A 56,996-nucleotide genomic window follows, 5' to 3' on the forward strand; every position below is an offset into this window, starting at 1 on the left:
GGCGGGTCTACGCGGACCCGGCCGGCCATCCGTTCTGCCTCTGCGTCCACTGAGATCCGGGCCCCAAATGCTTTGCGGGGGGCCGGGCCGGTCGGATAGGAAGCTTGCATGCTGAGAGGCGACAAGGTCGGGCTGAGGGCCCGGCACGAGGACGATATTCCGGTCCTGCGGGCCGAGCTGTACGACGACGTGGTCAACGCCTCGCGGGCCGAGGGCGGTCCCTGGCGGCCGGTCACGCCCGGCTCGAAGGATCCGCGGCTCGTGGTGGACGACACGGAGCAGGGACACGTCCCGTTCTCCGTGGTGGAGCTGGCCGGCGGCACGCTGGTCGGCACCGCGACGCTGTGGGGCATCGACCATCACAACCGGTCCGCCCACATCGGGCTGGGGCTGTTGCCGGCCGCCCGAGGCAAGGGCTACGGCACCGACGTGGTCGCGGTCCTGTGCCACTACGGCTTCGTCGTACGGGGCCTGCACCGGCTGGGAATCGAGACCCTGTCGGACAACGCCGCGATGCTGCGCTCCGCCGAGCGCAATGGCTTCGTCCGCGAGGGCGTGCTGCGCTCCTCGGCCTGGGTGATGGGCGAGTTCATGGACGAGGTACTGCTCGGACTCCTGGCCCAGGACTGGAAGACGGACAGGCACTGATAACGGTGCAGGCCCCGGGCGCGCCGGACCGGCGTGCCCGAGGCCGTGCCGGCCCCCGCCGGGATGGTCAGGCGTGGATCAGGCGCGCTGCCACAGGGCCGGGACGTTCGACGACTGCCGGCCGGACTGGGCCCGGTGGCCCCGGAGACAGCGGTAGACGGGGCCGCCCAGCCGGAAACGGGCCGTCGCGCGGGAGGTCCGGGCGGACCGGGCCGCCTCCTGCTGGAGTTCGGTCGCCGCGGGCATCACGATCCGGCTGTGCTCCAGCACCAGCTCGCCCCGCGCGGTGGCCCGCACCCCGTGCCGGCCGCGCTCGAACAGAGCGCCGATCAAGGCGCGTTCGATCCGCATGAGCTGTGCGCTCAGCGCGGGCTGGGCGAGTCCCGGGTCGGTGGCCGCCCGGGTGAGGCTGCCCGCGTCCGCGATCGCCCGGATCGTCTTGAGATGCCGCAACTCCCACTCCAAGAGGGGGGCTTGCGGCGTGACCGGGGTGGGGCAAAAGGTTGGTACGGACCTACGTCCGGTCCTCTCGGCCCGGCCGGCGCAGGCCGTCGACGAGGATGCCGGCCAGCCGGCGTGCGTCGTAGTCGGGGTCGCTCTCCGCGCCGATGCAGAGGTTGCCGACTCCGCGCATGAGGGTGAGGGCGTCGATGTCGGCGCGGATCTCACCGGCGGTGACCGCGGCGTCGAGCAGCTCGGCGCAGACGGGCAGCAGGCGGTCGAGGAAGTAGTCGTGCAGGGCCCCGAAGCCGGCCTGGTCGGAGCGGAGGACGGCGGCGAGGCCGTGCTTGGTGACCAGGAAGTCGACGAAGAGGTCGATCCACTGCCGCAGGGCGGTGTGCGGGGTGGCGGCGGTGGCCAGCAGGGCCGGACCGGCCTCGGCGCAGGCCTCGACCTGGTGGCGGTACACGCCGATGATCAGGTCCGCCCGGGTCGGGAAGTGCCGGTAGAGGGTGCCGAGGCCGACGCCGGCCCGGGAGGCGATGTCGCGCACCGGGGCGTCCACGCCGGAGGTGACGAAGACCGCCGTGGCCGCATCGAGCAGCGTCTCCTTGTTGCGCCGGGCGTCCTTGCGCCGTGACGGGGCCGCGGGCCCGCCGTCCGCGTCGTTGCCCTGGTCGCTTCGGTTCACCGCGTCGTTCCTTCCGCCTCTCGCATGCTCCCGCATGCTCTCACGCACGCCCGAGCGCGACCGTGGTCGCCCGTGCTTGCCAAAACGGAACAGTGTTCCGTATCGTTCCAGGGGTACCGGAACGGTGTTCCGTTTCGGGTTCAGTCTGTCATGAGGAGATACGGACATGCAGTACCGCACCCTGGGCCGGACCGGCGTACAGGTCAGTGCTCTCGCGCTCGGCGCGATGAACTTCGGTGCGATCGGACGCACCACCCAGGACGAGGCCACGGCCCTCGTCGACACGGCCCTGGAGGCCGGGATCAACCTCATCGACACCGCCGACATGTACAGCGGCGGGGAGTCCGAGGAGATGGTCGGCAAGGCCATCGCCGGCCGCCGCGACGACATCGTGCTGGCCACGAAGGCGACCATGCCGATGGGGGAGGAGCGCAACCACAAGGGCGGCTCGCGCCGCTGGCTGGTCACCGCGCTGGACGACAGCCTGCGCCGCCTCGGCGTGGACCACGTGGACCTCTACCAGATGCACCGCTGGGACCCGACCACCGGCGACGAGGAGACCCTGTCGGCGCTGACCGATCTCCAGCGCGCGGGCAAGATCCGCTACTTCGGCTCCTCCACCTTCCCCGCCCACCGCATCGTGCAGGCCCAGTGGGCCGCCCGTGACCTGCGGCTCGGCCGGTACGTCACCGAGCAGCCCAGCTACTCGATCCTGCAGCGCGGTATCGAGGCCGACGTCCTGCCGGTGAGCGAGGAATACGGGCTCGGCGTGCTGGTGTGGAGTCCGCTGGCGTCGGGATGGCTGTCGGGCGCGGTCCGCAGGGGTCAGGACGTCACGACACACCGCTCGACGTTCATGCCGGACCGCTTCGACCTCGCGCAGTCCGCCAACAGGGCCCGGCTCGACGCCGTCGAGCGGCTGGCCGCGGTCGCGGACGAGGCCGGACTGACCATGATCCAGCTGGCCCTCGGCTTCGTCACCGCGCACCCCGGCGTGACCAGCGCACTCATCGGCCCCCGTACGACGGAACACCTCACGTCGCAGCTCGCCGCCGCCGACACCGTGCTCTCCGCCGATGTGCTCGACGCGATCGACGGCATCGTCGCTCCCGGTGTCGACCTGGCCGCGCACGAGAAGTTCGACACGCCGCCCGCGCTGCTCGACGCGTCACTGCGTCGTCGCCGCTGACCGTCCGGAGGCACGGCAGCCCATGTCACCCGCACTCCGACCCCGTTTCGGGATCATGACCGCCCCCGCCCAGGTGGGCTACGACGACGTCCTGCGCGTATGGCGCGAGGCCGACGCGATACCGGAGATCGAGCACGCCTGGCTGTTCGATCACCTCATGCCCATCTTCGGCGACCCGAACGGGCCGACGTTCGAGGGCTGGACGCTGCTCTCCGCCCTCGCGGCGCAGACACGGCGCCTGCGGCTCGGCGTGATGGTGACCAGCAACCGGTTCCGGCCGCCCGCGCTGCTCGCCAAGATCGCCACGACCGTCGACATCGTCTCCGGCGGGCGGCTCGACTTCGGCATCGGTGTCGGCTCCCGCCCCAGCCCGCCCGAGGCGTGGCGCGAGTACCCGGCGCACGGCCTGCCCTTCCATCCTCCGGCGCAGGCGGTGGAGAGCCTCGCCGAAGCCTGCACGGTGATCCGGCGGCTGTGGACGGAGAAGGAACCCTTCGACTTCCACGGCCGTCACCACCACCTCACCGGGGCGTTCGGCAGCCCCGGGCCCGTGCAGCGCCCGCACCCGCCGATCCTCATCGGCGGACGTTCCTCCGCCACGCTGCGGGTGGTGGCCGAGCACGCGGATCTGTGGAACGTCCCCGGCGGTGACATGGCCGACGTGGCGCGCCGCGGCGCCCTGCTGGACAGCTACTGCGAGGACATCGGCCGCGACCCCGCCTCCATCGTCCGCTCGATCCACCTGCCCGTCGACACCGGCCGGCCCGGCGCCACGCGGGAGGCGATCGGCGAAGCCCTCGATGCCGGATTCCGGCATGTCGTCCTCGGGCTGCCGGTGCCGTATCCCGACGGCATCGCGCGGTGGGTCACGGACGAACTGATCCGCCCGTCGCTCTGAAACATCGCGCGGGCCCCCGCTCGACCGCTCCGCCGCGCCGATCGCGATCGCCGATGCGGCCGCACCTGCGCTCATCCACTCACCCCCGGTCCCGCGCCGGGGGTGAGGCGTGCCGGTCGGGGACATCCCCTCAGAGACCCGTGCGCGCACGGGTATTGACGCGCCACTCCGCCGGCCCATAGCGTCCGCCCATCCCTAATGTTTCGAATGCTACTTCGAAACATTCGAGAACGACGATGGGAATGAGACTCCCCGCATGAGATCCATTCGTTTCGCCACCGTGGCCGTCGCCACCGCCGCCCTCGCCCTGCCGCTGATGGCGGGTTCCGCGGCCGCCGACCCGTCGGCCGGCCGGAAGGCCGCCCCGCACTCCCACGCCACGTTCGACCGGCTGCGTGAGGCCGCTCCCAGGGACTTCTTCGTGGGCACCGCCGTCGCGGGCGGCGGCCACCACCTGGAGCAGGACTACCCGGACCCCTTCACCCATGACAAGGAGTACCGGAAGGTCCTGGCGCGCCAGTTCAGCTCGGTCTCCGCCGAGAACCAGATGAAGTGGGAGTACATCCATCCCGAGCGCGACCGCTACGACTTCGGCCAGGCCGACGCCATCGCCCGGTTCGCCCAGCGCAACAAGCAGGTCGTGCGTGGCCACACCCTCCTGTGGCACAGCCAGAACCCGGCGTGGCTGGAGGAGGGCGACTTCTCCAGGACGGAGCTGCGCGCCATCCTGCGCGACCACATCACCACCGTCGTCGGCCGCTACGCCGGCCGGATCCAGCAGTGGGACGTCGCCAACGAGATCTTCGACGACCAGGGGAATCTGCGGACCCAGGACAACATCTGGATCCGTGAACTGGGACCGGGCATCATCGCCGACGCCTTCCGGTGGGCCCACAAGGCCGACCCCAGGGCGAAGCTCTTCTTCAACGACTACAACGTCGAGGGACTCAACGCGAAGAGCGACGCCTACTACACCCTCGTCCAGGACCTGCTCGAGCAGGGCGTGCCCGTCGACGGCTTCTCCGTACAGGGGCATCTCAGCACGCGCTACGGCTTCCCGGGCGATCTGAAGGACAACCTGCACCGCTTCGACGCGCTCGGCCTGGAGACGGCCGTCACCGAGCTGGACGTCCGCATGGACCTGCCGGAGAGCGGCGAGCCGACCGAGGAGCAGCAGAGGAAGCAGGCCGACTACTACCAGCGGACGCTCGAGGCGTGCCTGGCCGTCGACGGCTGCAACTCGTTCACCATCTGGGGGTTCACCGACAAGTACTCATGGGTGCCGGTGTTCTTCGAGGGCGAGGGCTTCGCGAACGTCATGACCGACGAGTACGAGCGCAAGCCCGCCTTCTACGCCCTGCGGGACACCCTGCGGGAGGCGGCGGCACGGGAGGACGACTGCAAGAAGCACCACAAGCACCACCACGGGCACCGGAAGGGCTGACACCGCCCGTCCCGCGGACACCCCCGGGGGGGGGGGGGGGGGGGGGGGGGGGCGGTAGCGGTTTCCGCCCCCGCCGCCCCTTTCCCGTCCCCGGGGCCCTGCCCCCGGACCCCCGTTCGCGCAGTTCCCCGCGCCCCTGGGGCGCCCTCAGGGGGTGAGTTTCACCGGGGGTGTCTCCGGGGTGCTGTGGCGTTCCGCCCAGTGCTCCAGGGCCGTGTGGCAGGCGTGGTCGAGGTGGTGGAGACCGGTGAGGTCCAGTTCCAGGGGGCGGTCCTGGGGGAGGGACTCCAGGGTGTCGAGGATCTTCGGCAGGCGAAGGAACGTGGCGTTGCCGGAGAGGTGCACCCGCAGGGGCCCGGCTCCCTTGTCCATGACCTCGAGTCTGACCTGCGAAGCCTCCCAGGCGGTCTTGGCCACCGACAGGGCCAGGCCGATCAGCACGCCCTCGAACATGTTCACCACGACGATCGAGACCGCCGTGACCACCAGGATCAGTGCCTCGCCGCGGTGCCCGCGCCACAGCGTGGCCAGGCCGCGCAGCGGGATCAGCTTCCAGCCGGCGTGGACCAGGATGCCCGCCAGCGCGGGCAGCGGGATCAGGGCGAGGGCGGACGGCAGCAGCGCGGCGAACAGCAGGAGCCAGACGCCGTGCAGCACCCGGGACGCCTTGGTCCTGGCGCCCGCCCGGACATTGGCCGAGCTGCGCACGATGACCGCCGTCATCGGCAGCGCGCCGAGGATGCCGCAGACCGTGTTGCCGGCACCCTGGGCCATCAGTTCCCGGTTGTACCGGGTGCGCGGACCGGTGTGCAGCCGGTCGACCGCGGCCGCGCTGAACAGGCTCTCGGCGGAGGCGATCAGGGTGAAGGCGACGACGGTGCCGAGGACACCGATGCCCGCCACCGAGCCGAAGGCGTCCGCGCCGGGCGGCTGGACGGCGTCGAACAGGCCCCGCACCTCGACCGTCGCGACGGGCACGCCGAACGCGAGGGTGACGGACGTCGCCAGCAGGACCGCCGTGAGGGCGCCCGGCACGGCCCCGGCCGGGCCCGGCACACGGTGCCAGAGCACCATCACCACCACGGTGCCCGTGCCGACCGCGAGCGAGGCGAGCGCCCCGGTGCTGCTCAGCGCGTCCACCGCGGCTCCGGGCAGCCCGAGGATCTTGCCGACGCCGGTCGCGGGCGCCTCCAGCCCGGCCGCCGCGTACAACTGACCCGCGATCAGGACCAGCCCGATTCCGGCCAGCATGCCCTCGATCACCGAGAGCGATATCGCGCGGAACCAGCGGCCGAGCCGGAGTGCTCCCATGACGAGCTGGAGCACTCCGGCCGCGAGCACGATCACGCCGAGCGCGGGCAGCCCGTAGGTGCCGACCGCCTCGTAGACCAGCACGGTCAGCCCGGCGGCCGGACCGGAGACCTGGAGACTGCTGCCCGGCAGCAGTCCGGTGACCAGACCGCCGACGATGCCGGTGACCAGGCCGAGTTCGGCCGGTACACCGGAGGCGACGGCGACGCCCACACACAGCGGGAGGGCGACGAGGAACACGACGAGCGAGGCGGTGACGTCCTGCCGGAGGTGGGGAAACCGCGGGACGGACCTGCTCACAGTGCCTCGAAGGCGTCGCTGCCGGCGCGGTGTTCGCGTACGGCGCCGGTGTGCACCTCGTAGTACCAGCCGCGCAGCCGGAGCCGGCCGGAGGCGAGCCGCTGCTGGACGCACGGGTAGGAGCGCAGGCGCAGCAGCTGGGCCAGGACGTGCTGCTGTACCGCCTCCGCGCAGGCCGGGTCCGCCGGATCGGCCGGTGCGGGAGCGCCGGCGGCGTGTGCCAGCCAGTCGCGCACGGCCGGTACGGCGTCGAGGTCGTCGCCCCGGACCAGGGCGCCGATGGCCCCGCAGTGGGAGTGGCCGCACACCACGACGTCGGTGACGCCCAGCACCTCCACGGCGTACTCGACGGTGGCCGCCTCGGCGGAGGGGTGCCCCGGTGCGTACGGCGGGACGATGTTGCCCGCGGTGCGCAGCTCGAAGAGCTCGCCGGGCCGGGCGCCCGTGATCAGGGCCGGGACGACCCGGGAGTCGGAGCAGGTGATGAAGAGGACGTCGGGGGACTGGCCCTCGGCTAGGCGGGCGAATTCCGCGGGGCGCCGTCCGAAGGTGCGGGCGTTGTCGATGAGGGGCTGCATCTTGCGATTCCTCCTGGCACGCGTGGAGGCGGAGGGGCGTTGCGTCAAGCCCCTCCGGCGTTCGAGGAGCGGGGTCCGGGGCGGAGCCCCGGGGTGGGGAAGGGAAAGGGCGGCGGGGGCGGGAAACGCTCGTGGCGCGCCCGGCCGGAATAACCCTGACCCGTGGCCCGTGATTCACCATCCGTATATGCGTCGGCGAAAGGCGCGAGGAGATACGGAAAGCGCGCCGAAGGTAAAGCGACGACAACGGCCCTGGGTGCGGCCACGCCCGCCCGACCTCGGAACATGCGTCCACGTCACAGCGGTTCACGCCTCTCCGGCACGCCAATGCTTGGTCAACGATTGGTCAAGAAGTACGTTAACCGAGCAAAGTCGCCCGCGGGGACAACTCGGTGCCGCGTGGCGGACGGCGCCTGAAAAGAAAGGGTGTGTTGGCGCGAACGCGCCCTTGATCAACGGCGATTCGATCGGAAGTCGCACATCCGTATTACGGAGTGTCGGCGAGCCGTTTCGCGTCGCGGGCCAGCGCGGTGAGCCGCGAGATCGCCCGGAAGTATTTCTTGCGGTAACCGCCGTTCAGCATGTCCTCGCTGAACAGCTGGTCGAACGGCAGTCCCGAGGCGAGTACGGGGACCTCGCGGTCGTAGAGCCGGTCCGCGAGGACGACGAGCCGGAGCGCCGTCGACTGGTCGGGAACCGGCCGCACCCCGGTGAGGCACACCGCGCTGAGCCCGTCGGTGAGGGCGCCGTAGCGGCTGGGGTGGACCTTCGCCAGGTGGTCCAGCAGGTCGGGGAAGGCGTCGAGCGAGGCACCCCCGGTGGCGTGCGCGGTCCGCGTCACCACTTCGTCGGAGTACGGCGCCGGCGCCTCGGGCAGGCCGCGGTGGCGGTAGTCCTCGCCGTCGATGCGCAGGGCCCGGAAGTGGGCCGACAGGCCCTGGATCTCGCGCAGGAAGTCGGCGGCCGCGAACCGGCCCTCACCGAGCTTGCCCGGCAGGGTGTTCGAGGTGGCGGCGAGTGCGACCCCCGCCTCGACGAGCTTGCCCAGCAGGCTGGAGACGAGCACCGTGTCGCCCGGGTCGTCCAGTTCGAACTCGTCGATGCAGAGCAGCCGGTGCCCGGAGAGGGTCGCGACCGTCTGCTGGAAGCCGAGCGCGCCGACCAGATGGGTCAGCTCCACGAAGGTGCCGAACGCCTTGAGCGAGGGCTCCGCCGGCGTGGCGTGCCACAGGGAGGCCAGCAGGTGGGTCTTGCCGACGCCGTAGCCGCCGTCCAGGTAGACACCGCGCGGGCCGGCCGGGGCCTTCTTCGGCGCCTTGCCGAAGCCGAACAGCCGGCGCCGGCCCGAGCCGCCGGCCGCCGCCCCGTCGAGGCCCGCGGCGAAGCCCTCCAGCACGCGGACGGCCTCGGTCTGGCTCGGCTGGTCCGGGTCGGGGAGGTAGGTGCCGAAGCGGACCGAGTCGAACCGCGGCGGCGGCACCATCTCGGCGACGAGCCGGTCCGCGGGGACACGCGGCTCGCGGGCGCACAGGGACAGCGGAGCCACGTCGGCTATCGGACCGGGACGGGAGGCGGGGGAGGAGGACGACACGGTCCACCATGCTACGTGCCGTGGAACACTGAACGGCATGCGACGCCTGTTCCCCGTGACCGACGTGACCGACGAAACAGCAGCTCCTGGCGGGGTGGACGGCCGTGAGTGGAGTCTGGCCGAGCTGGCCGCCGCGTACGCCTATCCCGCGCCGGGGCCGGGCGGCGGCCGGGAGCCGTGGCTGCGGGGCAACATGGTGTCCACCCTCGACGGCGCGGCCCAGCACGAGGGCCGCTCGCAGCCCATCTCCTGCCCGGCCGACATGCGGATCTTCGGCGTGCTGCGGGCCCTCGCGGACGTCGTGGTCGTCGGCGCGGAGACCGTACGGCAGGAGGGCTACCGGCCGGCACGCGCGCGGGACGGGTTCGCCGCGGACCGGGAAGCGGCCGGACAGGGTCCGGCGGCCGCGATCGCGGTGGTGACGGCGAGCCTGGACCTGGACTTCTCGCTGCCGCTGTTCACCTCCCCCCTGCTGCCGACGCTCATCCTGACCGGTGCCGGGGCCGCCCCGGACCGTGTCGCCGCCGCCGAGAAGGCGGGCGCCCGGGTGGTCGTCGCCGGGGAGGGGGCCGCGGTGGACCCCGCGCGGGCGGTACGGGCGCTCGCGGAGCTCGGACACACCCGGCTGCTGACCGAGGGCGGGCCGCGGCTGCTGGGCCAGGTGGCGGCGGCCGGAGTGCTGGACGAACTCTGTCTGACCGTCGCGCCGATGCTCACCGCGGGTGATGCTCAGCGCATCGCCGGGGGCCCCTCAGTGACACTTCCGCTGCGTTTCGCGCTGAAGTCGATGTTGGAAGAAGACGGATTCCTGTTCACGCGGTACCAGCGGGCGTGACCCGGCGTTCCCGGGGCGGGTGCCATCCGCCAGCCGGGAGAGACGTCACCCGGCGTCACCCGGCGTCCCGCGGCCGGCCGGAGGGACGGAACACGTCCGCCCGGCGACCACCGGTCCGGCGACCACCGGTCGGGCGGCCGGTGGAACCGGTCCGTCCGTCCGAAGCGGCGACAGGCGGGAGCGAATCCGGTCGTACCCGTGGGCACACGGGGCAGGATGGTTTCCGCGGGCCCGGCTCGGCCCACGGAGCGGAGAGGGCCCGCGTGCCCTCCTAGAGAAGGGGCGCCTGGTGTTCACAAGCGTACTGATGATCGAGAAGGCCCTGACGTCCGCCGACGTGGAGTTCGTCACCACCTTGCACGGCGAGGAGCCGGTCTCCTTCCACGTGCTGCTCCAGCCGCGCGGAGAACAGGCCGACCGGCTGCTGAGAGCCATCGACGACGTCGCGCTCGGCGAGATCGACGAGGCCGTCCGCGAGCACGAGACCCCCGAGGGCGAGGAGGCCAAGAGCGTGGGGGAGCGGGCCCTGGAGGTGTCGCTGCAGGCCCTGCGCACCACCGGCGACACGGCGGACGGCAGGCTCATCGAGGACCACCCGCTGGACGCGCTGAAGGCCATGGTGGAGGAGGTCGGGGCGGACGAGGTGATCGTGCTGACCGACCCGCACTACGTGGAGGAGTTCTTCCACCGCGACTGGGCCTCCCGGGCCCGCCACAAGGTCGGGGTGCCGGTGCTGAAACTCTTCTCCCACAGCAAGGCATAGGCTGGGGCGGCGCTCTCCCCGCTCCGGCGCGAGGGCGCGAAGACCGCCGTCCCGCTCGTCGCACCACTGGGAGAACACGCATGGCACCCGGCCTTCCCACCGCCATGGACCGACCGCACTTCATCGGCATCGGCGGCGCCGGGATGTCGGGCATCGCCAAGATCCTCGCGCAGCGCGGCGCCAAGGTCGCCGGCAGCGACGCCAAGGACTCCCCGACCGCCGACGCCCTGCGCGCGTACGGCGCCACCGTGCACATCGGCCACGCCGCCGGGCACCTGGCCGACGACGCGAGCTGTGTGGTCGTCTCCTCCGCGATCCGCGAGGACAACCCCGAACTGCTCCGCGCGGCCGAGCTGGGCATCCCGGTGGTGCACCGCTCCGACGCCCTCGCCGCCCTGATGCACGGCCTGCGGCCGATCGCGGTGGCCGGCACCCACGGCAAGACCACCACCACCTCCATGCTGGCCGTCTCCCTCACCGCACTGGGCCGGGAGCCGTCGTACGCGATCGGCGGCGACCTGGACGCCCCCGGCTCCAACGCGCTGCACGGCGAGGGCGAGATCTTCGTCGCCGAGGCGGACGAATCGGACCGCAGCTTCCACAAGTACGCGCCCGAGGTCGCGATCATCCTCAACGTGGAGCTGGACCACCACGCCAACTACGCCTCGATGGAGCAGATCCACGAGTCCTTCGAGACCTTCGTCGGCCGGATCGTGCCCGGCGGCACGCTGGTGATCTCCGCGGACCACGAGGGCGCCCGGGAGCTGACCCGCCGGCTGGACGGCTCGGTGCGGACCGTGACGTACGGCGAGGCGCAGGACGCCGACGTGCGGGTGCTGTCGGTCCAGGCGCAGGGGCTGAAGAGCGAGGTGACCGTCGAGCTGGACGGCGCCCGGCTGACCTTCACCGTGTCGGTCCCCGGCCGGCACTACGCGCACAACGCCGTGGCCGCGCTCGCCGCCGGAGCCGCGCTCGGCATCCCGGCCGCCGAGCTGGCCCCCGCGCTGGCCGCCTACACCGGGGTGAAGCGGCGCCTGCAGCTCAAGGGCGAGGCCGCGGGCGTGCAGGTCATCGACTCCTACGCGCACCACCCGACCGAGATGACCGCCGACCTGGAGGCCATGCGCGCCGCCGCCGGCGACGCCCGCATCCTCGTCGTCTTCCAGCCGCACCTGTTCTCCCGCACCCGGGAGCTGGGCAAGGAGATGGGCCGGTCCCTGTCGCTGGCCGACGCCTCGGTGGTGCTCGACATCTACCCGGCCCGTGAGGACCCGATCCCGGGCGTCACCAGCGAGCTGATCATCGAGGCGGCCCGCGCGGCCGGCGCGGAGGTGACGGCCGCCCACGACACGACGGAGATCCCCGAGGTGGTCGCGGGAATGGCGAAGGCCGGTGATCTCGTTCTCACCATGGGAGCGGGCGACGTCACCGACCTCGGCCCCCGCATCCTGGACCGTCTGTCGAAGTAAGGGGCTGATCTCTCATGCCGTACGACGTCGAGAAGCCGGACGAGCAGTGGCGCGCGGAACTGTCGCCGTCCGAGTACGCCGTGCTGCGCGAGGCGGCCACGGAACCCGCCTTCACCGGTGAGTACACCGACACCAAGGACGAGGGCGTCTACTCCTGCCGCGCCTGCGGCGCGGAGCTGTTCACCTCGGACACCAAGTTCGAGTCGCACTGCGGCTGGCCGTCCTTCTACGACCCGAGGGACACCGACGCCGTGGAGCTGATCGAGGACCGCTCGCACGGCATGGTGCGCACCGAGGTCCGCTGCGCCCGCTGCGGTTCCCACCTCGGGCACGTCTTCAAGGGCGAGGGCTATCCCACGCCCACGGACCAGCGGTACTGCATCAACAGCGTCTCGCTGAGGATGCGGCCCGCCACCCAGGGCTGATCCGTCCCGTCCCTGCTCCTCCCCTCACCAGCCGGTCAGCAGCAGGTGGTTGAGGAGCAGGGCGAGCACGGCCTGCCCGGCGAGCCAGCCGCGCGGGCCGGGCAGGAGCGCGCAGGCGGGCAGCAGCCAGAACGCGAACGGCAGCCAGATGCGCTCCGTCTCCGCCTTGCTCATCCCCGACAGATCGGCGACCAGCAGCGCCAGGAACGCGGAGAGGACGAGCAGGACCAGCCGGGGCGCGGCCCCGCGGGGGAGCAGGGACGCGGGAGGTGCGGCCCCGCGCGGCAGCAGGGCCCGGAACCCGGTCAGCGCCCCGCCGCACCGGCGCAGCCCCGCCACCGTCGCCGGGCCGACCACCAGCACCGTGCAGGCGAAATTCGCCCAGACCCAGTACCCGTACGGGCGTACCCCGCCCGCCCCCTGGTAGTAGCGGGTGACCAGCAGCCGGTACGCGTCCCACCAGTCGAATCCCAGGGCCGTGAACACGGCCGGCACGACGAGGAACCCGGCGGCCACGTACGGCAGGGGCCGCAGCCGCCGGGTGCCCAGCAGCAGCACCGCCGCGCCGATGACCGCGAACAGGGTGAGCCCGTACGACAGGTACATCGTCAGGCCGAACAGCAGTCCGGAACCGAAGCCGGTCCAGGCGGGACGGTGGCCCGTCACGGCGAGGGCGAGCAGGGCGACGGCCCAGGCGGTGACGGCTGTGAAGTAGCCGTCGGCGGAGGTCCCCACCCAGACCGCCCCCGGCGCCAGGACCAGGAACGGCGCGGCCCGGCGGGCGAGCGACTCGTCGGCGAGCCGGCGCACCGCGATCAGGATCGCGGCCACCGCGGTGGTGCCGGCGGTGATGACGAAGGCGCCCGCCCATCCGCCACCGCCCAGACCGATCCGGTCCAGCAGGACGAAGGTGAGGGTGGCGCCCGGCGGATGCCCGGCGACATGCGCGGGCCAGTTGTCCGGCGTGCCGATCAGGATGTGCGTGTCGAAGTCCCGCAGCGCGGCGGGGATGTCACCGAATCGGTCGATGACCCGCAGATACTCGTGCCGGGTGGTCAGCCGCTCCGCGACGCCCCGGGACCAGCCGTCCACCAGGGCGAGCGACCAGGTCCACGCCAGCGACGCCCCCCACGCCGCGCACAGCAGGGACCGCCAGGACAGCCGGGCGGCCAGCCTGGGGCCGTAGGCCACGACGAGGGCGGCGACGGCCAGTGCGGCCGGGGTGCCCGGGCCGGTGTGCGGCATCCAGTCGCCCACCAGTGGCGGCGCGGCCACCCGCAGCGTGCCGTACCGGTCCTGGATCCGGGCGCCGATCAGGACGGCCGCCAGGACCAGCAGCGCGGCCGCGGCGACAGCGGTCAGATCACGGACCAGCCCGCCGGAGGAGGGGGCGGGGGAGGCGGAGGCGGTGGGGGAGGGGGAGGTGGTGGAGGTGCTGGAGGTGGTGGTGCGGGGGAGATCGCGGTTCACGTCTTCACGCTAGGCCGCGGGAGCGGAGCCGAGCGGATGACAGGGTCGGACGTCAGCGTTTCGTCATCGTTCCCGGACCCGTTCAGGGGGTGGCGCGGATCTACGGTCGGCACATGGATCGGTCTCTCCTCCCCACCCGTCCCGCGCGCGGACCCTCCTCGCCGGACTTCTGGCGCAGCCCGCTGCGCGGCTCCCGGTTCACCTCGGTCCTCGGGGTGGTTCTCCTCGGCGGCATCACGATCCTCTTCGTGACGGGACTGCTGTCGTACGCCGCCTACAACCCGGACCTCTCGCCGGTCAACGACAAGACACCCGGCAAAGGGCTCCTCGGCTTCTACCTCTTCTCCTGGCCCACCGACCCTCCGTGGCTGTACCGGCTCACCCAGGGCGTCCACGTCACGCTCGGCCTGACACTCGTCCCGGTGCTGCTGGCCAAGCTGTGGTCGGTCGTGCCCCGGCTGTTCACCCTGCCGCCGGTCCGCTCGCTCACCCACGCCCTGGAGCGGATCTCACTGCTGCTCCTCGTCGGCGGGGCGCTCTTCCAGTTCGTCACGGGCATTCTCAACGTCCAGCTCGACTACGTCTTTCCGGGCTCGTTCTACCCGCTGCACTTCTACGGAGCGTGGGTGTTCTTCGGCGCGTTCCTCGCCCATACGGTGCTCAAGGCGCCGGTGGCGTTCCGTAATCTGCGCGAGATGCGGGAAGGGCGGGAAGGGCGGGAAGGGCGCGAGGAGCGGGAGGAGCGGGAGGAGCGGGAGGGGGGCGAGGAGCGGGCGGACGAACTGGCCGCCCCTCACCCCGACCCGCCGACCGTCTCGCGGCGCGGGGCGCTCGGTCTGGTCGGCGGCGGATCACTGCTCCTGTTCGCCGGCTCCGCCGGGCGCAGCTTCGACGGACCGCTGCGCGAGACCGCCTTCCTCACCCCGCACGGCGGCCCCGAGCCCGGCAGCGGACCGGCGGGCTTCCAGGTCAACAAGACGGCCGCGTACGCCGGGATCAGGGCGGAGGAGACGACGGAGGAGGCCTGGCGGCTGACCGTCACCGGGCGGCTGGGCACCGTACGGCTGGCCAGGGCGGACCTGCTCGGCATGCCGCAGCACACCGCCGAGCTGCCCATCGCCTGCGTGGAGGGCTGGTCCACCTCCGACCAGTCGTGGCGGGGCGTACGGCTGCGGGACCTCGCGGCGCTCGTCGGGCATGACGAGCCGGCGGACGTGTTCGTGGAGTCGCTGCAACGGCGCGGCGCCTTCCGGCGCGGGGCGCTGCGGGACAACCAGGTGGGCGACCCGCGTTCGCTCCTCGCCCTGTTCGTCAACGGCGAGGAGCTGACCCCCGATCACGGCCATCCGGCCCGGATCATCGTCCCCGCGGCGCCCGGTGTGCTCAACACCAAGTGGGTCGCGCGGCTGACCTTCGGTGAGCTGTGAGGAGGCCCGGCCGGGTGCCGGCGCGCCGCGGGATTCCCCGTCCCGCGCCCGGCAGCCCGTTCCGGCTGGTGGTGCTGGTCTGTTCGTTCGTCCTCTGCGGGTATGCGGGGGTGCGGCTGCTCGACGGCGACTGGCTGCTGGTCGCGCTGTGGTTCGTGGGGGTCGCGGTGATCCACGACCTGGTACTGGTGCCCCTGTACGGGGCGGCCGACCGGGCGCTGGTGAAGGGCGCCGGCCGGCGGCGGGAGTGGATCAACCATGTGCGGGTGCCGGTCGTGCTGTCCGGGCTGTTGCTGCTCGTGTGGTTTCCGCTGATCACGGGGCGGGTGGCGGAACGCTATGAGGGGGTGACGGGGCAGTCGGCGGAGGGTTACGCGGGGCGCTGGCTGATCGTCACCGGTGTGCTGTTCGGGGGGTCGGCGGTGGTGTTCGGGGTGCGGGTGTGGTGGAGGCGGGTGGGGGTGAGGCTGCCGGCTGACCGGCGGTGAGGGTGCCGGTGGGGGGGTGCCGGGACGGGGGTGTTCTCGCCCCCGCCGCCCCTCCTCTCCCCTTCCCCTCCCCTTCCCGTCCCTGGGGCCGGCCCCGGACCTGCGGGTGGGTCGGGGGCCGGACGGGGGCCGAGGGGCTCGCTCCGTTCCGGGCCCGGTACTTCTACGCCGGCTAGGTCGGGCGTAGTGCCGCGAAGGTGCGTCCGTTCGTTGACCACTCCTCATCCGTCCGCCAGTGGGCGGTCCTGGCGTGGTGGAGGAGTGCGGGGGTGCCGACGCGGGCCCAGGGGAAGGCGGGGCCGGGAGGGCCGTGCAGGTCGGTGACCTGGACCAGGGCGCGTTCGTCGACGTCCGGGCCGGGAACCGTCTCGGCGATCAGCAGGCCCCCCGGCGCCAGGAGCAGGGCGAGCCGGTGGAGCAGGGCGACCGGGTCGCCGCCGATGCCGACGTTGCCGTCCATGAGCAGGGCGGTGCCCCAGCGGCCGGAGCCGGGCAGCGGGTCGAATACGGAGCGGAGCAGCGCCTGCCCGCCACGCCCGACGGTGTGCGCGACCGCTGCCTCGCTGACGTCGATCCCGAGGGCCCGGTGCCCCCGGTCGCCGAGGGCCGCGACCATCCGCCCCGGCCCGCAGCCCACGTCCAGCACCGGGCCCTCGCAGCGCCGCAGGACGTCCAGGTCGGTCGCGTCGGCCTCCTCGCACCAGCGTTCCACGTCCAGGGGCAGCAGCCATCCGTCGGCGCGGCGCAGGAACAGCGGCCCCCGGCCGGTGTGCAGGGCGTCGGCGTAGGGGTCGGCGGACCAGGCGGGGTCGGAACCGGCGGTCGCCCGCTGCCGTCCTACGGGCGTGGTCGTGGACACCGCCCGGATGCCGCTCACCGGTGGGCCGCCGTCAGCGTGGCCAGGTGTGCGGCGAAGCGTCCGCCGGGGGCCGTGGCGGCGACCGCGGCGGCGTCGTACGCCGTGTCCACGTCCCGCAGCCGCGGAAGGTCCCGTACCCGCAGCCGGGCGAGCCGCCGCCGTTGCGCGGCGCCGGTGTCCGGGGTCGACATGGGTACCCCGCGCAACAGTCCCGGGTCGGGTTCGGCCAGGCCCAGCGCCCAGAAGCCGCCGTCCTCGGCGGGGCCGAAGTACGCGTCGCAGCCGGCGAAGTCCACGGTGAGCAGCTCCGGCGTCACCTGGGGCGTGTCCATGCCGATCAGCAGGGCCGGTCCGTCGCACCCGGCGAACGCCGCGGCCAGCCGCTCGTCGAGACCGCCCGCGCACTGCGGTACGACCTCGACTCCGGGTGGCAGCCACGGTCCCGGCGTTCCGTCCAGCACCAGGACCCGGCGCCGCGCGGGGGTGCGCGCCACCGCGTCCAGCGTGTCCGCGAGCGCCGCCTCGGCGAGCGCCGCCGCCTCCCCGGGGGTGAACGGCGGGGTCAGCCGGGTCTTGACCCGGCCCGGACGGGGCTCCTTCGCGATGACGAGCAGTGTCACGGGAGGCGTCGGGGTCACGATGCCACCTCCGCTGGTGCCTTCGGCTCCTGGAGCACCCGGCTCATGTCCCGTACCGCCTGCCAGGTGCCGCGCCAGGTGCCGGTCACCTTCGAGGCACCGGTGCGCGGCGCGTACGGGACGTCGTGCTCGGTGATCCGCCAGCCGGCGTCGGCGGCGCGCACCACCATCTGGAGCGGATAGCCGCTGCGCCGGTCGGTCAGCTCCAGGGCCAGCAGTTCCACGCGCCGGGCCGCCCGCAGCGGGCCGAGGTCGCGCAGCCGCAGTCCGGTACGGCGGCGCAGCAGCCGGGACAGGGCGAGATTGCCGGTCCGGGCGTGGAGGGGCCAGGCGTCGCGTGTCTGCGGGCGGCGCCGGCCCAGCACCAGGTCGGCCGCCCCGGTCCGGATCTCGTGGACGAACGGAACGAGCTCCGCCGGATCCAGCGAGGCGTCGCAGTCGCAGAAGCAGACGATGTCGGCCGTGGCGGCGGTCAGTCCGGCGTGGCAGGCGGCGCCGAACCCGCGCCGCTCCTCGTGGACGACGGTCGCGCCGAGCTCGCGGGCGATCCGGTCCGAGTCGTCCGTGGAACCGTTGTCCACGACCAGGGCGCGCCAGCCGGGCGGGACGCGGTCCAGTACCCAGGGCAGTGCGGCGGCCTCGTCGAGACAGGGCAGGACGACGTCCACGGACGCCGGGACCGGTGGGCCGGGAGGGGAGGGGGAGAGGGTCACGGCTCTCACCCTACGAACGCACAGCGGACATACCGGGCATCGACTCCTTACGGAACACGGACGTCGGCGGCCGGACCGCGCCGCTCGCGCGCGCGGAGGTGCGAGGCTGGCCGCATGCAGCAGCCACCACCGCACGCCGAGGCCGGAGCCCGGGTCCTCGTCGTCGACGACGACCCCACCGTCGCCGAGATCGTCACGGGCTACCTCGACCGCGCCGGTTATGTCGTCGACCGGGCGGGCGACGGCCCGGACGCGCTCGCCCGGGCGGCGGCCCACTGGCCCGACCTCGTCGTCCTCGACCTCATGCTGCCCGGCATGGACGGCCTGGAGGTGTGCCGCAGGATGCGCGGTCACGGACCCGTACCGGTCATCATGCTCACCGCGCGGGGCGACGAGGACGACCGCATCCTCGGGCTGGAGGTCGGCGCCGACGACTACGTCACCAAGCCCTTCAGCCCGCGTGAACTCGTCCTGCGCGTGGAGTCCGTGCTGCGCCGCGCCCGCCCCGGGCCGGCCGTCGCCTCCGGGCTGTTGCGGGCCGCCGGACTCACCGTCGACCCCGCCGCCCGCCGCGTCACCAAGCACGGCCAGGAACTCGCCCTCACCATCCGTGAGTTCGATCTCCTCGCCTTCCTGCTCCGCCATCCGGGGCGGGCCTTCGCACGCGAGGAGCTGATGCGGGAGGTGTGGGGCTGGGACTTCGGAGACCTGTCCACCGTGACCGTCCATGTGCGGCGGCTGCGCGGCAAGGTCGAGGACGATCCGGCACGGCCCAGGCTCATCCAGACGGTGTGGGGTGTCGGCTACCGCTTCGATCCGGCCGTCGCCGGTTCGGGTGCCGGTTCCGGTGCCGACTCCGGGAAGGAGTGACCCGTGCGGGACACGCTTCTCATCGCCCTGTTCGCCTTCCTCGGAGCCGCCGCGGCCGGTCTGCTCGGCGCGTGCGTGCTGCTGCTGATCCGGCGCCGGTCACTCACCGCGCATCTCGCGGTGGTCGCCGGGGTCGCGGTGACGGCGATGCTCGCCGGCACGATGGCCGTCGCCCAGGCCATGTTCCTCTCGGCGCACGACCTGAGCGTGGTGACCACGGTCGTCGCCATGGCCGCCGTGGTCTCCATGGTCACCGCGCTGCTGCTGGGCCGCTGGGTCGTCGCCCGCAGTCGCGAACTGACGCTCGCCGCCCGCTCCTTCGGCGACGGCGGTGACTTCGCCGCGCCGGACGGCCCGGCAACCGCCGAACTGGCCGCCCTCAGCCGCGAACTGGAGGCCACCAGTGTCAGGCTCGCCGAGTCACGGGACCGTGAGCGGGCCCTGGAGTCCTCCCGGCGGGAACTCGTCGCCTGGATCTCCCACGACCTGCGCACCCCGCTCGCCGGTCTGCGCGCGATGGCCGAGGCGCTGGAGGACGGTGTCGCCGCCGACCCCGACCGCTACCTCAAGCAGATCCGCACCGAGGTGGAACGCCTCAACGACATGGTCGGCGACCTCTTCGAACTCTCCCGCATCCACGCGGGCGCGCTGACCCTCTCACCCTCCCGTGTCTCCCTGTACGACCTCATAGGCGACGCCCTCGCCGGCGCCGACCCGCTCGCCCGTGAGCACGGCGTACGGCTCGTCGGCGACCGGGTCGAGCCGGTGCCGGTGGAAGTGGACGGACGGGAGATGAGCCGGGTGCTGGGCAACCTGCTGATCAACGCGATCCGCAGGACCCCGGCCGACGGCACGGTCGCCGTCGCCGCGCGGCGCTCGACCGAGGGTGTGGTGCTCTCCGTGACGGACGGCTGTGGCGGCATCCCCGAGGAGGACCTGCCGCGCGTCTTCGACACCGGCTGGCGCGGCACCCACGCCCGCACCCCGCCGGCCGGCGCGGGCCTCGGCCTCGCCATCGTCCGCGGCATCGTCGAGGCCCACCGGGGCAGCACCACGGTCCGCAACGTCACCGGCGGCTGCCGCTTCGAGGTGACCCTCCCGGCGACGGAGGGCTGAGCCCCACGGAGCCGCCACCCCGGCGCCCGGGTGGCTCAGTCGCCCCGCAGGCCCGCCGCCGCGAACTCCCGCATGCCCTCCTCGAAGCCGGTCTCCGGCTTCCAGCCCAGCTCGGCCCGCAGCCGGGCGGAGTCGGCGGTGATGTGGCGGACGTCGCCCAGGCGGTACTCGCCGGTGACGACGGGGTCCGGGCCGCCGTACGCCACCGCCAGGGCGCGGGCCATCTCGCCGACCGTGCGGGGCGTACCGCTGCCCGTGTTGTACGCGGTGAACACCCCGGCGGCGGGCTCCGCCTCCAGCGCGGCGACGTTCGCCGCCGCCACGTCCCGTACGTGGACGAAGTCCCGGCGCTGGCCGCCGTCCTCGAAGACACGCGGAGCCTCACCGCGGGCCAGCGCGGAGCGGAAGAAGGAGGCGACCCCCGCGTACGGGGTGTCCCGGGGCATACCGGGGCCGTAGACGTTGTGGTAGCGAAGCGACACCGCGGAGCCGCCCGTCGACCGGGCCCACGCGGCGGACAGATGTTCCTGCGCCAGTTTCGTCGTGGCGTACACATTGCGGGGGTCGGCCGGGGCGTCCTCACCGACCAGGCCGGGTTCGAGGGCCGCGCCGCACACCGGGCACGTGGGCTCGAACCGTCCGGCCTCGAGGTCGGCGACCGCCCGCGGCCCCGGCCGCACCGTCCCGTGCCGGGCACAGACGTAGCGGCCCTCGCCGTACACCACCATCGAACCGGCCAGCACCAGCCGGGCCACCCCGGCCTCCGCCATCGCGGCGAGCAGCACCGCCGTACCGAGATCGTTGCGGGAGACGTACTCCGGGGCGTCGGCGAAGGAGGTGCCGAGGCCGACCATCGCCGCCTGGTGGCAGACCGCGTCCACTCCGGACACCGCCTCGCGCACCGCGCCGGGGGAGCGGACGTCCGCCGTCGGATCGCCGCGGACGTCGAAGACCACGGGCTCGTGCCCGCGCTCCCCGAGCACCTCGACGACATGGGACCCGATGAACCCGGCACCGCCGGTGACCAGTACGCGCATGCGCCCACGCTAGGCCCGCACCCCGCCCGATCGCGGGACCGTGCCCCGAGCCGTCACCGGTCCGTAAGACCCGCCCCCGGCAGCCGTACCGTGAACACGGTCGCCCCCGGCGTGCTCTCCAGTTCGATGTCGCCGCCGTGCGCCCGGACCAGTGACCGGGCGACCGCGAGGCCCAGGCCGCTGCCGCCCCGGTCGCGGCTGCGTGCTTTGTCGACGCGGTAGAAGCGGTCGAAGACCCGCTCCCGGTCCTCCGCCGGGACACCGGGGCCCGTGTCGGTCACCCGCACCAGCGTGGAGGGCGGGCCGCCGGTCACGGACACCGCCACCGACACCGGGGTGCCGGCCGGTGTGTGCACGGCGGCGTTGGTGAGCAGGTTGTCCAGGACCTGCCGGATGCGCTGCGGGTCCAGGCGCAGGATCAGCGGGCCGGCACCGGCCGTCACCGTCAGCGGGTGTCCCGGGTGGCCCGCCCGGAAGGCGTCGGCGGCCTGCTGGACCAGCTCCGCCAGATACGTGTCCACCGGCCGCAGCGGCGCCTCCACCTCCGCCGCGTCCAGCCGGGCGAGCAGCAGCAGATCGTCGAGCAGTACCCCCATCCGGGCGGCCTCCGCCCGCAGCCGGGCCAGATGGCGTTCGCGTTCGGCGGGCTCGTTGGCGGCCGCGTACTGGAACAGGTCCGCGTAGCCGCGTACCGACATCAGCGGGGTGCGCAGCTCGTGCGAGGCGTCCGCGACGAAGCGGCGCAGCCGCGACTCCGCCTCCGCGCGGACCGCGAGGGAGTCGTCGATGTGCTCCAGCATCGTGTTGAAGGCGGTGCGCAGCTCCGCCACCTCCAGGCCCCCGTCCCGCCCGTCCGCGCGCAGCGGCAGCCGCGCCGCGGACTCCGTCAGGTCGTGCGAGGCGATGCCGTGCGCGGTGTGCGCCATGTCGCTCAGCGGTTTCAGCCCGCGCCGCAGCATCCGCCGCCCGGTCACCACCAGGGCGAGCAGCGCGAGGGCGAACACCACGACCTGCACCGTGATCAGCTGCTCGACGGTCTGCTCGACGTCCTTCACGGGAGCGGCGCTCACCAGCACCACCCCCGGTTCCACCTCGCAGCCGCGCAGCCGGTAGGTGCCCTCCCCGTCGATCCGCGCGGTGCGCGTCAGTTCGGTGTCGGAGTGCGCCATCGCCCGTGCGAGATCGGCCAGCGCCCGGGTGTCGTCGGGCACGTCGGAGGGCTTGCGCAGCGTGACCGCCGCGCCGGAGGCGGAGACGTCGTACACCGCCGTGTACCAGCCGTAGTACGGCTTGCGCCGCACCGTGCCGTGGGCCGCCGCGTCCTTGGCCTGCACGGTCTGGATCAGTTTCAGCTGGTCGCCCAGCTGACGCTCCAGATAGTCGTGCATGTACGTGGTGAGGGCGGTCCCGACGACCGCGAACACGGCGAGCGACAGCACCCCGAGGCCCAGCGTCAGCCGGGTGCGCAGCCGCGTCCCGCGGTACAGGTCCCGCAGCCGTCGTAGCGCCGCGGTCACTCGGTCGCCTGCCGGATCACGTAGCCGAAGCCCCGTACGGTCTGGATCAGCGGCTCACCGGCGTCGTCCAGCTTGCGGCGCAGCCGGCTGACCACCAGCTCCACCACATTGGACCGGCCGCCGAAGCCGTACTCCCACACATGGTCCAGGATCTGCGCCTTGGTGAGCACGGTCGGCGAGCGGCGCATCAGATAGCGCAGCACCTCGTACTCGGTCGGCGTCAGCGACAGCAGCCGTTCCCCGCGCCGCACCTCACGGGTGTCCTCGTCCATCGTCAGGTCCGCCACCCGCAGCACCGACCGCTGGAACCCCGGGCCCGCGCTGCGCCGCAGCACCGTCCGCAGCCGCGCCATCAGCTCCTCCACGGCGAACGGCTTGACCAGGTAGTCGTCCCCGCCCCGGGTCAGCCCGGCCACCCGGTCGGCGACCCCGTCCCGCGCGGTGAGGAACACCACCGGCACCATCGTCCCGGAGCGCCGCAGCCGGTCGAGCACACCGAAGCCGTCGATGTCCGGCAGCATCAGGTCCAGCACCACGATGTCCGGGCGGAACCCGGCGGCGTGGCGCAGCGCCTCGTCACCGGAGTTGGCGGTCACCGCCTCCCAGCCCTCGTACCGGGCGACCGTCGCCACCAGGTCGGCTATCGGCGGGTCGTCGTCCACGACGAGGAGGCGTACTTTTTCCACCCGCCCATACTGCGGCACCCGGCTTCCGGTGCCACCGGCCGGTGCACTTCCGGGTCCCGATCGACAGGAAGCCGAAAGCCGGCCGACAGCCGATCGACAGCGCCCGCGACCAGGCTCGGTGTCCCAGGATCCGATCAAGGAGTCTCCGGCGTGACAGCAGTCGATTCGCCACCCGCACCCCCCGCCGCGAGGCGACGCCCCGGGGCGGTGGCGCGCAGCGGCCTGTACGCCCTGTTCGCCGCGAACGCGGCGGCGGTGGCCGTCCTCTTCGCGCAGGCCGGCTTCGGCGCCAGTGCCCTCGTCGTACTCGGCCGCCTCACCGGTCTCTACGCCGCACTGCTGATGGCGTTCCAGCTGCTGCTGGTGGCCCGGCTGCCCTGGCTCGACCGCAGGATCGGCATGGACCGGCTGACCCTCTGGCACCGCTGGACCGGCTTCGGCCTGCTGTGGACGCTCCTCGCCCACGCGGTCTTCATCACCTTCGGCTACGCCGGGATGTCCACCATGGACCCGGTGAACCAGCTCATCGACCTCGCCGAGACGGTCGAGGGGGTCCTGCGCGCGGTCGTCGCGCTGGCGCTGATCCTCCTCGTCGGCGCGGTCTCGGCCCGCCGCGCCCGGCGCCGACTCGCCTATGAGACCTGGCACTTCATCCATCTGTACACCTATGTCGCCGTGGTGCTGGCCTTCACCCACCAGGTCGCGGCCGGGTCCACCTTCACCGCCTCGGCCGCGGCCACCGCCTACTGGTACGGACTCTGGGGCGCCGCCCTCACCGCGGTGTTCACCGGCCGGGTGGTGCTGCCGCTGTGGCGGAACCTGCGCCACCGGCTGCGGGTCACGGCCGTCGTCCACGAGAGCGACCAGGTGGTGTCCGTCCACATCACCGGCCGCGATCTGCACCGGCTGCCCGCCCGCGCCGGCCAGTTCTTCCTCTGGCGCTTCCTGACCAGGGACCGCTGGTGGCAGGCCAACCCGTACTCCCTCTCCGCCGCCCCCGACGGCCGCAGCCTGCGGCTGACCGTGAAGGCGTCCGGCGAGGGCAGCGCGTCCCTGCGTCACCTCAGGCCCGGCACCCGGGTCTTCGCCGAGGGCCCCTACGGCGCCTTCACCACCCTGCACCGCACCCGCCCGGACACCCTGCTCGTCGCGGGCGGCGTCGGCATCACCCCGATCCGCGCCCTGCTGGAGGAACTCCACGGCCACGCCGTCGTCCTGTACCGGGTGAACACGGAGGCCGACGCCGTCCTCCACGGTGAACTGCGTGAACTGGCCCTCGCCAAGGGCGCGGAGCTGCACCTGATCACCGGCCCGCCCGTACCGGACCGGCTCGCCCCCGCCGAACTCTCCCGCCTCGTACCCGACGTCACCGACCGGGACGTCTACGTCTGCGGCCCGCCCGGTATGACCACAGCCGTCCTGCGCGGCCTGCGCGAACTGGGCGTCCCCCGGCAGCAGATCCACTACGAGCGCTTCAGCCTGGCCGGATGACGGCCGCGCGGCGCACGAGGAGAACCCCGTGAAGCGAGCACTGCCCGTCCTGGCCCTGACCGTCGCGGGCCTGATCCCACTCTGGCGCTACGCGCCCGCCGACGTGGCGCCGAGGACCGCCGGGCCCGCGCCCGCGCCCACCGTGTCCGCCGTCCCGGGCAGCACCACCCGGGTCGTCGCGGGCCCCACCGTCGACACCGAGAAGGGCCCGGTCCAGGTCGAGGTCACCCTCGACGGTGACCGCGTCACCACCGTGCGGATGCTCCGGCAGCCCGACCATCCGCAGACCACGGCCGCCGTGCCGACGCTGATCGAGGCGACACTCGAGGCCCAGTCCGCGGACATCGACACCGTCTCCGGCGCCACCGTCACCAGCGACGGCTACCGGGACTCGCTGCAGGCCGCCCTCGACGCGCGAGGCTCCTGACATGCGCCGCGTCGAACACGTCAAGGGCTTCCCGGTGTCGCTGCGGATCGACGGCGAAGGGTTCTCCGGCGGCGCGGTGGACGCGCTCTTAGCCCGGCCGCGGGCGCACCGGCCGCCCGGCCACCGGACTGCTGAACGCGACCGTCGTCGCCCCCCACCCTGACCGAGGCGGACGCGGCCGCCACGGCGGCCCGCGCTGGGACGGGAAGGGGGTCGCGCGGGCCGCCGCACGCCCCGGCTGCGAGGTGTTCGCCGTGACCGCGGACCGCCGGGTGCGGCGCACGGCGGGGTTTTCCTCGGTGGAATCGGGGCAGGTGGCGGCGTAGCCCGGGGCTCTCCCGGCCGGGGCGAGGGGTTCCGGGGTTCTGTCGGAGGCGCCGTCTACACTCGTCCGGCGACAGAGCGAGCGACCCCCGTCAGACACTTCCGCCACCCGAAGGGCATTCGGCGCCTTGATACGGATCGATTCAGTCACGAAGCGGTACCCGGACGGCACGGTGGCGGTCGACCGGCTGTCGCTGGAGATTCCCGACCGCTCGGTCACCGTCCTCGTCGGACCCTCGGGCTGCGGCAAGACGACCACCCTCCGTATGATCAACCGGATGGTCGAACCCACCGAGGGAACGATCCTGCTCGACGGTGCGGACACCCGGCGGCAACCGGTCACCACCCTGCGCCGGTCCATGGGCTACGTCATCCAGAACGCCGGTCTCTTCCAGCACCGCACGATCGTCGACAACATCGCCACCGTCCCCCGCATGCTCGGCTGGGGCAAACAGCGCGCCCGGGAGCGGGCGGCGGAGCTGATGGAGCGGGTCGGCCTGGACAGCGCGCTGGCCAAGCGGTATCCGTACCAGCTCTCCGGTGGCCAGCAGCAACGCGTCGGCGTGGCGCGGGCGCTCGCCGCGGACCCGCCGGTCCTGCTGATGGACGAGCCGTTCTCGGCGGTCGACCCGGTGGTGCGCAAGGGACTGCAGGACGAACTCCTGCGTATCCAGGACGAGCTGGGCAAGACCATCGTCTTCGTCACCCACGACATCGACGAGGCGATCAAACTCGGCACCATGGTCGCCGTGCTGCGCGAGGGCGGCCGGCTGGCCCAGTACGCGCCGCCCGCCGAGCTGCTGTCCGCGCCGGCGGACGCTTTCGTGGAGGACTTCCTCGGCGCCGACCGCGGCATCCGCCGGCTGTCCTTCTTCCCGTCGGCCGCGCTGCAGCTGACGACCGGCCCGGTGATCGAGGCCGGCGCGAGCGCCGAGCGGATCGCCGCGGCCGGGACACCCCACCTCCTCGTCACCGACGCGGACCGCCGTCCGCTCGGCTGGGCCGGCCGCGACGAGCTGGCCGCCGGGGGCACCGGGACCGGCCGGCTGCTGCCGTACGGACGGCCGTTCGTGCCCGGCGCCGACTCACTGCGGGCCGCCCTCGACTGCGCGGTGCTCTCGCCCACCGGGTGGGGCGTCGCCGTCGACGGCGACGGCCGGGTGACCGGAGTCGTCTCCCAGCAGAGCATCGGTGAGGCCATCCGGGCCGCCCACACCGAGAGCCGCACGGACCCGGACACGGCCGGGGCCGCCAGGTGAACCGCTTCTTCGACATTCCCAGCGACCTCCAGCACAGCTGGCTCGGTCTGATCGGGCTGCACACCCGCGAGGCCCTGCTGCCGGTGGCCGCCGGCCTGCTCCTCGCGCTGCCGCTCGCCCTGCTGTGCGGCCGCTTCCGCTGGCTGTACCCGCCCGTGCTCGGTGTGACGACGGTGCTGTACGCCATCCCGTCGCTGGCCTTCTTCGTCGTCCTCATCGACTACACCGGCCAGACCGAACTCACCGTGATGATCCCGCTGGCCCTCTACAGCCTCGTGGTGCTCGTCCCGGCGATCGTCGACGGCGTGCGCTCGGTGCCGGAGGAGACCCTCGCCGCGGCGACCGCCATGGGCTTCGGCCCGGCCCGGCGCTACGTCCAGGTGCAGCTGCCGATCGCCGCGCCCGCCATCATCGCCGGCCTCCGGGTCGCCACCGCCTCCAGCATCTCCCTGGTCAGCGTCGGCGCCCTGATCGGCAATCAGGGCGCCCTCGGCAATCTCCTCGCCGCCGCGCAGAAGTACGACCGGCCCGAGCTCGCGGTGAACGCCGTGCTCACGATGGCCGTCCTGGCGACCGTGTGCGACGCCCTGCTGGTACTGCTGCGCGTGGTGCTGACCCCGTGGATGCCGCGCGGTGGCACCCGCCCGAAGCCCGCCGCGCGGCGGGAAGAGATCACCCCGGAAGGCGCTGTCCGGTGAACGTCCTGAACTTCATCGACGCCTTCTTCAGCGACAGCGCCCAGTGGCAGGGCTACGACGGCATCCCGCAGCGTTTCTGGGAGCACGTCCAGTACTCGCTGCTGGCCCTCGTGATCGCCGCCGCGATCGGCCTGCCCGTCGGCCTGCTGACCGGGCACACCGGTCGCGGCGGGAACGCGATCGCCTTCATCGCCAACGCCGCCCGCGCCCTGCCCAGCTTCGGCCTGCTCGTGCTGGCCGTCCTGCTGATCGGCTTCGGTCTGCTGCCCGTGATGATCCCGCTGGTCGTGCTGGCCGTGCCGCCGATCCTGGTGACCACCTACGAGGCGGTGCGCTCCCTCGACCCCGCCCCGGTGGACGCGGCCCGGGGCATGGGCATGCGGGAGTCGCGGATCCTCTTCCAGGTCGAAGTGCCGGTGGCGCTCCCGCTGATGCTCAGCGGACTGCGGTCGGCCGCCGTCCAGATCGTGTCGACGGCCACCATCGCCGCGTACGTCAGCCTCGGCGGTCTCGGCCGGTACATCATCGACGGGCTCTACCAGCGCGACTACGAGAAGGTGGTCGGCGGCGCCACCCTCGTGGCGGTTCTGGCACTCGTCACCCTCGCGCTGTTCTGGGCCGCCGGACGGCTGGCGGTCTCACCGGGCGTGCGCAGGCGCTGAGGACGTCGCCCGTTCCCTCCGGCTGACGCCCAGGACCCCCTCATGTCACAAACCGTGACCACCATGTTCTTGACTGACCGTAAAACGGCTGGATTGGATCGATGAATGACTTCTACCGCGAAAAGCAGCAGGTCCACGACGAGGCACACCGGTGCGGCGGCCGTCGCACTCACCGCCGCGGCGGCCCTGCTCGCGGGCTGTTCCTCCGACGGCACCTCCGACAACCCCCTGGACGGGGAGAAGGCCGAGACGGGCACCGTCGTCGTCGGCTCCAACAACTTCGCCGAGAGCACCCTGCTCGCCGACATCTACGGTGAGGCGCTCCGCGCCAAGGGCCTCAACGTCAGCTACAAGCACAACATCGGCAGCCGGGAGACGACGTACGGTCTGATGAAGAACGGCTCCATCACGGTGCTCCCGGAGTACAACGGCGCCCTTCTCTCCTACCTCGACCCCGAGGCCGGACAGGAGTCGGCGGAAGCGGTGAACGAGGCCGCCAAGGCGGAACTCGACAAGGCGCTGACGCTGCTGGAGTCCTCACCGGCCGAGAACAAGGACTCGGTCAGCGTCAACGCCGAGACCGCCGAGAAGCACGGTCTCACCGACGGGTCGACCCTCGCCGACCTCAAGGACATCGCACCCGACCTGGTGATCGGCGGCTCGCCCGAGTTCCAGACCAGGCAGCAGGGACTCAAGGGCCTGGAGGCCGTCTACGGGCTGAAGTTCAAGTCGTTCAAGGCGCTCGACGCGGGCGGCCCGCTCACCCAGGCCGCGCTCACCCAGAACGAGGTCCAGGCCGCGGACATCTTCACCACGGACCCGACCATCGTGAAGGAGAAGTTCGTCGTCCTGAAGGATCCGGAGAACCTCTTCGGGTTCGCCAACGTGACCCCGCTGGTCCACAAGGACGCGCTCCCGAAGGAGGGCGTCGACGCGCTCAACGCCGTATCGGCGAAGCTGGACACCGAGACCCTGCTCGACCTCGACGCCCAGGTGCAGACGGAGAAGAAGGACCCGCTGGACGTGGCCAAGGCCTGGCTGAAGTCGGCCGGACTGGACTGACCGGCGCCGGGGTGCGGCCGGCCGGCCGCACCCCGGGGGCGTCTCATCCCGCCGGTTCCGCCTGCGAGATCAGCCGGTCGATCAGCGCGATCAGCACATCCCGGCTCGACTCGCGCTCCCGTGCGTCGCACAGCAGCACCGGAACACCCTCGGGCAGCGTCAGCGCCTCACGGATGTCCTCCACCGGGTAGGGATGCTCACCGTGGAAGCCGTTGACGGCGATCACGAACGGTATGCCCCGGCGTTCGAAGAAGTCGATCGCGGCGAAACTGGACTTGGGCCGGCGCACATCCACCAGCACCACCGCGCCCAGCGCCCCGAGGGCCAGGTCGTTCCACATGAACCAGAACCGCTGCTGCCCCGGCGTGCCGAAGAGATACAGCACGAGATCGTCCGAGACGGTGATCCGGCCGAAGTCCAGCGCGACCGTGGTGGCACGTTTCTCCTCGACGCCCTCCAGATCGTCGACGTCGAGCCCCGCCATGGTCAGCGGCTCCTCGGTACGCAGCGGGACGATCTCGCTGACCGAGCCGACCATGGTGGTCTTGCCCACGCCGAAGCCGCCGGCGATCAGGATCTTGACCGTGTCGGGTGCCGGACGGTCGGCGGAAGCCTGAGCGGTGGTGTCAGAGCCGGCCAAGGCCCTCCCTCACTTTCTGCAGCAGGTCCAGATCCGGTGCGGTACGGGTGACGGGGTGCGGCGGGTGTGCGGTGATCCGGCCTGCCTCCAGCAGATCGCAGAGCATGATCACGACCACGCTCACCGGGAGGTCGAGACGCGCGGCGAGCTCGGCGACCGCGACCGGCTCGGCGCACAGCCGCAGGATCCGCAGGTGCTCCGGCTGCGGCCGGGCCGCGTCCTCGGGCTGCGGGTCCACGGCCGTCACCGTGGTGATGAGCTCGAAGTCGGCGCGGCTGGGCCGGGTGCGGCCACCGGTCAGGGTGAACGGCCGTACCAGCCGGCCGGCCGAGTCGCTGCCGCCCACCTCACACGCCGGGGTCGGCGGCGGGTCCGGAGGTCTCCCGGGGTGCCGCGCTGAGGTGCTCGCCGATCTTCTTCACCAGCATGTTCATCTGGTACGCCACCACACCGACGTCCGCGTTCGGCCCGGTCAGCACCACCAGATGGGCGCCGGGACCGGCCGAGGTGAGGATCAGGTAGCTGTGCGCCATCTCGATCAGCGCCTGCCGCACCGGGCCGCCGCGGAAGTCCATGCTGACGCCCTTGCTGAGGCTCATCAGGCCGGAGGCGGTCGCCGCGAGGCGCTCCGCGTCGTCGCGCAGGAATCCGGTGGACTTGCTGACCACCAGCCCGTCCTCGGAGAGCACCACGGCCTGGTTCACGTCGGCGACCCGTTCCACGAGTCCGGTCAGCAGCTGGTCCAGCTGGGTGTGGGTGGCGGGGGTGGGGCGTGTCATGACGGTGTTCCTTCGTGAGCGGTCGGCGGTCGGCGGTCGGCGGGCGGCGTCGTGAACTCGGCGGCGGGCACATACGCCGGTACGTCCGCGTCCGCGTCCGCGTCCGCGTCGCCGGTTCCGTCGTCCCGTGCCTGGCTCGTGCCGCGCTGGAACCCCGCGAGGGAGGAGGCGGCGTGTTCCGCGGTGAAGTCGTCGCCGGACTCCTCACCGGTGTCCGGCACCAACTCCTCGCGCAGTTCGGCGGCCAGACTGGTCTGCGGCACCCGGCGGGGGAGCGGGGTGAGTCCCCCCGGGCCCGGAGAGGGCACCGGGGCAGCCGGCGCGGGGGCGGTCCGTACGGCGGCTGCCGGCCGGGACGCCGCGGCGGGCGCGCCCGTGCCCGCCCGCGGGCCGGCGCCGGTCTCCGCGCGCTCACCGCCCGCCGTGCCGGCAACCCTCCCGGCGAGCGCGGTGTCCCGGCCGCCCGGCTCGTCCCGCACCACGATCTCGTGCGGGATCAGCACGATCGCCGTCGTCCCGCCGTAGGGAGACGGCCGCAGGGTCACGGCGATGCCGTGCCGGTGAGCCAGCTGCGAGATCACGAACATGCCGAGCCGGAGGTCGTCGGCGAGCGCCACCACGTCGAACTGCGGGGGCCTGGCCAACTGGGCGTTCAGCGAGGCGTAGTCCTCCTCCGACAGGCCGAGCCCCCGGTCCTCGATCTCCACGGCGAGGCCCTTGGCGACCATCGCCGCCCGGACCCCGACGGGGCTGGGCGCCGGCGAGTACACCGTCGCGTTGTCGATCAGCTCGGCCAGCAGATGGATCACGTCGGCCACCGCCGGCGGAGCGAGCGAGACCTCCTCCTCGGTGAGCACCTCCACCCGCTGGTACTCGGCGACCTCCCCGACCGCGCTGCGCACGATGTCGATCAGCGCGACCGGCTCGCTCCAGGTCCGGCCGGGACGCTCACCGCTGACGATGACCAGGTTCTCCTCGTAGCGGCGCAACTGACTCGCCGTGGAGTCGAGTTCGTACAGCCCCTTGAGGACCTCGGGGTCCGTGTGCCGGCGCTCCAGTGCGTCGAGCTTGCTGAGCTGGAGGTTGACCAGGTTCTGGCTCTGCCGGGCGATACCGAGGATGACCTTCTGGAACCCGCGCCGGGTGTCGGCGAGTTCGACCGCGGTGTGCACGGCCGTGCGCTGCGCGGTGTTGAACGCGTTCGCGACCTGCCCCAGTTCGTCGTGGCCGTAGTCCAGCGGGGGCGTGGCCGACTCGGCGTCGACCTTCTCACCGCGCTCCAGCCGGGCCACCACATCGGGCAGCCGTTCCTCGGCGAGGCTCAGGGTGGCCATCCGCAGACCGCGCAGCCTGCGGGAGAGCGAGCGGGTGATGCGCCAGGAGAGTCCCACGCACAGCAGCAGCGCGGCCAGCCCGGCGGCGCTCAGGGAGGCGGCCGTCACCAGCAGGCTGCGGGCCTCGTCGGCGCTGCGGGTGAGCAGCGCGTCGGTCTGCTGCCGGATCATCGTGGAGTACTTCGGGGAGACCGCGTCCATGGCCTCCTCCCACCGTTCGCGCAGGTCCGGCAGCTCGACGCTGCGGTCCTTGCCCTCCGCCGCGGTGGCGAGCACCTGGTCCTCGACGGCGTTCAGGGCGCGCCACTCCGGGCTCTGCAGGATCTCCTCGGTCTGGGCCTTGGTGCTCCCGCTGAGGGACGGCACGATCTGGTCCTCGACCAGCCAGCGCCGGGTGTGGACCAGCTTGGCGAAATCGCTCCAGCTCTCCGCGTCGAGGCGTCCCTCGGGCCAGGCCAGGGTGAGCTGCGCGTCCTCCTGGGAGACCAGCTCCGCCGCGTGCTCCAGCGCGATCAGCGGCTGGGCCTGCGAGGTCAGGTCCCCGTCGTCTACCTGGGAGAGCTCCTGGAAGGCGTGGATCTGATCGTCGATGATCGAGGTGTACTGGTCGAGCGCGTCCTCGGCGGTGATGTCGCCGGGGTTGTCCACCTGGTCCCGGTAGTACTCCAGGCTGCCCACCGAACCGAGGACCGAGTACAGCCGGTCCGAGACGCGTGCCGGTGCCTCGGCGATCGCGTCCGCCTGCCCGGCCAGCTTCGCGACGGCCGCGTCCGTCCTGTCGCGCTGCGCGTCGAGGGCGGACCGCGAGCTTCCCGGATCGGCCAGCCACGCGGCGGCCAGCCGGCGCTCCTTCTGCAGCGCGAGCGTGGCGTGTGTGCCCATGGCGCCGGTGGACCGGCTCAGTTCCGTCTGGGCGCGCAGCTCCAGCCCCTCCGAGAACATCTGGATCGTCGTCAGCCCCCACATGCCGGCGAGGGTGACGCTGGACACCAGCGCGAGGAGGAACAGCGAGAGACGTATGGAGCCGAAACGGCGCCGGGCACCTGTCCGAGACATCACGGTCCTAGAGCGGTCGGGTCTGGGGGAGAGTACGCACGGGCCGGCCCGTCAGCGGGTTCCGCCGGCGGCGAAACCGGCGACCGAGTCCGAGTTGGCCTTCGTGACGAACGCCGGCCCGGTGAGCACCGGCGCGACCCCGCCGCCGCTGATGTTGCCGTTGGTCCGGTACAGCCAGAGCGCGTCCACGGCGAGGTAGCCCTGCAGGTAGGGCTGCTGGTCGACGGCGAACTGCACATTGCCGCCCTGCACGGCTTCCACCAGTTCCTCGTTGAGGTCGAAGGCGGCGATGCCGGCGCCGCTGCCCGCCTCGGCCGCCGCGTCGACCGCGGCGAGTGCGAAGTCCGCTCCGAGGGCGACGACCTCGTCGATGGACGGGTCCTGGCGCAGCCGGTCGGCGAGGACGCCGGAGACGGCGTCCGGGTCGGTGCCGTCCACGTAGACGTTCTCCGTGGTCCCGCCGAAGGTCTTCTTCACCCCGGCGCAGCGGGCCTCCAGGCCGACGTTGCCCCGCTCGTGGACGACACAGAGGGCGTGCCTGGCCTTCAGTCCGTTCAGCTTCTCGCCGACGGCCCGGCCCGCGACGCTCTCGTCCTGGCCGAAGAACGCGAGCAGCCCCGCCGGCTTCCAGGCGTCGATACCGGCGTTGAGCCCGACGACGGGGATGTCCGCGGCGCGTGCCTCGTTCACGGGCCCCTTCATGGCCTGTGGCTTGGCCAGCGTCAGGGCGATGCCGTCGACGCCGTCGCGGACCGCCTCGCGGACCAGTTCGGCCTGTTCCGCCGGGTCCGGGTCGCTGACATACGTCAGTTCGATGCCGTCCTTGGCCGCCGCCGCCTCGGCGCCCTTCTGCACCCGGTCCCAGAAGGCGTCGTTCTCGCTGCCGTGGGTGATCAGGGTGATCTTCGTCCGTCCCGTGCCGGGCCCGCTCGCGCCGTCCGGGTCCGCGGAGTCGTCGGCCGCGCCGAAGGCGGCACAGCCGGTCACGAGCAGGCCGACCGCGGCTGCCAGGGCCGCCGGGCGGTGTCTCGGGGAGCGGCGGGACGGAAGGGACGTGTTCATGAGGAGAGTGGACCTCGCAGTGCGGCCGAGCAAGAGCAGGGGCGAGCGCGGACGGCCGTCGCGGGGAGCGGGGGGCCGACCGGGTGACTCTCGCTGGCCCGGAGCCAACCCTGTGCGACCACCGGTAGTCAAGTGAAAGGCCACGTGAAGTGAGGTGATGCTGCCGCATTGTGATGAACCGTGAGGAGAGGAGTGGCGCGCGGAACGTCCGTACCGAATGGCCGGTATGGGCCGGAGATCACGGCTCGCGGACGTGCGCGGCGGTTTCAGCGCCGGCGCAGCCGCAGCGCGAGAGCGGTCGCCCCGGTGAGCACCAGGACGGCGAGGGCGCCCCCCGCGAGCAGGGGGGCGGAGGGCCCGGACGAGGCGGCCGAGGCGGTGCGGGCGGCGGGGGTGCTCGCGGGTTCCGAGGTGCGGGGTGACGGGGTGTTCCGGGCGGAGGTGGCCGGGGCCGGGGGGCTCTGGGCCGGGGGTGCGGAGGGCCTCTCGGCGGCCGTCTTCCCGTCCTTCTGCCGCTCGGCCTCCGGCTTGCTGCCCGCCGGTGCCGCCGCCGCCTTCTCGCCCTGCGGGAACACCACGTCCGAACAGGAGTAGTACGTGTCCGGCGTGCTGCTGTTCTGCCAGACGGTGTACAGCACATGACGCCCCGACCGGTCCGCGGGCAGGGTCACCCGGAACCGGTAGGCGCCGTCCGTCAGGGCTGGCTCCGCCACCTCGGCGAACGGCCGCTCCGGGAGGTCGGACCAGGTGAGCGGCTTCGCCGGGTCGTAGCCTGGCCTGGTCAGATACATCCGGAACGTGCCGCTGTGCGGGATCGTCGAGACGTATGTCATCGGCAGCGCCGCGCCCGGCCCCACCGGGGTCGCCGGCCAGTCGGCGCGGGCCAGGTCCAGGCCCCGGTAGGCGGGCAGGCCCCCGCTGCACAGCTGTCCGTCCGGGATCCGCTGCCGGTCCCGGCCGGCGACGTCCGCCACCCGCAGGTTGTCCCACGCCGTGAACGGAGCACCGTTCGCGGCGACGGCGGCACGGCACGCCGCCGACCCCGTGCGTGCGCCTCCTTCGGGCGAGCAGGCCACCACCCGGCTCACCGGGTCCGTCGGCGCCCCGTGCGCCCGCGCCTGCCCCGCCGACCACAGCGGCAGCAGCAGCGGGGTCACCAGTGCCGCCGCGAGCGCGGTGCGGTGTGCGGTCGTCCGGGGCATCCGGAACGCCTCCTTCGACGGGCGGGCACGCGGGGGTCCTCGCAGGAGTACGGGCGAACCGCCCGGCGCGTTCACCTCCCGTGCCGATGCGCGGCGCAGCGCCCCGTTCCTGGTCAACCGCCTTCTGCCGAGGTGGGTTCCCTGCCGGGTCGAGGGTCTGCGGTGCGGATGGGGCACCGGCCGGCCCGCCGTTCGCTTTCGCCACCCGAACCTGTCCGCACCCTGACACGGGCCTGTCGGCTTTCCTGCCCATTGCCTGCTCCTTACGCCGGATTCATTTGAGTTTGTGCAAATTCCCGGCGTGGTGGACATCGCCACAGGGTGAGTTATCGTGTACTCGGCGTTAAACAGACGGCACGACCCGTTCCTTTGCGGCTCAGGAGTTCAGGCAATGGCGAGGCAGGTACGCGCCGAGCAGACCCGCTCGACGATCATCACGGCCGCCGCCGACCTGTTCGACCGGCAGGGCTATGAATCGACCAGCCTCAGCGACATCGTCGAACACGCCCGTGTCACCAAGGGGGCCCTGTACTTCCACTTCGCCGCCAAGGAGGACCTCGCGCACGCGATCCTGGAGCTCCAGTCCACGACCTGCCGCCGGCTGGCCAGGGACACGGGTGGCCGGGGCCACACCTCCCTGGAGGCGCTGATGCGCCTCACCTTCTGCATAGCCAGGATGTCCGCCGAGGACCCCGTCCTGCGGGCCGGACTGCGGCTGGCCACCGGCGGCCCCCGCCCCCGCCCGCCGCTCAGTCACCCCTTCACCGAGTGGCTGGACATCGTTGCCGCCCGGCTCCTCGGCGCGGTCAAGGAGGCCGACGTCCATCCCGACGTCGACATCGACGTCGTGGCCCACTCCCTCGTCTGCTTCTTCGTCGGCACCCGCGTCGTCGGCCGTTCCCGGGAATCCGTCGCACGCCAGCCCCGGCGCACGGCCGAGATGTGGCAGATCCTCATCCGCGGCCTGGTACCCGTGACCCGGCGCGCGCGGTATCTCAGCCTGGCCGCCCGGCTGGAACGGGAGATCGTGCCGGTGTGACGTCCGGCGCACGCCGACGGGCGCGCGTTACGGTGAGCCGCATGTCCGACACCCCCACCGCGCCCGTGATCGTTCCCGACGAGCCCGGTACGTTCCCGCACGGCGTGCTGGCCGAGCGGCACCCCGCGATCATCCGGCAGGTACGCGACTCCTTCCCGTACGGGCCCGCCGAGCGCCGGGCGCTCGACGCCCTGCTGGCCAACTGCACGGAGGGCATCATCGAACCCCTCCCCGCCGGCGCGCACGACCGGGAGCGCTGGCGGGACTGGGGGATGGACACCTACGCCGGCCGCTCCTGGTACGACGTGCCTTGGCTGTGGTCCGAGAGCTGGTTCTACCGCCGGCTGCTGGACGCGGTGGGCTACTTCGGCCCCGGCCCCTGGCAGGGTGTCGACCCGTTCCGGCCCTCCAAACTCGCCGAACTCGACTCTCCCGCCACGGACGGGGAACTCGCCGCACTCGACGGCTTCACCGGCCGCCCCGAGGACGAACAGGCGGCCGCCCTGCTGCACGGCTCCCTGTGGGGCAACCGGGCCGACCTGAGCTTCCGGCTCTCCGCCGAGGGGGCCGGGGAAGCCGCCGCCGTCCCCGCCCTGGTGGCCGACGACACCGAGCGGCTGTGGACACTGCTCGCCGCGCCCTCCGCGGACACGCTGTGCCTGGTCGCCGACAACGCGGGCCGCGAACTCGTCCCGGACCTGCTGCTGATCGCGCACCTGCTCGCCCACGGCCGCATCGGCCGCGCGGTGCTGCACATCAAGCCGTACCCGTACTACGTCTCCGACGCCACCACCGCCGACGTGGTCGACGCGGTGCGCAGGCTCACCGGCGCCGAGGGGGCGGCGGCCGAGTACGGGCGCGGCCTGTGGGCCGCTCTCTCCGACGGCCGGCTCACCCTGCGCGCGCACCCCTTCTCCGGCTCGCCCCTGCCCTATGCGGAGATGCCGGACGAACTGCGCGCCGACTTCGCCGCCGCCGCGGTCACCGTCGTCAAGGGCGACCTCAACTACCGCCGTCTCGTCGGGGACCGGTACTGGCCCCCCACCACACCGTTCGCCGACGTGACGCGGTACTTCCCGGGACCGGTCGCCGCCCTGCGCACCCTCAAGTCCGATGTGATCACCGGACTGACCGCCGGCACGGAGGCGGCGCTGACGGCCGCCGGGGGCAGGCGCTGGCGCACCGGCGGAACCCACGCGCTCATCCAGGTACGGACCTGAGCGCCGTGACTGCCGTTCGGGCAAGGGTTCACGCGATGGTGTGATCACAGCCCGCCCAGTGGATGCCACCACCGGGCCACGGGTAGCCCCCGGCCATGACGCAGCCGTTCGCACTCCCGCACTTCTACCTGCCGCACCCCGCGCGGCTCAACCCGCATCTCGACGAGGCCCGCTCCCATTCGACCGCGTGGGCACGCGAGATGGGCATGCTGGAGGGAAGCGGGGTCTGGGAGCAGGCCGATCTCGACGCGCACGACTACGGCCTGCTCTGCGCCTACACCCACCCCGACTGCGACGGGCCCGCCCTCTCGCTCGTCACCGACTGGTACGTGTGGGTCTTCTTCTTCGACGACCACTTCCTGGAGAAGTACAAGCGCAGCCAGGACCGCGCCGCGGGCAAGACCCACCTCGACCGGCTGCCCCTCTTCATGCCACTGGACCCGGGAGCGGCGGTCCCCGAGCCGGAGAACCCGGTCGAGGCGGGCCTCGCCGACCTGTGGGCGCGCACCGTGCCGGCGATGTCCGACGACTGGCGCCGCCGGTTCGCCGTCGCCACCGAACACCTCCTGAACGAGTCCCTGTGGGAGCTGTCCAACATCAACGAGGGGCGGATCGCCAACCCCGTCGAGTACATCGAGATGCGCCGCAAGGTGGGCGGCGCCCCCTGGTCGGCCGGGCTGGTGGAGTACGCCACCGCGGAAGTGCCCTCCGCCGTCGCCGGAACCAGGCCGCTCAGGGTGCTCATGGAGACCTTCTCCGACGCCGTGCACCTGCGCAACGACCTGTTCTCCTACCAGCGGGAGGTCGAGGACGAGGGCGAACTCAGCAATGGCGTGCTCGTCCTGGAGACCTTCTTCGGCTGCACCACCCAGGAGGCCGCCGAGCTGGTCAACGACGTCCTCACCTCACGGCTGCACCAGTTCGAGCACACCGCGTTCACCGAAGTCCCCACCGTCGCACTGGAGAAGGGCCTCACCCCGGACCAGGTCGCCGCCGTGGCGGCGTACACGAAGGGCCTGCAGGACTGGCAGTCCGGCGGCCACGAATGGCATCTGCGCTCCAGCCGGTACATGAACGAGGGCGCGCGGTCCGGCTCCCCCTGGCAGTCGCTCTCCGGGCCCGGCACGTCCGCCGCGGACATCGGCGCGCTGCTCGCCACCACCGGGGCCCGGCGACTGCGCGCCCATACGCACGTGCCGTTCCCGAAGGTCGGCCCGTCGATCATCCCCGAGATCGAGATGCCCTACCCGCTGCGGCTCAGCCCCGCCCTCGACGGCGCGCGGCGGCATCTGCTGGAGTGGTCGCGGCGGATGGGCATCCTCGCCGAGGGCGTCTGGGACGAGGACAAACTGGAGAGCTGCGACCTGCCGCTGTGCGCCGCGGGCCTCGACCCGGACGCGACCCAGGAACAACTCGACCTCGCCTCCGGCTGGCTGGCCTTCGGCACCTACGGCGACGACTACTACCCGCTCGTCCACGGCCACCGCCGCGACCTGGCCGCCGCCCGGCTGACCACGGCCCGCCTCGCGGCCTGCATGCCCCTCGACGACGGTCCGGTGCCGCCGCCGGCCAACGCGATGGAACGCTCCCTGACCGACCTGTGGGCGCGTACGACGGCCGGGATGACGCCCGACGACCGCCGCCCCCTGAAGGCGGCGGTGGAGACGATGACCGAGGCCTGGGTGTGGGAGCTGTCCAATCAGATCCAGCACCGGGTCCCGGACCCGGTGGACTACCTGGAGATGCGGCGCGCGACCTTCGGCTCCGATCTCACCCTGGGACTCTGCCGCGCCGGACACGGGCCCGCGGTGCCGCCCGAGATCTACCGCAGCGGACCCGTGCGCTCCCTGGAGAACGCGGCGATCGACTACGCGTGCCTGCTCAACGACGTCTTCTCCTACCAGAAGGAGATCGAGTTCGAGGGCGAGATCCACAACATGGTGCTCGTCGTGCAGAACTTCTTCGGCGTCGACTATCCGACCGCGCTGCCCGTGGTGCAGGACCTGATGAACCAGCGGATGCACCAGTTCCAGCATGTCGTCGCACACGAACTGCCCGTCGTCTACGACGACTTCCAGCTCTCCAAGGAGGCGCGGGAGATCATGCGGGGGTATGTGACGGACCTGCAGAACTGGATGGCGGGCATCCTCAACTGGCACCGGAACGTGCCGCGGTACAAGGACGAGTACCTGTCCGGCCGGGTCCACGGCTTCCTCCCGTACCGCGCGCCGGCCCCGCCGGCTCTCGTCTGACGGCCCGGCCCTGCTGCCCGGAGGCGAACCCACATGCGAGAACCCGCGTTGCGGCCCGGACCGATGCCCGGGAGCGGAAGAGGCAGCGGGGGCGGTCCAGCGGGACGTCCCGCGTCCGCCCGGCCCGCCGCCCGGCCCGCCCGGCAGCATGCCGGGCGGCGGGCCGGACGGAGGCTGGTGTCCGCGGTGCTCGGGACGCTGACCGGTGTGCTGCTGGTGCTGTCCGGGGTGGGGCTGGGGGCGGTGGGCGCGACGCTCGCCGGGCCGGGAGGGCTCGCCGAGCTGAGGCGGCAGGCGGGAACGGCCCCCGTCTCCGCCCCGTCCGCCTCCGATCCTCCCGGCACGCCGTTCGTCGCCCGGCTCGGGGTGGAGGTGGCCGACGGCCCGGGACCCGGGGCCCGGATCGTCGCCGTGCACAGGCCCGGCCCCGGCTTCTCGGCCGGTCTCGTACGGGGTGATGTGCTCCTCGCCTTCGGCGGCAGACGTGTCGACTCGGCCGCCGGCCTCGCACGCGCCGTCGCGCGGGCCCGTCCGGGCGACGAGGTGACCCTGACCGTGCGTCATCACGGCGGCGGGTACCGGCAGCTGACGGCGGTCCCCGACATCCTCACCTGACCACACGGACGGCGCGGAGGCGCCGGCCCATGCCGTCGGGGCCGCGGAAGGCGGAGCCCGCCCGAGCATCCCGGACCGCGCTCTGCCCGCCTCCCCGGGCAGTCCTGGTATCCGGGTGGTCGGGACAGGGGACCACCACCGGTCGCCGTACGTGATCACCTCGTGCACTCCCGGCCCGGGACGGGGCCGGTCACGGGTTGCGGCGGGTCACGGTGCGAACACGGCGAACCGGCTCGCGCGGCCCCCGTCCGGCGGGCAGGATGCTGCCCGTAGCCCTGATCTCCGCCCTGGGAGGCCCCCGGATGACCGGCACCGCCGCTGCCTTCACCGCCGACGACTACAAGGCCCGCAGGGAACGTGCGGCGCGGCAGGCCGCCGGGGCCGGGCTCGCCGGACTGCTCGTGGCGCCCGGCCCCGACCTGCTGTGGCTCACCGGCTACACCCCCACCGCGGTCACCGAGCGGCCCACCCTGCTGGTCCTGGCGGCCGGCCGGGACCCCGTGCTCGTCGTCCCCGCCCTGGAGGCCCCGGACGCCGAGCGCGCCCTCGGCGCCTCCGCCCTGACCCTGCGGGACTGGACCGACGGCAAGGACCCCTACGCCGCCACCGCCGCCCTCCTCGGCACGGACGGCCGGTTCGGCATCAGCGACAACACCTGGGCCATGCACCTGCTGGGCCTTCAGCAGGCACTGCCCGATTCCTCGTACGCCTCCCTCACCGAGGCCCTGCCGATGCTGCGCGCCGTCAAGGACGCCGCGGAACTGGAACTCCTGGCCGCGGCCGGTGCCGCCGCCGACGCGGCCTTCGAGGAGATCCGGGCCGTCCCCTTCTCCGGCCGCCGGGAGTCAGAGGTGGCCGCCGACCTCGCCGCCCTGCTGCGCCGGTTCGGACACTCCCAGGTCGACTTCACGATCGTCGCCTCCGGCCCCAACGGGGCCAACCCGCACCACGAGGCCGGCGACCGCGTCATCGAACGCGGAGACATGGTCGTCCTTGACTTCGGCGGCCTCCGGGACGGCTACGGATCCGACACCTCCCGCACCGTCCACGTCGGCGAACCCACCGATGAGGAACGCCGGGTGCACGACCTCGTGCGGGAGGCACAGGAGGCGGGCTTTCGCGCGGTGCGGCCCGGCGCCGCCTGCCAGGAGGTCGACCGCGCCGCCCGCGCGGTCATCGCCGACGCCGGGTACGGCGAGTACTTCATCCACCGCACCGGGCACGGCATCGGTGTCACCACGCACGAGCCGCCCTACATGATCGAGGGGGAGGAACAGCCCCTCGTCCCCGGCATGTGCTTCTCCGTCGAACCCGGCATCTATCTCCCCGGCCGGTTCGGGGTGCGCATCGAGGACATCGTGACCGTGACCGAGGACGGCGGGCGGCGGCTGAACAACACCACGCGGGAGATGGTCATAGTGGACTGAACCAGCCCTCCGCCCCTCCCCTGCCCCACCGAACGGCAACGGCGCGACCATGACCCAGGCACCGACACCCACGGCGGACACCGTCCGCAGACTGGCCCGTACCCTGCTGAAGGACGGCGCGGGCGACGGCGGCGCGGCGTCCGCCGGGCCCCCGGTCCGGCCCGTCACCGAGGGCCCCGCGCCCGTCACCTGGTGGGTCGGCCCCCGCCATGTGCTGCGCCTCGCCCCCGACCCCGGGGTGAGCGCACGCCGGCGCCGCGAACCGCGGCTGCGCGACCTCGTCCGCCCGCACGTCCCCGTCGCCCTGCCGGCCGGGGTGGCGCAGGCCGAGTGGGCGCCCGGTCTGCTCTGCACCCTCGACACCAGGCTGCCCGGCGCGACGGCGGAGGAGCACACCGTGTCCGCCGTCGGCGAGACCGACCTGGCCGGGCTGCTCACGGGGCTGCGCGAGGTACCGGCCCGGCAGGCGGAGACACTCGGCGCGCCACGCGTCTCCCCGCGGTCCCTCGCGGCCCTGCGCGGAGCCGCCGCAGACGCCGCCGAACGGCTCGCCGCCGCCGACGAGTTCGACCCGTTCCGGCTGAACCGGCTCACCCCGCCCGCAGCGGTCCAGCTGGCCGCCCAGCCGGGTACTGCGGTCCTCGTCCATCACGCCCTCACCGGCGGGCACCTCCTGGTCGGCGCGGACGGCCGGGTCCGCGGGGTCCTCGGCTGGGACGCGGCGGTGGTCGGCGACCCGGCCGAGGACATCGCGGGCCTCGCGATCGCCGTCGGCGCCCCGGCCGCCGTACGCGCCGCCACCCTCGCCGGGTACGGCGCCCGCCCCTGCCTGCGCGGCCTGTGGCTGGCCCGCTGCGACACCCTGATCCACCTGGCCGGGGCGCTCACCGGCCGCACCGCCACCGCCCCGGCCCTCCTGCGCACCCGGCTGCGGCGCGCCTGGGAGCCGATCATGCTGGAACGCGTGACCGACCTCAGAGCCGCCGACGCCGCCGACGAGACGCCCTGACCCGGCCCCGCCCGAGCCCGCACCCCGCCTGCGAGACGCCACCGGGGCTCACTCCTGCAGGAGCACCACCGCCGACTCCGCGGGCAGGTGCAGTACCCCGTCCGCACCCGGTGCTTCCACGGGCTCCCACGCCGCGAGGACGCGGGCGCCGGGGACGCCGAGGGGGATGGCCGCCGGCCGGCCGGCGAGGTTCACCGCCACCCGGACGTCGCCGCGCCGGAAGGCGAGCCAGCGCTGTTCCTCGTCATAGGCCACCTTGGTGTCGCCGAGGTCGGGGTCGGTGAGGTCCGGCTGGGCGTGGCGCACGGCGACCAGCAGCCGGTACCAGGCCAGGACACGCGCGTGCGGATCGCGTTCCGGCTCCGACCAGTCCAGGCAGGAGCGCTCCCGGGTGGCGGGGTCCTGCGGGTCGGGCACGTCCTCCCTGGCCCAGCCGTGCGCCGCGAACTCCCGGCGCCTGCCGTCGCTCACCGCCTTCGCGAGCTCCGGATCGGTGTGGTCGGTGAAGAACTGCCAGGGAGTGCCCGCCGCCCACTCCTCGCCCATGAACAGCATCGGCGTGAAGGGAGCGGTCAGCGTCAGCGCCGCCGCGCAGGCCAGCAGCCCGGGGGAGGCCAGCGCGGCCAGCCGGTCCCCCTGGGCGCGGTTGCCCACCTGGTCGTGGGTCTGGCTGTAGCCGAGGAGCCGGTGTCCGGCCACCCGGGTGCGGTCCAGCGGGCGGCCGTGGTGCCTGCCCCGGAAGCTGGAGTAGGTTCCGTCGTGGAAGAAGCCGCCGGTGAGCGTCTTGGCCAGCGCCGCGAAGGGGGCGCGCGCGAAGTCGGCGTAGTAGCCCCGCGACTCGCCCGTCAGCGCGGCGTGCACGGCATGGTGGAAGTCGTCGTTCCACTGTGCGTGCAGTCCGAAGCCGCCGTCCCTGCGCGGTGTGACGACCCGGGGGTCGTTCAGATCCGACTCGGCGATCAGGAACAGCGGCCGGCCCGTGTCGGCGGACAGCTCGTCCACCGCGCGGGACAGCTCCTCCAGGAAGTGGTACGCGCGGGTGTCCACCAGCGCGTGCACCGCGTCCAGCCGCAGACCGTCGATCCGGTAGTCCCGCAGCCACGCCAGCGCGCTGTCCACGAGATACGCGCGCACCTCGTCGGAGCCGGGCGCGTCCAGATTGACCGCCGCACCCCACGGGGTGTGATGGGTGTCCGTGAAGTACGGGCCGAAGAGGGGCAGATAGTTCCCCGACGGCCCCAGGTGGTTGTGCACCACGTCCAGGACGACGCCGAGACCCAGCGCGTGCGCCCGGTCGGCGAACCGTTTCAGCCCTTCGGGCCCGCCGTACGGCTCGTGCACCGCCCACAGCGACACCCCCTCGTAGCCCCACCCGTGCCGGCCCGGGAACGGGCACACCGGCATCAGCTCCACATGCGTCACGCCCAGATCCACGAGATGACCGAGCCGCTCGGCGGCGGCGTCGAAGGTGCCCTCGCGCGTGTACGTGCCCACGTGCAGCTCGTACAGCACCGCGCCGGGCAGCGGGCGGCCGGCCCACCGGGCCCGCCAGGTGAAGCGGTCGTGGTCGACGACGGCGCTCAACCCGTCCGGTCCGTCGGGCTGGCGGCGCGAGCGCGGATCGGGCAGTACGGGGCTGTCGTCCAGCGAGAAGCCGTACCGGGAGCCCTCGCGCGCCCCGGCCTCTCCCCGCCACCACCCCTCACGTTCAGGATCGCGCTCCATCGCGCGCGTGACGCCGTCGCACTGGAGCGTCACTGCGCCGGCCTGCGGTGCCCACACCTCGAACTGCACGGACGGTTCCCCTTCGTCTGCTCACCGTGATGTAGCGCCTCCATCGTGCGCCATCGGAGATCGATTCGCCGGGGGATTTCCCCTTTCGCGGAGGGTGTCGCCGGGTACGCCCGCGCACCGGCCGTTTCCCCGGGTTTCTGGACAGCCCGGCCGTCGCTGACCGACAATCAACAGCGTGACGTCGTCCTTCGAGTTCCACACGTACCCCGCGAGGCTGTCCGACGCGGAGCGCGACAAGGCGCTGAGCGTGCTGAGGGACGGTGCCGCCACGGGCCGCCTCTCCCACGACACCTTCGTCCGGCGCATGGAACTCGCCCTCGCCGCGCGGCGTTCCGACGAACTCGCCGCGCTCACCGCGGACCTCACCACGGAAGGCCGCCTGTCCCGGCTCGTGTTCGGCGCGGTGGGGGCCGTCTCCGGCTTCACCGTGCGGCTGCGCCGGGCCTGGCAGGCCGAGAAGCTGCCCAAACTGCTGCTGCCCCAGCCGGCGGCCGGTCACCCGCTGCGCATAGGGCGCGATCCCGCCAGCGGACTGCGGATCAGCCACGAGACGGTGTCCCGCGTACACGCCGAACTCCGTCACCAGGGCGGACTGTGGGTGCTGCGGGACCTCGGCTCGACCAACGGGACCACAGTGAACGGACGTCGGGTGGTCGGCGCGGCCGTCGTCCGGGAGGGCGACCAGATCGGCTTCGGGCAGATCAACTACCGGCTCGCCGCGAACTGACCCGCGGTGCGGCGCCCCGCCGGCCCCCCCGCGGCCGCCGTGGTGTGGCGGGAACGCCGCCGGAGCGGGACCGGCTGACCGACGCGCGGTGCGCCGACTGCCGGGACGGCCTCGTGGTGCGCTGGATCCGGTCGCGCGCCAGGCCGGGCACCGGCTCGTCCTCGCCGCGTCCGCGCCGGCGGTACGGCGGACACCCGCACCCTCCCGTTCGGGTGAGCGGGACTGGGGTCCGGGGACCGCCGTGCCGATGCAACGGGAATGACGCACACCTCACCGAAGACCGTACGGGCGGTACTGCTCACCGCCCTCGCCCTGCTCGCTTGCGCGGCACCCGCACGGGCCGGTGCCGGGCACCACCCCGGCCCGGACAGCCGGCTGCTGCTCACGGTCGGCCGCGGGGAAACGCCGGCGGCGGAGGGCGGCACGGTGCTGTGGTGCGACCCGCCGGAGGGCCGGCACCGGCGTGCCGCCGACGCCTGCGCGGAGCTGGCCGCGGCGGACGGGCGGATCTCCGCCATCCCGGTGAAGGATGCCATCTGCCCGATGGTCTACGCGCCGGTGACGGCACGGGCGAGCGGGACCTGGCGCGGCCGGCCGGTCGCGTACTCCGAAACCTTCCCCAACACCTGCACACTGACCGCCCGCACAGGCGCCGTCTTCGCCCTGGACCCCGCCTGACCCCTCCCGGAGGGAACGCGGCACCCCCACCGCCCCAGCGGCACGACTGCCCGCGACTGTGCGGACGCGGCCCGCCGCTGCGGTGGGGGGACTGCCCGCGGCTATGCGGGGTGTGGGCCTGTCCGCAGCCCCTCCCGAAGGGCTGTGCGGTGCGGCCGACGGAGCTACAGGGCCCGTTCGCGGGCGTGGTGCGCCGCCGCCACCACCGCGCGGGACTGGTGCTCGACCTGGTGCTCCACCGGCACCCACCGCGCACGAAAGCGCGTGGCGAACGCGTCGCTCCAGTGCCCGACCAGCCGCTCGAGCCGCGCCGCCGCCCGCGCGTCGGTCCCGCTGAGCGCCCGCCGCAGCATCGCCGCCGCCCTGAGCGGCACCCGCCGCGCGAACGCGTCCACGCTGCCCACGTACGCCCGTGTGCCGTTGGCCGGCGGCGTGCGGACCAGGTCGGCGGCCAGCCCCGGCACCAGCTCCAGCCCCCACGCCGCCGCCCGCAGCAGCGGGCCACCGGTGTCCCCCGGCCTCGCCTCCTCCAGCACCCTGCGCACCTCACCCGCGTCCCGCAGCAGCCGCTCCGCGAGCCGGTGCATCGCCGCGTCCGGTGCCGGATGCGGCGCGGGGTCGTCCACCAGGTCGCTCGCCCACATCGGCACCTCGATCACCGCGGTCATGCCTCCGTACCGGTGTGCGTGGTACCAGGTGCTGTGCCGGGCGTCGTCGGTCAGGCTCGGATAGGCCGGCGCGGCCTCAGGCGCCGGCATGACGTGCACCCCGGGACCGGACGCGGGCCAGCCCGCCGCGTCCGAGGCGCCCGTCTCCACCGGGATGTGCAGCTGCGCCGCCGACTTGGCGAACGGCTCGGCCAGCCCGGGTACGTCCCGCGTCAACTGCACCCAGCTTCCGCCCAGCTCGGTACCGTGCAGGGACACCTGCAGATAGGGCCGCAGTTCGTCGATCACCCCGGTCAGTGCCCGGGTCTCCGGCGGCAGCCGGTCGGGCGGCAGCACCGAAGGCGCCCACTCCGGCTGCTCCGGCCCCGCGGGACGGAAGAAGCCCAGGTGGTAGTCGTACAGCGTGCGCGGTGCCGGTGTCACGTGGAGGTCCGCGCCATCGGGGTCCGCGCAGAGCAGGAAGTGCCAGGACACGCCGTCACGCAGGTCGGGCTCCCGGGCGGCCCGCCGGGCCAGCGCGAGCAGTGTGCCCCCGCCGGCCGGTTCGTTGGCGTGGGCGCCGGCCACCACCAGGACGGCACGGCGGGCGCGTCCCACGGACAGCAGGTGCAGCGGCCGGCCCGCGCGGGAGAGACCCACCTCCCGCAGCGCGCACAGGCCGGGCCGTCGCACGGCCAGCGCACGGGCGGAGCAGACCAGCTCGGCCACCGTCGGATAGCGCGACTCCCGCAGCGGACTCACCCCCCGTCACACCTGAATCCGCGCCTGTACTGCGCAGTACCCCACGGCCGGGAGACCGTGTCAAGAGCGCGACGGGGGAGACTCCAGGGGCGCCCGGAGGCACACCGGAACCCGCCCGCCGCGCGTGCGTCACCGCTGGTACGGCCCCGTCTCACTGGGTGTCGCAAGCCCCTCGCCGAGCGCCCGCACGGGTGTGCGTGCCCCGGCGCCGGCGTCAGTCCGCGATCCGTTCCAGCAGCGCCACCGGCAGCCGTGCGAACAGGTCCGCCAGGGGCGTGTGCCCGCTGAACTCCCGCGCCGGCTCCAGCACATCGGACCATCGACCCGGCGGCAGCGGCAGTCCCGTGTCGCCCCAGCCGCCCTCGTCCGCCAGCCGCAGCGACAGGCGGGTCACCGCGGTGAGCACCTCCCCGGTGCGCACGAACGCCGTGCAGTGTGCCGCAGCGCTCCCCTCGGCCGGCAGCGGGTCGTACGACGCCGTGTCACCGAAGACCTCCGGCCGCCGTGCCCGCAGCCGCAGCGCCGCCCGCGTCACCGCCTCCTTCTCACTCCCGTCGGCGGCGAACCGCACGGTGCGCCGGTTGTCCGGGTCGACCAGGGCCCGGTACTCGCGCTCCGTGCCCTGGTAGAGATCGGGGACCCCCGGCATCGTCAGATGGACCAGCGCCGCGCCCAGGACGTTCGCCCGGATGTGCGGCTCCAGCGTCGCGCGGAACGCGGCCACCCGCTCGCCCGGCACCCCGCACGGCCCGGCCGCCACGAACCGCTCCACCGCCTCCTCGTACGGCTGCTGCTGCTCCGTCCAGCTGGTGTGCAGACCCGCCTCCCGGACATGTTTCAGCAGCGCCTCCCGCACCCGCTCCTCCTGCGCCGGCCCCAGCCCGAACACCGTCTGCCAGGCCGCCCACGCCAGCTGCGCGTCGGGTACACCCTCGCCGTCGCGTGTCACCCCGGCGAGGACGTCCGTCCAGCGTCCGGGGCACTCGGTCAGCACCTGCAGCGCGGCCCGCACATCGGCGCTGCGCTTCGCGTCGTGCGTCGACAGGACCGTCCCGGTGACCGGCCAGTCGCGCTGCACGCGCGCGCAGTACGCGTGGAAGCGTTCCGGGGACACCGCCGGGCTGCCGGGCTCACCGCCCACCTCGGTCGCCGACAGCAGCGGTACGTAGCGGTAGAACGCGGTGTCCTCGACGGACTTGGCCCGCAGCGCCGACGCGGTCTGCGCGAACCGGGTACGGAACTCCGCGTACGCCGGCCCGTCCCCGTGCCGCCCGAGCACCAGGTCCCTTACGACGTCCACGGCCGCGGCCTCCTCGGGGACGGCGAAGGCGCGCCGGGCCTGCGCCGCGGCCTCCTCGGTGACCACCGCGCCCGCGTCCACGGAGGCGTAGGGACGGTAGACCTCCAGCCGGACCAGCAGCTCCCGCAGCGCCGTGCGCAGCGCCCAGGGCGCCCGGTCGCGCAGGGCGGTCTCGGCGGAGGTCGCGCACAGCCGGCTCGTCAGCCGGGTCAGCCGGTCCATCTCCGTCGCCAGCTCATGGGTGAGCACCTTGTACGCGGCGCGCCGCACCGTGGCGTCCCAGTCGCCGCCCCGGTCCGGCTGCGGGGCCGCGAACCTCCGGTACCGGCCGAGCAGTTCCCCGAACCCGGCCGGGTCCGTGAACAGGCCGTCCACGTGCCGCAGGGCGTCGTAGCCGGTGGTGCCCGCGACCGGCCAGGAGGCGGGCAGCGTCTCGCCGTCGGCGAGGATCTTCTCCACCACCGTCCACCGGCCGCCCGTGGCCTCGTGCAGCCGCCGCAGGTAGCCGTCGGGGTCGGCGAGCCCGTCGGGGTGGTCGACGCGCAGCCCGTCGATCACCCCCTCCCGGAGCAGCTGGAGGATCTTGGCGTGGGTCGCCTCGAACACCTCGGGGTCCTCCACCCGCACTCCGATCAGCTCGGAGATGCTGAAGAACCGCCGGTAGTTCAGCTCGGTGCGGGCCAGCCGCCACCACACGGGCCGGTACCACTGCGCGTCCAGCAGCCGCGGCAGCGGCAGGCCGGCGGTGCCCGTCCGCAGCGGGAAGACATGATCGTAGTAGCGCAGTACGCCGCCGTCGGACGTGAGCCGGCCGATCTCCTCGCCGAGCGGCCCGCCGAGCACCGGCAGCAGGAGCTGTCCGCCCTGCGCCTCCCAGTCGATGTCGAACCACCGTGCGTGGGGTGAGGAGGGGCCGTCGCGCAGCACCTCCCACAGCGCGTGGTTGTGACGCGGGGACATCGCCATGTGGTTCGGGACGATGTCCACGATCAGCCCGAGTCCGTGCTCCCGGGCGGTGCGCGCCAGTTCCCGCAGTCCCTCCTCGCCGCCGAGTTCCTCGCGCACGCGGGCGTGGTCCACCACGTCGTAGCCGTGCGGCGAGCCGGGGACGGCCTCCAGGACGGGCGACAGATGCAGATGGGACACGCCGAGCGAGGCCACGTACGGCACGGCGTCCGCCGCAGCCCGGAACGGGAAGCCGGGCTGCAGCTGCAGCCGGTAGGTGGCCGTGGGCACCAGCGGGTCAGGTCGCTCAGGGGTCATGGGAAGCTACGTACCCGCGTGGCCGCTTCTCGTGTCATCGCTCCTCCGATCGGGGGTGGCGGGCGGGACGTCTTCGCCGGCTCCGCCCCGGGGCCGGGACGGCGAGGGGCGGCGGGGGCGGAAGGACGCGGGGGCCGCGCGCCCGTCTACACCGGCCGTCGCAGCACCGTCAGGCTGCGGTCGGTCAGCGTCAGCCGGGTGCCGGCCGCCGGCTCCGGGCCGGTGCCCGGTGGTACGCCGTCCGCGCGGGCGGTGTCGACGACCACCTGCCACCGCGGGCCGTGGTCGGCCGGCACCACGAAGTCCAGCGGCTTCGGGGAGGCGTTGAACATCAGCAGGAACGAGTCGTCGGTGATCCGCTCACCACGCTGGCCGGGCTCGGAGATCGCGTTGCCGTTGAGGAACACCGTCAGCGCCGACGCCCGCGCGCCGTCCCAGTCCCGCTGGGTCATCTCCGTGCCCTCGGGAGTGAACCAGGCGATGTCGGAGAGGTCGTCGTGGGTGCCCTCCACCGGCCGGCCGTGGAAGAAGCGGCGCCGGCGGAGGACCGGGTGGTCCTTGCGCAGCCACACCATCGCGCGGGTGAACTCCAGCAGTTGCCGGCGCAGGTCCTCCGCGCCGTCCTCCTCCCCCTCCCCGGGGGGCACGGGCCAGTCGAGCCACGCCAGCTCGTTGTCCTGGCAGTAGGCGTTGTTGTTGCCGCGCTGGGTGCGGGCCACCTCGTCGCCGTGGCTGATCATCGGCACGCCCTGGGAGAGCATCAGCGTCGCGATGAAGTTGCGCATCTGCCGGGCCCGCAGCCGCAGTACGTCCGCGTCGTCGGTCTCCCCCTCGGCCCCGCAGTTCCAGGACCGGTTGTGGCTCTCGCCGTCCCGGTTGTCCTCGCCGTTGGCCTCGTTGCGCTTGTCGTTGTAGGAGACCAGGTCGTGCAGGGTGAAACCGTCGTGGCAGGTGACGAAGTTGATCGAGGCCAGCGGGCGCCGCCCGTCGTCCTGGTACAGGTCGGAGGAGCCGGTGAGGCGGGAGGCGAACTCCGCGAGCGTGCGCGGCTCGCCCCGCCACAGGTCCCGCACGGTGTCGCGGTACTTGCCGTTCCACTCGGTCCACAGCGGCGGGAAGTTGCCCACCTGGTAACCGCCCTCGCCCACGTCCCAGGGTTCGGCGATCAGCTTCACCTGGGAGACGACCGGGTCCTGCTGGACCAGGTCGAAGAACGACGACAGCCGGTCCACCTCGTGGAACTGCCGTGCGAGGGTGGCCGCGAGGTCGAAGCGGAACCCGTCGACGTGCATCTCCGTGACCCAGTACCGCAGCGAGTCCATGATCATCTGGAGGACGTGCGGGGACCGCATGAGCAGGGAGTTCCCGGTGCCCGTCGTGTCCATGTAGTAACGGGGATCGTCGGTGAGCCGGTAGTACGAGGGGTTGTCCAGCCCCTTGAAGGACAGTGTGGGGCCCAGGTGGTTGCCCTCGGCGGTGTGGTTGTAGACGACGTCCAGGATCACCTCGATCCCCGCCTCGTGCAGCGCCTTCACCGCCGACTTGAACTCCAGCACCTGCTGCCCGCGGTCGCCCCAGGACGCGTAGGCGTTGTGCGGGGCGAAGAAGCCGATGGTGTTGTAGCCCCAGTAGTTGTTCAGCCCCATGTCGACCAGCCGGTGGTCGTTCACGAACTGGTGCACCGGCATCAGCTCCAGCGCCGTCACCCCCAGCTCGGTCAGATGCTCGATCACCGCCGGGTGCGCCAGGGCCGCGTAGGTGCCGCGCAGCTCCTCCGGCAGCCCCGGATGGCGCATGGTGAGGCCCTTCACATGGGCCTCGTAGATCACCGTGTGGTGGTACTCCGTACGGGGGCGCCGGTCGTCGCCCCAGTCGAAGTACGGGTTGACCACGACCGACGTCATGGTGTGCGGCGCCGAGTCGAGGTCGTTGCGCCGGTCGGGGTCGTCGAAGTGGTAGCCGTACACCTCCTCGCCCCACCGCACGGACCCGCTGATCGCACGCGCGTACGGGTCGAGCAACAGCTTCGCGGAGTTGCAGCGCAGCCCCCGCTCGGGGGCGTACGGTCCGTGCGCACGGAAGCCGTACCGCTGCCCGGGCATGATCCCGGGCAGGTACGCGTGCCGCACGAACGCGTCGCTCTCGCGCAGTTCGATCGCCGTCTCGGAGCCGTCGTCGTGCAGCAGACACAGCTCTACTCGGTCCGCGGCCTCCGTGAAGACCGCGAAGTTCGTTCCGGCGCCGTCGTACGTGGCACCGAGCGGATACGCCTCGCCAGGCCAGACCTGCATGGTCACGACTCTTTCAGGTGTACGGCGCCGGTGGGGCGCCTTGGCTCCGAGTGTTCCCGTGTCTCCCCGAAATGCGGGACCCACCTTCTACCCACGTCTGTGCGGCCCACGGCCCGCGCACCGGCCCGAGCCGTATGAAACCGCTCACTGGAGGGGAACCGGACGGGCGGAACCTTCGCGCGGTGCGGGGAAGTTGAGAAACGACCCTGTCCATCGGGCTGCACCGTGTGCCGTCGGCGGAGTACGCTCCTTGATCGTTGGGACGGGAGTGCTCGGGGGAGTGGAAGGCGGTACGCGGGTGGGCGCGGGAGGGCTGGAACTGCCCCCTGGTGACGACGGTCACGAGGGGAGTGGCTCCACGGGCGTCCCGCCCGGGGCGGTGTCCCTGGCACGGCCGATGGACGCGGGTTCGATCGGGCCGGAACTGGACTGGGGCGCCGACGCCTGGCGTGAGGTGCGCACCCGTGCCCAGCGGGCCGGCCGCGCCTACATCTGGCTGAACCTGGTGGAACAGCGGCTGCGCGCGGTCGTCGCCGCCGTGCTGCGTCCCGTCTACGAACCGGTGCACGGCGACGAGTGGGTGGTGGCCGCCGCGGGACCCGCCGGGCAGGAGTGGGTGCAGCGCGCCGCCGCGGTGCGCGAGGTCAGCCGCCGCAAGGGCTATCTGCTCGACCCGGCCGACGACAACGTGCTGTCCTTCCTCACCCTGCCGCAGCTGCGCGAGCTGATGGTCCAGCACTGGCCGTGCTTCGAGCCGTACTTCGACGACCGCCGGGACGTCGAACTGGCCCTGGACGAGCTGGAGGTCACCCGCAACGTCGTCTCCCGCAACCGCGCGCTGTCGGAGGCGGTGCTGAACCAGGCCGAGCGGGCCTCCGCGCGGCTGCTGGAGATGCTCGGCACCGGCGGCGACGTGCCGTCCGCGCGCCGGCTGCCGGTCGACGCGGTCGAGGACCTGATCGGGGACCGGTACGCCGATGTCGTCGCCGTCCATCCCGACCGGGTGCGGCTGCTGCGCCAGTTCCCGGCCGAGGACATCTTCGGCGGGGCCCGTCGTCTGGACGCCCTCGGTATCGGGCTCAACCTGCTGGTGCAGAACTTCTCCGGACGCCGTCTGATGCGGCTCGCCGAGGCCGGCTGCCGGGTGCGGCTGCTGTTCCTGAACCCTGCCTCCAGCGCGGTCAAGCGCCGTGAGCGCGAACTGGGCCTCAAGCGCGGCGAACTCGGCCGCTCCGTCGAGATGAACATCCTCCACATGCGGCGCGTGCGGTCCCGGCTCCGCGACCCGGGTGCCTTCGAGATCCAGGTCTACGACGAGACACCCCGCTGTACGGCCTACCTGGTGGACGGCGACGGGGCCGACGGGATAGCGGTCGTCCAGAACCATCTGCGGCGGGCCCGGGGGATGGAGGCACCCGTCCTGGTGCTGCGCAACGGGAGCAAAGTGGTCAAGCCGGGTGAGGTGGAGGAAGGCGGACTGTTTCCCACCTATCGCGAGGAGTTCGAGCTGATGTGGGCGGATTCGCGGCCGGTGTCGTGAACGCCCCGCTCCGGGGCCGTTCGTGGGGACCCGCTCCGGCCGGTAAGCGGAACGCGGCCCTCTGATTGTCAGTGGCGCGTGTCAGGGTGGAGATCACTGGGGGACGCACCACACAGAAAAAAGGGGGGCAGCCCATGGGCTGGCACCGGGAGCCGCTGATCGGCTTCGACCTGGAGACGACGGGCACCGACCCGCGCGAGGCACGGATCGTCACGGCCGCCGTGACCGAGGTCGGGGCCGAGGAGCCGGCGGGCCGCCGCGCATGGCCGGCCGGCCCGGACGTGCCCGTCCCCGCGGACGCGGTGGCGGTGCACGGCATCAGCACCGAGCGTGCCTCCACCGGGGGCTGTCCCGCCGGCCAGGTCGCCGACGTGTCCCAGGCGTCTCGGGTGTCCCGGGCTGCACTGGTGGGCGGAGTACCGCGATGAGCTGGATCAGTGGCCCGCTGGTGGCCTTCGACCTGGAGACCACAGGGACCGACATCGAGACCGACCGGATCGTCACCGCGGCGGTCGTGGCCGTGGATCCGGACGGGCGTCAGCCGGTACCCCGGACATGGCTGCTCGATCCAGGGGTGACCATCCCCCGACAGGCTTCGGCCATACACGGCATCTCCACCGAACACGCCCGCAGGCACGGGGCGTCGGCGGCCCCCGCGATCGATGAGATCACCTCGGCCGTCGCCGAGACCCTGAACTCGGGGACTCCGCTGGTGGTGATGAACGCGCGGTACGACCTCTCCCTCCTCGACCGCGAGTGCCGACGGTACGGGATCGAGCCGTTGGCCGAGCGGTTGCGTGGAGAGACATCGCCCGTCATCGACCCCCTGGTCCTGGACAAGCACGTGGACCGGTACAGAAGGGGGTCACGCAATCTCCAGGCTCTCTGCGAGTACTACGGCGTGCCGCTCGACGACGCGCACAATGCCGTCGCGGATGCGGTGGCAGCGGCACGTGCGGCGCGCACCATGGGGGTCAGGCATTCGGCCATAGGGGCATTGGCGCCCACGGACCTGCACAACCTGCAGGTGCTCGCGGCGGCCGAGCAGGCCGCGTCGCTGCAGAAGTACCTTCGGCGTACCTCCGACCCGAAGGCGATCGTCGAGCCGGCCTGGCCCGTCATCCCCTATGTCGGCTCGGTCGTCGGCTGACATGGGCTCGTTGCCGCGGGCGCCGGACAGCGGCTCGCGACCGTCCCGGGCGTGCTTCCTGCCCCGTGCCGGCCGGCGGGACCGCACCGCCGGCAGCCCGCGTCGGTACGCCGCGCGGGCGCCGGACTTCCAGGACCTCCCGCGCCGCGGGGGCGACGCGACCGCGGTCGTCGGCGGGGCCCGGCCGCTGTGGGCAGCGGCGGACTCGCGGGTCCGAGCCGTCCGGCGCCGTGTCAGAAGGGGTACCAGCGCACCGTCTCGTCCCCGTCCCGCAGGGACGCCACCCGGCGCTCGAACTCGGCGAGCGCCTTGGGGTTGCCGGGCGCGTGCTGGGACACCCAGGCACAGCTGGCGGTCTCCCGCGCGCCACGCAGCACCGAGCAGCCCTCCCAGGCACGCACGTCCCAGCCGTAGGTTCCGGTGAAGTCGGCGTACGCCTCGCCCGGCAGGCCGTAGCGGTCGTGGGAGAGGGCCATCACCACCAGGTCGTGCTCGCGCAGATCGGCCGAGAAGGTCTCCAGGTCGATCAGGACCGGGCCGTCCGGCCCGATATGCACATTGCGGGGCAGCGCGTCCCCGTGGATGGGCCCCGGCGGCAGTGCGGGCGTCAGCGCCGCCGCGGCCGCCGCGAAGCCGTCGCGCCGTGCGCGCAGATACGCCGCGTCCCCGGGGTCGATCGCGTCGCCCGCCAGGCGCAGCCAGCGTTCCACACCGCCCAGCAGCTCGCGGGGCGGCAGTCCGAACGGCGGCGTGGGCAAGGCGTGGACCAGCCGCAGCAGTTCGGCGAGATCCCGGGGCCCGGCCGGCCGTACCGCCTCCGGCAGCCGGTGCCACACGGTCACCGGGTGCCCCTCGACGAGCAGCGCCTCGGGTTCGGCCGCCCGCACGGCGGGCACGCCCTGGGCCGCCAGCCACCCGGCGATGTTCAGCTCCCGGCGGGCCCGGTCCAGCAACTCGGCGTCGCGGCCCACCTTGACGGCCAGGTCACCGGCGGCGAACACCGCGTTCTCGCCGAGGGCGAGCAGTGTGACGTCCCGTGCAGCGCCGGGCAGTACTCCGGCCGCCGCGAGTACGTCCCGCGCCCGTGCCTCGTCCATCCGTCCCCTCCATGTCCGTCCGCGTCCGGCCCCGGGTACCGGCCGGACGTCGGCCAGTGTCGCATTCGCACAGGTCGCAGGTGCGCGGCGGCTTGACGGGCGGGGTGCTTCCACAGCCGTGGCAGTGCCCGCCGGCGCCGCCCGGCGGCCCGGTCCGGCGACATCGGCGGTCCCGGTGGCCGGAGGAGGGCCGGCCGTGGCGCGCGCCTGATCAGGGCTGCTCCCCGCCGGCAGCGCCGCCGGTCACGGCCCGTGGTCCGGGGGCCCGCCCCTTCGGCGGGTGCCTGCCGCCCGCCCTTTCGCCCTCCCCGTCACGGCGCTCGGCCGTGCTCGCCCGCAGGGGCGCCGCGGGGCGCGACCGCCGCGCGATTCCGGCGCGCGCCGTCACGCGTCCCGCTGACCGGCTCCGTCGGTGCCTCACGAAACCCGGTTGCACGAGACGTATCGTCTCGCCTATGGTCCCCGTATGACCACTCCCGCGCACATCGCCATGTTCTCCATCGCCGCCCACGGGCACGTGAACCCGAGCCTCGAGGTGATCCGTGAGCTCGTGACGCGCGGCCACCGGGTGACCTACGCCATCCCGCCCCTCTTCGCCGGGAAGGTCGCCGCGACGGGCGCCGAACCCAAGCTGTGGAACAGCACGCTGCCGGGCCCCGACGACGACCCGGAGGCGTGGGGGACCACGCTGCTGGACAACGTCGAGCCGTTCCTGGACGACGCCGTCCAGGCGCTTCCGCAGCTCATCGAGGCGTACGAGGGCGACCTCCCCGACCTCGTGCTGC

The 56,996-nt window shown here is 73.1% G+C and carries 52 protein-coding genes and 3 pseudogenes (2 of these 55 cut by a window edge); 32 read left to right on the top strand and 23 right to left on the bottom strand.

The genetic code is table 11. From position 1 onward, the window contains the following. Both HTV45_RS03290 and HTV45_RS03295 read left to right on the top strand, forming a co-directional pair. Positions 1 to 53, top strand: partial view of a VOC family protein gene (locus HTV45_RS03290; protein WP_215204043.1) — the 3' end only. Its footprint begins 322 nt before the window's first position; only the last 53 of its 375 coding nucleotides appear in the window; its start codon lies off the left edge, out of view; it ends in the stop codon at positions 51 to 53. Positions 54 to 108: 55 nt separating this feature from the next. Continuing rightward, positions 109 to 648, top strand: a complete 540-nt coding sequence (locus HTV45_RS03295; RefSeq protein ID WP_215204044.1) for a GNAT family N-acetyltransferase — start codon at positions 109 to 111, stop codon at positions 646 to 648. 162 nt (positions 649 to 810) lie between these two features. Here the strand turns inward: HTV45_RS03295 and HTV45_RS03300 are convergent. Then, positions 811 to 1,113, bottom strand: a pseudogene (locus tag HTV45_RS03300) (LysR family transcriptional regulator); the annotation flags it as partial. Positions 1,114 to 1,162: 49 nt separating this feature from the next. Beyond that, positions 1,163 to 1,816: a TetR/AcrR family transcriptional regulator gene (locus HTV45_RS03305; protein ID WP_215204045.1), complete on the bottom strand. Its 654-nt coding sequence runs from the start codon at positions 1,814 to 1,816 to the stop codon at positions 1,163 to 1,165. Between the two features lie 130 nt (positions 1,817 to 1,946). On the opposite strand from HTV45_RS03305, the gene HTV45_RS03310 reads away from it, so the two are divergent. The 3 genes from HTV45_RS03310 to HTV45_RS03320 all read left to right on the top strand — a co-directional run bounded on the left by HTV45_RS03310 (position 1,947) and on the right by HTV45_RS03320 (position 5,311). Continuing rightward, positions 1,947 to 2,969, top strand: a complete 1,023-nt coding sequence (locus tag HTV45_RS03310; RefSeq protein ID WP_215204046.1) for an aldo/keto reductase — start codon at positions 1,947 to 1,949, stop codon at positions 2,967 to 2,969. Positions 2,970 to 3,024: 55 nt separating this feature from the next. Beyond that, positions 3,025 to 3,867 carry an LLM class flavin-dependent oxidoreductase gene (locus HTV45_RS03315; RefSeq protein WP_251691040.1) on the top strand — a complete coding sequence of 281 codons (843 nt, stop codon included), beginning with the start codon at positions 3,025 to 3,027 and terminating at the stop codon, positions 3,865 to 3,867. 256 nt (positions 3,868 to 4,123) lie between these two features. Then, positions 4,124 to 5,311, top strand: a complete 1,188-nt coding sequence (locus tag HTV45_RS03320; RefSeq protein ID WP_215204048.1) for an endo-1,4-beta-xylanase — start codon at positions 4,124 to 4,126, stop codon at positions 5,309 to 5,311. 147 nt (positions 5,312 to 5,458) lie between these two features. On the opposite strand, the gene HTV45_RS03325 is transcribed toward HTV45_RS03320, so the two are convergent. From HTV45_RS03325 to zapE, 3 genes are all read right to left on the bottom strand, one after another. Beyond that, positions 5,459 to 6,922: a SulP family inorganic anion transporter gene (locus HTV45_RS03325; protein WP_215204049.1), complete on the bottom strand. Its 1,464-nt coding sequence runs from the start codon at positions 6,920 to 6,922 to the stop codon at positions 5,459 to 5,461. Further along, entirely contained in the window at positions 6,919 to 7,500 is a 582-nt protein-coding gene (locus HTV45_RS03330) for a carbonic anhydrase (RefSeq protein WP_215204050.1), read from the bottom strand. The genes HTV45_RS03325 and HTV45_RS03330 overlap by 4 nt, the downstream gene beginning before the upstream one ends. Positions 7,501 to 7,987: 487 nt before the next feature. Continuing rightward, positions 7,988 to 9,091, bottom strand: coding sequence for a cell division protein ZapE (gene zapE / locus HTV45_RS03335; RefSeq protein WP_215204051.1), 1,104 nt, complete (start codon positions 9,089 to 9,091; stop codon positions 7,988 to 7,990). A 37-nt stretch (positions 9,092 to 9,128) separates the two neighbouring features. Between zapE and HTV45_RS03340 the strand changes: the two genes are divergently transcribed. The 4 genes from HTV45_RS03340 (at position 9,129) to msrB (ending at position 12,583) form a co-directional block, all read left to right on the top strand. After that, entirely contained in the window at positions 9,129 to 9,926 is a 798-nt protein-coding gene (locus tag HTV45_RS03340; protein ID WP_215204052.1) for a pyrimidine reductase family protein, read from the top strand. A gap of 289 nt (positions 9,927 to 10,215) precedes the next feature. After that, positions 10,216 to 10,689, top strand: coding sequence for an indole-3-glycerol phosphate synthase (locus HTV45_RS03345; protein ID WP_215204053.1), 474 nt, complete (start codon positions 10,216 to 10,218; stop codon positions 10,687 to 10,689). Positions 10,690 to 10,769: 80 nt separating this feature from the next. Continuing rightward, positions 10,770 to 12,158, top strand: coding sequence for a UDP-N-acetylmuramate--L-alanine ligase (murC, locus tag HTV45_RS03350; RefSeq protein ID WP_215204054.1), 1,389 nt, complete (start codon positions 10,770 to 10,772; stop codon positions 12,156 to 12,158). Positions 12,159 to 12,172: 14 nt separating this feature from the next. Then, positions 12,173 to 12,583 carry a peptide-methionine (R)-S-oxide reductase MsrB gene (gene msrB / locus HTV45_RS03355; protein ID WP_215204055.1) on the top strand — a complete coding sequence of 137 codons (411 nt, stop codon included), beginning with the start codon at positions 12,173 to 12,175 and terminating at the stop codon, positions 12,581 to 12,583. 24 nt (positions 12,584 to 12,607) lie between these two features. Here msrB and HTV45_RS03360 read toward each other — a convergent pair whose 3' ends face one another. Beyond that, positions 12,608 to 13,957, bottom strand: coding sequence for a hypothetical protein (locus HTV45_RS03360; RefSeq protein WP_215204112.1), 1,350 nt, complete (start codon positions 13,955 to 13,957; stop codon positions 12,608 to 12,610). Between the two features lie 209 nt (positions 13,958 to 14,166). On the opposite strand from HTV45_RS03360, the gene HTV45_RS03365 reads away from it, so the two are divergent. Next, on the top strand, positions 14,167 to 15,480 hold the full coding sequence (locus tag HTV45_RS03365; protein ID WP_215204056.1) for a molybdopterin-dependent oxidoreductase: 1,314 nt from the start codon (positions 14,167 to 14,169) through the stop codon (positions 15,478 to 15,480). Between the two features lie 14 nt (positions 15,481 to 15,494). Next, the gene (locus HTV45_RS03370) at positions 15,495 to 15,968 is read left to right on the top strand and encodes a hypothetical protein (RefSeq protein WP_308309078.1); all 474 of its coding nucleotides are present in this window, start codon (positions 15,495 to 15,497) and stop codon (positions 15,966 to 15,968) included. Positions 15,969 to 16,140: 172 nt separating this feature from the next. On the opposite strand, the gene HTV45_RS34960 is transcribed toward HTV45_RS03370, so the two are convergent. From HTV45_RS34960 to HTV45_RS03385, 3 genes are read right to left on the bottom strand one after another with little or no spacing between them, the layout of a single operon-like run. After that, positions 16,141 to 16,827, bottom strand: a complete 687-nt coding sequence (locus tag HTV45_RS34960) for a class I SAM-dependent methyltransferase (RefSeq protein WP_308309079.1) — start codon at positions 16,825 to 16,827, stop codon at positions 16,141 to 16,143. Between the two features lie 14 nt (positions 16,828 to 16,841). After that, on the bottom strand, positions 16,842 to 17,465 hold the full coding sequence (locus HTV45_RS03380) for a DUF2064 domain-containing protein (protein WP_308309080.1): 624 nt from the start codon (positions 17,463 to 17,465) through the stop codon (positions 16,842 to 16,844). Continuing rightward, positions 17,462 to 18,187, bottom strand: a complete 726-nt coding sequence (locus tag HTV45_RS03385) for a glycosyltransferase family 2 protein (protein WP_215204058.1) — start codon at positions 18,185 to 18,187, stop codon at positions 17,462 to 17,464. Before HTV45_RS03385 ends, HTV45_RS03380 begins: the two co-directional genes overlap by 4 nt. Positions 18,188 to 18,292: 105 nt before the next feature. On the opposite strand from HTV45_RS03385, the gene HTV45_RS03390 reads away from it, so the two are divergent. Further along, a complete protein-coding gene (locus HTV45_RS03390) occupies positions 18,293 to 19,048 on the top strand; it encodes a response regulator transcription factor (protein WP_215204059.1) in 756 nt (251 codons plus the stop codon). A 3-nt stretch (positions 19,049 to 19,051) separates the two neighbouring features. Next, the gene (locus HTV45_RS03395) at positions 19,052 to 20,164 is read left to right on the top strand and encodes a sensor histidine kinase KdpD (protein WP_215204060.1); all 1,113 of its coding nucleotides are present in this window, start codon (positions 19,052 to 19,054) and stop codon (positions 20,162 to 20,164) included. 35 nt (positions 20,165 to 20,199) lie between these two features. Here the strand turns inward: HTV45_RS03395 and HTV45_RS03400 are convergent, their stop codons facing one another. From HTV45_RS03400 to HTV45_RS03410, 3 genes are read right to left on the bottom strand one after another with little or no spacing between them, the layout of a single operon-like run. Continuing rightward, entirely contained in the window at positions 20,200 to 21,201 is a 1,002-nt protein-coding gene (locus HTV45_RS03400) for an NAD(P)-dependent oxidoreductase (protein ID WP_215204061.1), read from the bottom strand. Between the two features lie 53 nt (positions 21,202 to 21,254). Continuing rightward, the gene (locus tag HTV45_RS03405) at positions 21,255 to 22,718 is read right to left on the bottom strand and encodes a cell wall metabolism sensor histidine kinase WalK (RefSeq protein WP_215204062.1); all 1,464 of its coding nucleotides are present in this window, start codon (positions 22,716 to 22,718) and stop codon (positions 21,255 to 21,257) included. Next, positions 22,715 to 23,404 carry a response regulator transcription factor gene (locus HTV45_RS03410; RefSeq protein WP_215204063.1) on the bottom strand — a complete coding sequence of 230 codons (690 nt, stop codon included), beginning with the start codon at positions 23,402 to 23,404 and terminating at the stop codon, positions 22,715 to 22,717. The genes HTV45_RS03405 and HTV45_RS03410 overlap by 4 nt, the downstream gene beginning before the upstream one ends. Positions 23,405 to 23,554: 150 nt before the next feature. Here HTV45_RS03410 and HTV45_RS03415 point away from each other — a divergent pair, with 150 nt between their 5' ends. From HTV45_RS03415 to HTV45_RS03440, 7 genes and pseudogenes are all read left to right on the top strand, one after another. After that, a complete protein-coding gene (locus HTV45_RS03415) occupies positions 23,555 to 24,895 on the top strand; it encodes a ferric reductase-like transmembrane domain-containing protein (protein ID WP_215204064.1) in 1,341 nt (446 codons plus the stop codon). 28 nt (positions 24,896 to 24,923) lie between these two features. After that, entirely contained in the window at positions 24,924 to 25,322 is a 399-nt protein-coding gene (locus HTV45_RS03420) for an FMN-binding protein (RefSeq protein WP_215204065.1), read from the top strand. A gap of 101 nt (positions 25,323 to 25,423) precedes the next feature. Next, positions 25,424 to 25,648: pseudogene (locus tag HTV45_RS33890) on the top strand (FAD:protein FMN transferase); the annotation flags it as partial. Positions 25,649 to 25,774: 126 nt separating this feature from the next. After that, a complete protein-coding gene (locus HTV45_RS03425; RefSeq protein ID WP_215204066.1) occupies positions 25,775 to 26,905 on the top strand; it encodes an ABC transporter ATP-binding protein in 1,131 nt (376 codons plus the stop codon). Next, positions 26,902 to 27,603 (top strand): ABC transporter permease, encoded by a 702-nt coding sequence (locus HTV45_RS03430; protein WP_215204067.1) that lies wholly within the window; start codon positions 26,902 to 26,904, stop codon positions 27,601 to 27,603. Before HTV45_RS03425 ends, HTV45_RS03430 begins: the two co-directional genes overlap by 4 nt. Next, entirely contained in the window at positions 27,600 to 28,265 is a 666-nt protein-coding gene (locus HTV45_RS03435; RefSeq protein ID WP_215204068.1) for an ABC transporter permease, read from the top strand. The genes HTV45_RS03430 and HTV45_RS03435 overlap by 4 nt, the downstream gene beginning before the upstream one ends. Before the next feature lie 105 nt (positions 28,266 to 28,370). Next, complete coding sequence (locus HTV45_RS03440; RefSeq protein WP_215204069.1) at positions 28,371 to 29,327, top strand: ABC transporter substrate-binding protein; 957 nt, start codon at positions 28,371 to 28,373, stop codon at positions 29,325 to 29,327. A gap of 43 nt (positions 29,328 to 29,370) precedes the next feature. Here the strand turns inward: HTV45_RS03440 and HTV45_RS03445 are convergent, their stop codons facing one another. The 6 genes from HTV45_RS03445 to HTV45_RS03470 form a co-directional block, all read right to left on the bottom strand. Continuing rightward, the gene (locus HTV45_RS03445; protein ID WP_215204070.1) at positions 29,371 to 29,967 is read right to left on the bottom strand and encodes an ATP/GTP-binding protein; all 597 of its coding nucleotides are present in this window, start codon (positions 29,965 to 29,967) and stop codon (positions 29,371 to 29,373) included. Then, positions 29,954 to 30,313, bottom strand: a complete 360-nt coding sequence (locus HTV45_RS03450; protein ID WP_215204071.1) for a DUF742 domain-containing protein — start codon at positions 30,311 to 30,313, stop codon at positions 29,954 to 29,956. The genes HTV45_RS03445 and HTV45_RS03450 overlap by 14 nt, the downstream gene beginning before the upstream one ends. Before the next feature lies 1 nt (position 30,314). After that, positions 30,315 to 30,746, bottom strand: coding sequence for a roadblock/LC7 domain-containing protein (locus HTV45_RS03455; protein ID WP_215204072.1), 432 nt, complete (start codon positions 30,744 to 30,746; stop codon positions 30,315 to 30,317). Further along, on the bottom strand, positions 30,743 to 33,139 hold the full coding sequence (locus HTV45_RS03460; RefSeq protein ID WP_215204073.1) for a nitrate- and nitrite sensing domain-containing protein: 2,397 nt from the start codon (positions 33,137 to 33,139) through the stop codon (positions 30,743 to 30,745). The genes HTV45_RS03455 and HTV45_RS03460 overlap by 4 nt, the downstream gene beginning before the upstream one ends. 48 nt (positions 33,140 to 33,187) lie before the next feature. Beyond that, complete coding sequence (locus HTV45_RS03465; protein WP_215204074.1) at positions 33,188 to 34,198, bottom strand: substrate-binding domain-containing protein; 1,011 nt, start codon at positions 34,196 to 34,198, stop codon at positions 33,188 to 33,190. 266 nt (positions 34,199 to 34,464) lie between these two features. Next, positions 34,465 to 35,400, bottom strand: a complete 936-nt coding sequence (locus HTV45_RS03470; RefSeq protein WP_215204075.1) for a lytic polysaccharide monooxygenase — start codon at positions 35,398 to 35,400, stop codon at positions 34,465 to 34,467. Positions 35,401 to 35,791: 391 nt separating this feature from the next. Here HTV45_RS03470 and HTV45_RS03475 point away from each other — a divergent pair, with 391 nt between their 5' ends. The 6 genes from HTV45_RS03475 (at position 35,792) to HTV45_RS03500 (ending at position 42,962) form a co-directional block, all read left to right on the top strand. Continuing rightward, entirely contained in the window at positions 35,792 to 36,439 is a 648-nt protein-coding gene (locus HTV45_RS03475) for a ScbR family autoregulator-binding transcription factor (RefSeq protein WP_215204076.1), read from the top strand. Between the two features lie 41 nt (positions 36,440 to 36,480). Next, positions 36,481 to 37,659 carry a damage-control phosphatase ARMT1 family protein gene (locus HTV45_RS03480; protein ID WP_215204077.1) on the top strand — a complete coding sequence of 393 codons (1,179 nt, stop codon included), beginning with the start codon at positions 36,481 to 36,483 and terminating at the stop codon, positions 37,657 to 37,659. A 95-nt stretch (positions 37,660 to 37,754) separates the two neighbouring features. After that, entirely contained in the window at positions 37,755 to 39,911 is a 2,157-nt protein-coding gene (gene cyc2, locus HTV45_RS03485) for a germacradienol/geosmin synthase Cyc2 (RefSeq protein WP_215204078.1), read from the top strand. A 177-nt stretch (positions 39,912 to 40,088) separates the two neighbouring features. Beyond that, entirely contained in the window at positions 40,089 to 40,526 is a 438-nt protein-coding gene (locus HTV45_RS03490; protein ID WP_308309086.1) for a PDZ domain-containing protein, read from the top strand. Between the two features lie 302 nt (positions 40,527 to 40,828). After that, positions 40,829 to 41,953 carry an aminopeptidase P family protein gene (locus HTV45_RS03495; RefSeq protein ID WP_215204080.1) on the top strand — a complete coding sequence of 375 codons (1,125 nt, stop codon included), beginning with the start codon at positions 40,829 to 40,831 and terminating at the stop codon, positions 41,951 to 41,953. 49 nt (positions 41,954 to 42,002) lie between these two features. Continuing rightward, complete coding sequence (locus HTV45_RS03500) at positions 42,003 to 42,962, top strand: aminoglycoside phosphotransferase family protein (protein ID WP_215204081.1); 960 nt, start codon at positions 42,003 to 42,005, stop codon at positions 42,960 to 42,962. A 48-nt stretch (positions 42,963 to 43,010) separates the two neighbouring features. Here the strand turns inward: HTV45_RS03500 and treZ are convergent, their stop codons facing one another. Then, positions 43,011 to 44,756, bottom strand: a complete 1,746-nt coding sequence (treZ, locus tag HTV45_RS03505; protein ID WP_215204082.1) for a malto-oligosyltrehalose trehalohydrolase — start codon at positions 44,754 to 44,756, stop codon at positions 43,011 to 43,013. A 175-nt stretch (positions 44,757 to 44,931) separates the two neighbouring features. Between treZ and HTV45_RS03510 the strand changes: the two genes are divergently transcribed. Together HTV45_RS03510 and HTV45_RS03515 are read left to right on the top strand one after the other, a co-directional pair. Beyond that, positions 44,932 to 45,483 carry an FHA domain-containing protein gene (locus HTV45_RS03510; RefSeq protein WP_215204083.1) on the top strand — a complete coding sequence of 184 codons (552 nt, stop codon included), beginning with the start codon at positions 44,932 to 44,934 and terminating at the stop codon, positions 45,481 to 45,483. 258 nt (positions 45,484 to 45,741) lie between these two features. Next, positions 45,742 to 46,161, top strand: a complete 420-nt coding sequence (locus HTV45_RS03515; RefSeq protein WP_215204084.1) for an SSI family serine proteinase inhibitor — start codon at positions 45,742 to 45,744, stop codon at positions 46,159 to 46,161. Positions 46,162 to 46,325: 164 nt separating this feature from the next. On the opposite strand, the gene HTV45_RS03520 is transcribed toward HTV45_RS03515, so the two are convergent. The 3 genes from HTV45_RS03520 to glgX form a co-directional block, all read right to left on the bottom strand. After that, positions 46,326 to 47,570 carry a M14 family zinc carboxypeptidase gene (locus HTV45_RS03520; RefSeq protein WP_215204085.1) on the bottom strand — a complete coding sequence of 415 codons (1,245 nt, stop codon included), beginning with the start codon at positions 47,568 to 47,570 and terminating at the stop codon, positions 46,326 to 46,328. A gap of 214 nt (positions 47,571 to 47,784) precedes the next feature. After that, entirely contained in the window at positions 47,785 to 50,133 is a 2,349-nt protein-coding gene (gene treY / locus HTV45_RS03525) for a malto-oligosyltrehalose synthase (RefSeq protein WP_215204086.1), read from the bottom strand. A gap of 146 nt (positions 50,134 to 50,279) precedes the next feature. Next, a complete protein-coding gene (gene glgX, locus HTV45_RS03530) occupies positions 50,280 to 52,424 on the bottom strand; it encodes a glycogen debranching protein GlgX (protein ID WP_215204087.1) in 2,145 nt (714 codons plus the stop codon). 268 nt (positions 52,425 to 52,692) lie between these two features. On the opposite strand from glgX, the gene HTV45_RS03535 reads away from it, so the two are divergent. From HTV45_RS03535 to HTV45_RS03545, 3 genes and pseudogenes are all read left to right on the top strand, one after another. Then, complete coding sequence (locus tag HTV45_RS03535) at positions 52,693 to 53,964, top strand: SAV2148 family HEPN domain-containing protein (RefSeq protein WP_215204115.1); 1,272 nt, start codon at positions 52,693 to 52,695, stop codon at positions 53,962 to 53,964. A 134-nt stretch (positions 53,965 to 54,098) separates the two neighbouring features. Then, positions 54,099 to 54,335, top strand: a pseudogene (locus HTV45_RS03540) (3'-5' exonuclease); the annotation flags it as partial. 53 nt (positions 54,336 to 54,388) lie between these two features. Further along, complete coding sequence (locus HTV45_RS03545; RefSeq protein ID WP_215204088.1) at positions 54,389 to 55,114, top strand: 3'-5' exonuclease; 726 nt, start codon at positions 54,389 to 54,391, stop codon at positions 55,112 to 55,114. Between the two features lie 233 nt (positions 55,115 to 55,347). Here HTV45_RS03545 and HTV45_RS03550 read toward each other — a convergent pair whose 3' ends face one another. Continuing rightward, complete coding sequence (locus HTV45_RS03550; RefSeq protein ID WP_215204089.1) at positions 55,348 to 56,211, bottom strand: aminoglycoside phosphotransferase family protein; 864 nt, start codon at positions 56,209 to 56,211, stop codon at positions 55,348 to 55,350. A gap of 466 nt (positions 56,212 to 56,677) precedes the next feature. Here HTV45_RS03550 and mgt point away from each other — a divergent pair, with 466 nt between their 5' ends. Continuing rightward, a protein-coding gene (gene mgt / locus HTV45_RS03555; RefSeq protein ID WP_215204090.1) for a macrolide-inactivating glycosyltransferase crosses the window boundary here: on the top strand, positions 56,678 to 56,996 show its beginning. Its footprint extends 881 nt past the window's final position; only the first 319 of its 1,200 coding nucleotides appear in the window; the start codon lies at positions 56,678 to 56,680; its stop codon lies beyond the right edge, outside the window.

It is taken from the genome of Streptomyces sp. CHD11 (assembly GCF_018638295.1).
Taxonomy (GTDB): Bacteria; Actinomycetota; Actinomycetes; order Streptomycetales; family Streptomycetaceae; genus Streptomyces.

Coding starts and splice junctions, on each gene's coding strand:
- HTV45_RS03295 (WP_215204044.1), top strand. CDS start 109: ATGCTGAGAGGCGACAAGGTCGGGCTGAGGGCCCGGCACGAGGACGAT.
- HTV45_RS03305 (WP_215204045.1), bottom strand. CDS start 1,816: ATGCGGGAGCATGCGAGAGGCGGAAGGAACGACGCGGTGAACCGAAGC.
- HTV45_RS03310 (WP_215204046.1), top strand. CDS start 1,947: ATGCAGTACCGCACCCTGGGCCGGACCGGCGTACAGGTCAGTGCTCTC.
- HTV45_RS03315 (WP_251691040.1), top strand. CDS start 3,025: ATGACCGCCCCCGCCCAGGTGGGCTACGACGACGTCCTGCGCGTATGG.
- HTV45_RS03320 (WP_215204048.1), top strand. CDS start 4,124: ATGAGATCCATTCGTTTCGCCACCGTGGCCGTCGCCACCGCCGCCCTC.
- HTV45_RS03330 (WP_215204050.1), bottom strand. CDS start 7,500: ATGCAGCCCCTCATCGACAACGCCCGCACCTTCGGACGGCGCCCCGCG.
- HTV45_RS03340 (WP_215204052.1), top strand. CDS start 9,129: ATGCGACGCCTGTTCCCCGTGACCGACGTGACCGACGAAACAGCAGCT.
- murC (WP_215204054.1), top strand. CDS start 10,770: ATGGCACCCGGCCTTCCCACCGCCATGGACCGACCGCACTTCATCGGC.
- msrB (WP_215204055.1), top strand. CDS start 12,173: ATGCCGTACGACGTCGAGAAGCCGGACGAGCAGTGGCGCGCGGAACTG.
- HTV45_RS03365 (WP_215204056.1), top strand. CDS start 14,167: ATGGATCGGTCTCTCCTCCCCACCCGTCCCGCGCGCGGACCCTCCTCG.
- HTV45_RS03390 (WP_215204059.1), top strand. CDS start 18,293: ATGCAGCAGCCACCACCGCACGCCGAGGCCGGAGCCCGGGTCCTCGTC.
- HTV45_RS03400 (WP_215204061.1), bottom strand. CDS start 21,201: ATGCGCGTACTGGTCACCGGCGGTGCCGGGTTCATCGGGTCCCATGTC.
- HTV45_RS03440 (WP_215204069.1), top strand. CDS start 28,371: ATGACTTCTACCGCGAAAAGCAGCAGGTCCACGACGAGGCACACCGGT.
- HTV45_RS03455 (WP_215204072.1), bottom strand. CDS start 30,746: ATGACACGCCCCACCCCCGCCACCCACACCCAGCTGGACCAGCTGCTG.
- HTV45_RS03465 (WP_215204074.1), bottom strand. CDS start 34,198: ATGAACACGTCCCTTCCGTCCCGCCGCTCCCCGAGACACCGCCCGGCG.
- HTV45_RS03470 (WP_215204075.1), bottom strand. CDS start 35,400: ATGCCCCGGACGACCGCACACCGCACCGCGCTCGCGGCGGCACTGGTG.
- HTV45_RS03475 (WP_215204076.1), top strand. CDS start 35,792: ATGGCGAGGCAGGTACGCGCCGAGCAGACCCGCTCGACGATCATCACG.
- HTV45_RS03480 (WP_215204077.1), top strand. CDS start 36,481: ATGTCCGACACCCCCACCGCGCCCGTGATCGTTCCCGACGAGCCCGGT.
- cyc2 (WP_215204078.1), top strand. CDS start 37,755: ATGACGCAGCCGTTCGCACTCCCGCACTTCTACCTGCCGCACCCCGCG.
- HTV45_RS03495 (WP_215204080.1), top strand. CDS start 40,829: ATGACCGGCACCGCCGCTGCCTTCACCGCCGACGACTACAAGGCCCGC.
- HTV45_RS03500 (WP_215204081.1), top strand. CDS start 42,003: ATGACCCAGGCACCGACACCCACGGCGGACACCGTCCGCAGACTGGCC.
- HTV45_RS03515 (WP_215204084.1), top strand. CDS start 45,742: ATGACGCACACCTCACCGAAGACCGTACGGGCGGTACTGCTCACCGCC.
- treY (WP_215204086.1), bottom strand. CDS start 50,133: ATGACCCCTGAGCGACCTGACCCGCTGGTGCCCACGGCCACCTACCGG.
- glgX (WP_215204087.1), bottom strand. CDS start 52,424: ATGCAGGTCTGGCCTGGCGAGGCGTATCCGCTCGGTGCCACGTACGAC.
- HTV45_RS03545 (WP_215204088.1), top strand. CDS start 54,389: ATGAGCTGGATCAGTGGCCCGCTGGTGGCCTTCGACCTGGAGACCACA.
- HTV45_RS03550 (WP_215204089.1), bottom strand. CDS start 56,211: ATGGACGAGGCACGGGCGCGGGACGTACTCGCGGCGGCCGGAGTACTG.